A 57,671-nucleotide genomic window follows, 5' to 3' on the forward strand; every position below is an offset into this window, starting at 1 on the left:
CAAAATCTGTGCTGTTTGTTCTTAACAATAAAAAAGCCTCTAAAATCACTTTTAGAGGCTTTTATGAAATATAATTTTATTTATAAACTCGGTAAATCTCCGTTTCCTTTTGTTGGTAAATTGGTAAAGCCCATTAAAAACAAATCGACTTCTCTTGCCGCTTCACGACCTTCAGAAATAGCCCAAACAATTAAGGATTGCCCTCTACGCATATCACCTGCAGTGAAAATATTAGGAACATTTGTTTTATAATTGTTCGCTTTATAGTTGTTGCGCATGTCAATTTCAATACCTAATTGTGAACTTAATGTTTTTTCAGGACCTGTAAACCCTAGTGCTAACAAGGCTAATTCGCAAGGCCATATTTTTTCAGAACCTTCTTTTTCAATTAATTCTGGTCGTTGACCAGGAGTCATTTTCCATTGTACTTCTACGGTTTTCAAACCTGTAAGTTCTCCCTTATCGTTTGCAATAAATTCTTTGGTATTAATTAACCAATTTCTATCACAACCTTCCTCGTGCGAAGAAGACGTCTTTAATTGCAGTGGCCAAAAAGGCCAAGGCGTTGTTTCACTTCTACCAACAGGTGGTTTAGGCATGATTTCAAAGTTGGTCACTGATGCAGCGCCGTGTCTATTAGAAGTACCCACGCAGTCAGAACCAGTATCACCACCACCAATAACGATAACGTTTTTCCCAGTTGCTTTGACTTGGTTTTCTATTTTTTCACCGTATAAAACTTTTGTTTGCTGCGTTAAGAACGTCATTGCTTGAACTACTCCTTTGCTTTCAATTCCTTTGGTAGGCAAACTTCTGCTTTCGGTTGCTCCACCGCACAATACGATAGAGTCAAAAGCTTTTAATTCATCAACACTATAATTTACTCCAACATTTACATTGGTTTTGAATGTAATTCCTTCGGCTTCTAAAATAGCAACACGTCTGTCTATAATTGCTTTTTCTAATTTAAAATTCGGAATTCCGTAACGCAACAATCCACCTATAGCATTGTCTCTTTCAAAAACAGTTACCGTATGACCCGCACGATTCAATTGTTGAGCGGCTGCTAATCCCGCAGGACCAGAACCTACTACAGCAACCGTTTTTCCTGTTCTGGTTTCCGGTGGTTGTGGTTTAATCCAACCTTCAGCAAAACCTCTTTCAATGATGCTTTTTTCGATATTTTCAATAGCTACAGGTTCTGCAATAATACCAAGAACACATGATTTTTCGCATGGAGCTGGACATAAACGACCTGTAAATTCTGGAAAGTTGTTGGTTGACTGCAAAATTTCTAAAGCACCTTGCCATTCTTCTTGATGTACCATGTCGTTAAAATCAGGAATTAAATTTCCCAATGGACAAGAACTATGACAAAAAGGAATGCCACAGTCCATACATCGTGATCCTTGTTCTTTAATTTTATCTTTTGCTAACGGAATCGTAAATTCGTTGTAATTGGATACTCTTTCTTGAACAGCTAAATTACTTTCGTCAGTTCTAATATATTCTTTAAATCCACCTATTTTACCCATGACTATTGTGCTATTAGTTCTTCTATTTGCTTTTCTTCTGCTAATCGTTTCAATGCTTTTTTGTAATCAATCGGCATCACTTTAATAAAATGTTTGCTTTGGTTTTCCCAATCACTCAAAATTCGTTTCGCTAATGGACTATTGGTATACATAGAGTGGTTTCGTATCAAACGTCTTAGTTTTACAAAATCTTCTTCTTCCATAGGGTCAAAAGCAACCATTTCCATGTTACATAAAGTAGCATCAAATTTTTTCTCTGTATCATATACATAAGCAATACCACCACTCATACCAGCTGCAAAGTTTCTACCAGTTTTACCTAGAACCACTACTGTACCACCAGTCATGTATTCGCAACCGTGATCTCCAATTCCCTCTACAACTGCTGTTGCTCCTGAATTTCTTACACAAAAACGTTCCCCAGCCATTCCATTTATATAAGCTTCACCTGTAATGGCTCCGTACAATGCTACGTTGCCAATAATGATGTTTTCCTCTGGTTTAAAAGTTGCAGTAGGAGGAACCTTGATAATTAATTTTCCGCCAGAAAGTCCTTTTCCTAGGTAATCATTACAGTTTCCGTGAATTTTGAAAGACAATCCATTTGTGGCAAATGCTCCGAAACTTTGTCCTGCTGAACCTGTAAAGTCTACTAATATAGTATCTTCAGGCAAACCTTGGGCACCGTATATTTTTGAAATTTCATTACTCAAAATCGCACCTACAGAACGGTCAGTATTTTTTATATTAAAAGTAACTCTGGTTTTTTCTTTTCTATAAATAGAAGGAATAGCCGCTTTTATTATATCAAAATCAAGTACATTCTCTAGCGCGTGGTCTTGAGTTGTAGTGTTGTAATTTGGAACTTCTTTTGCTTTCTCTGGTTTGTATAAAATAGTAGACAAATCCAATCCGCTTGCTTTATAATGTTTGATAGCTTTATTGACGTTTAATTTTTGAGATTGTCCCACCATTTCCTTAAGTGTTCTGAATCCTAATTGCGCCATAATTCCTCTCAATTCTTCAGCAATAAAATACATGAAGTTGATGATATGCTCTGGAGTTCCTTTGAAATTTTTTCTTAATTCAGGATCTTGTGTTGCAATACCTACAGGGCACGTATTTAAGTGACAAGCTCTCATCATTATACAGCCTGATGCTACTAATGGTGCTGTAGCAAAACCAAACTCTTCCGCTCCTAATAATGCTGCTATAGCCACATCACGACCTGTTTTTAATTGACCGTCACATTCTAAAACAATACGGCTTCTTAAATCATTTAAGATTAAGGTTTGTTGTGCTTCGGCTAATCCAAGTTCCCAAGGAATTCCTGTATGTTGTAAGGATGTTAGTGGTGCAGCACCTGTTCCTCCGTCGTAACCAGAAATTAAAATAACATCAGCTTTTGCTTTTGCAACACCGGCAGCAATGGTTCCAACTCCTACTTCTGCAACCAACTTAACATTTATACGTGCTTCACGATTGGCATTTTTTAAATCAAATATCAATTGTGATAAATCTTCAATAGAATAAATATCGTGATGTGGTGGTGGTGAAATCAATCCTACATAAGGGGTCGAATTTCTAGTTTCAGCAATCCAAGGCACTACTTTTTCACCAGGTAATTGCCCACCTTCTCCAGGTTTTGCACCTTGAGCCATTTTAATTTGAATTTCTTTGGCATTGGTCAAGTAATTGATTGACACGCCAAATCGACCAGAAGCTACTTGTTTGATGGCACTATTTCTAGAATCACCATTTAATTCTTTTTGGAAACGTTTTGAATCTTCTCCACCTTCTCCAGAATTACTTTTACCTCCAATTCGGTTCATAGCGATTGCTAAATTCTCATGAGCCTCTTGACTGATAGAACCGTATGACATAGCTCCTGTTTTGAATTTTTTCACAATTTCGGTCCAAGGTTCTACTTCATCAATAGGAATTGGATCTAAATTATTAAATTCAAATAATCCACGAATGGTCATTAAATTTTTACTCTGATTATTCACCATATCCGAGTATTCTTTATAGCTTTCTGGGCTATTCAATCGAACGGCTTGTTGTAATTTAGATATAGTTGTTGGATTGAACATGTGTTTCTCTCCAGTTCTTCTCCATCTATAAATTCCACCAATTTCTAAAGGCAATAAATTTGCAATTTCCGATTTTGGAAAAGCATTTTGATATCTTTTTTTAACTTCGCTTTCAATTTCCTTCAAACCAATTCCTTCAATTCGTGAAGGTGTGTAAGGAAAATATTTAGATGTGAACGTTTTGTTTAATCCTAAAATTTCAAAAATTTGTGCAGCTCTGTAAGAGTGTAATGTAGAGATACCAATTTTATTCATGATTTTCAATATCCCTTTTGCTATAGCTTTATTGAAATTTGCAATCGCATAATCTGCTTTTATTCCAGTGATATGTCCTTGATTAACTTGCTCTTGAATGATTTCATTAACCATGTAAGGATTAATTGCACTTGCTCCATAGCCAAATAACAATGCAAAATGATGCGGTTCACGTGGCTCAGCCGATTCGATGATGATACCGAATTTTGAACGGACTTTGAGAATATTTAAAGAATGATGTATGTAAGAACAAGCTAATAACATAGGAATTGGAGCCATTTTTTCGCTTACACCTCTATCCGAAAGAATCACAATATTGCATCCTTCTGATACGGCTTTGAAGGTGGCTTGAACACATTTTTCTAAAGCACGCTCTAATCCGTTAACACCTCTTTCAATTTTATATAAAGTAGAAATAGTTACCGATTTGAAATCGTCATGTTTAATGTTTCTTATTTTATCTAAATCTTCATTTGATATAACTGGATTTTGGATTTTTATTTTTTTGCAATGTTCAGGAACAATGTCAAATATGTTAAAATCACCACCAATTGCCAAGCTAGTATCAGTAATTATTTCTTCACGAATTCCGTCCAAAGGAGGATTGGTTACTTGAGCAAATAATTGCTTGAAATAGTTGTATAAAAGCTGTGGCTGATCGGATAAAACAGCTAATGGAGTATCATTACCCATAGAACTCAATGCTTCATTCCCTTTAGCTCCCATAGGATTAATGATTGTTTTTAAATCTTCAATCGTATAACCAAAAAGTCTTTGTCTCGTTTCAAAATCGATACTTTCCGTTGGAATTGCATTATCAGTATATGGAATTTTGGCTAATTGTAATAAATTATCATTCAGCCATTTTCTATAGGGTCTTTTGGTAACTACATTATTTTTAACCTCGTCGTCTTCAATAATTCGACCTTCATTCATGTCAACCAAGAACATTTTTCCTGGTTCAAGTCTTCCGTGTTGTACTACATCTTCCGGTTTAATATCTAAAACACCAATTTCTGATGACATGATAACAAAACCACTTTTAGTTAAAGTATAACGAGAAGGACGTAAACCATTTCTATCTAATAAAGCACCAATTACATTACCATCTGTAAACGGAATAGAGGCTGGACCATCCCAAGGCTCCATAATACAAGCATTATATTCATAAAATGCTTTTTTATCGTCTGACATATTTTGGTGTTTTTCCCAGGCTTCTGGAACCACCATCATCATTGCTTCAGGTAATGAACGGCCAGTCATCAATAATAATTCGACAACCATATCCATAGAAGCAGAATCTGATTTTCCTTCTAATATAATTGGAAATAATTTTTTAATGTCTTCGCCAAAAACATCACTTTTCATCAATTCTTCTCGAGCACGCATTCTGCTGATATTACCACGAAGTGTATTGATTTCTCCGTTATGACACATGTATCGGAATGGTTGAGCCAATTCCCAAGCAGGAAAAGTATTCGTAGAAAATCGTTGGTGTACTAATGCCAATCGAGTTACTAAATCAGTGTCTAATAAATCGGTATAATAGCGACTAATATCTTCGGGCATTAACAACCCTTTATAAATTATTGTTGTAGTCGAAAAACTTGAAAAATAGAATCTGTGGCTTTCAGAAATTCTTGAATTTATAACAATATGTTCAGCTATTTTTCGAGCGGCAAACATTTTAGCATTAAATTGCTGTTCTGTTATATCTAGACCATTTTTACCTACAAACACTTGTTTTATTGCTGGTTCTTTCTCAGCTGCGATTTGCCCTAAATTTGAAATGTCAACCGGGACATCTCTCCATCCTAAAATTTCTAAATTTTGGTCTTTGATTGCTGCTTCAAAAGTTTCTTTACAAAAGATAGTTTGATTTTTACTTTTTGGTAAAAATACCATTCCTACTGCATACTCTCTTGGCTCAGGAATTGCAAAATCACATACTTTTTTAAAAAAATCATGTGGAATATCAAATAAAATTCCTGCTCCATCTCCTGTTCTTCCATCCGAACTAACGGCGCCTCTATGTTCAAGCTTTATTAATATGTCAAGTGCTTTGTGAATAATATCATTTGACTTGATTCCATTCAAATTACAAATAAATCCTGCACCGCAATTGTCATGTTCAAATTCAGGTGAATAAAGGCCTTGTTCTTGTATTTTCATGCTAAATAATTTTTTACAAAATTAAAGATTTCATAGCAAATAATGAATTGAAATGCTTCAAAGAGGATATTTTTATAATAATAATAATAAAACGACTTATTAATAGCAATAATGATAAATAAATACCTTTGAAATGCATAATCGACAATAATTAAAGACTAAAAATAAATTGAAATTGATATTTATTGAAGAAATAATTTACTTTAAATTTTTATCGAGATTTATAACAAATTTGATGTTATAATTTATATTTAAATTCATAATGATATGCTATCAAAAATTTTGCAGAATAAATGGAAAAAAAAAATAGTTGAATCTAATTTTTCTTATTTTTGTGGCACTTTAAAAAAAGTTAAAACTTCAATCATGGATATACACGAATATCCAAGGAAAAGAAATATTAGCCAGTTATGGTGTAAAAGTACAGCGAGGTTATATTGCAAATAACCCAATAGAAGCTATTGCTGCAGCTAAACAATTGACTGCTGAAACAGGAACTGGATGGCATGTCATAAAAGCACAAGTTCATGCTGGTGGTCGTGGTAAAGGAGGGGGAGTAAAGCTCGCCAAAAATTTGCAACAAGTTGAAGAAATTGCAGAACAAATCATAGGAATGCAATTGATTACTCCACAAACTTCGGCAGAAGGAAAAAAAGTGCATAAAGTTTTAGTTGCTGAGGATGTATATTACCCAGGTGAAAGTGAAACTTCTGAATTTTATATGTCTGTTGTGTTGAATAGAGGTACTGGTCGTAATATGATTGTTTATTCTACTGAAGGCGGAATGGATATTGAAGAAGTTGCGGAACATACTCCACATTTAATTTTTTCGGAAGAAATAGATCCAACTACAGGCTTGTTAGGTTTTCAAGCACGAAGAATTGCTTTTAATTTGGGACTTTCGGGAAATGCTTTCAAAGAAATGACACAATTTGTAAACTCATTATACAATGCCTATATTGGTTCTGATGCATCGATGTTTGAAATCAATCCAGTATTAAAAACTTCGGATAATAAAATTATTGCTGTAGATGCTAAAGTAAATTTGGATGACAATGCATTGTACAGACATCCTAAATTAGCAGAAATGCGTGATGTTCGCGAGGAAAACGCCATAGAAGTTGAAGCAAAAGAAGCGGGGTTAAATTATGTTGATCTTGATGGAACTGTAGGTTGTATGGTTAATGGTGCTGGACTTGCAATGGCAACAATGGATTTGATAAAATATGCTGGTTTTGAACCTGCAAATTTCTTAGACGTTGGTGGAACCGCAGATGCAAAACGTGTTGAATTAGCATTCCGTATTATTTTGAAAGATCCAAACGTAAAAGCTATTTTGATTAACATTTTTGGAGGAATCGTTCGTTGTGACCGTGTTGCACAAGGTGTTGTAGATGCCTACAAAAACATGGGAGATGCTATTAAAGTGCCAATTATTGTTCGTTTGCAAGGAACAAATGCAGAAATTGCAAAAGAGTTAATAGACAATTCAGGAATGCCAATCTTATCTGCTGTAGAGTTTCAAGAAGCTGCAGACCAAGTAAAAGCAGCATTGAATAAATAATATAGGACTATGTTTGTACTAAAATCCTGAACGAGAGTTCAGGATTTTTTTTAAATTACTACTAAAGTGGTATTTTATTATAAATTGAAATAGTTCAATTTTGATTATAACTTTAAATCAAACAAAATGAAAACTATTTACATTGGAATTTTACTATTCATTGTGGGATTCGCTTCGGCACAAGAAATTAAAGAAAGTGTAGCACCTTTAAGTAAGAAAGCACAAAAAGGGTACCTTGATGACGTTTCTACAGAGGATCATGGTGCTGTTAATGTTATTTTTCAGATGAAAATAGATAAAAAAAGTGATGCTGTTTCATTCGAAAATTACAGTTTTAACAATGATCTAAAATATATTGGCACCTCAGATATACAAAACAAAAAAGCTACGATTGCTGATTATGAAACTACTTCACTTTATGCTTATGTTGGAGGATCAAATTCTTTTGATGTGTTGAGTATGAAATTGAAAATCAATAAAGTAGTCGCAGTTAAAACTTGGAATTATAAAAAGCAGGAATTTAAAACAAAAAAAATAATTTCAGATGAAACGGTAAAATTTAAAAATGATAATGGGAAAACATATAAAGGGTATGCTACTTATGATTCATTTAAAGATAATAAACAAACAGTATTTTGTTTAACAAAAATTGATACAAAAGACAAAAACACTGCAGATCAATTCAAAATTTTATTGATAAATGAGAAGTTAGAATTTCAAGAAAAAACTTTGGGTTTAAATGGTTCGTACTCTCTGGTCTATTGCGAACAATTGAAAAATGAAAACATCGCCATGATTTTCGCACCAAACAAAGGCAACGGCGACATTTCTAAGTATGTTTATTTTCAATTTGATATCAATGGCAATCAAGTTAATAAATGCGAATTTAAAAGTCCTGCTTCAGCAATGGTTATAACAGCCTTTTATGAAAAAGACAATAGTGTTTACTTTTTTGGTTCTTCAACCGATGGAAAAGATGCTTATGATAAAGTATTTAATGATTATGCCCCCATTAATAATCCTGGTGCTCCATCTAGTTATTTAGCCATGAAATGGGAGAAATCTGTTGCCGAAAAAATGGATAACTTTCATATTTTAAGATTTACTGGAAATGAAAACGATTTTGCCACAAACACGCCAGTTTCGGAATTTAAATCTAAATTTAAAACTGCACCAGGCGACAAGGATGCAAGTGTTTATAAAGGTAAAAAGTTTTTAATTGAAAACTTTTTAGTAACTAATTCAAATGAATTTTTAGTAGCAGGGCAAATCTGTTCCACCGTTATGATGGGATTAGAAAATAAAGAGACTTCCTATGAAGACATTGTTTGTTTTCATTTTGATAAAAGTGGTAACCTCAAAGCACAATATGGAATAGGAAAATTAAATGACGATAAAAAAAGTATGATTTTTCAAATGTATCAGAACTTTTATCCTTCTTCTGATGGTAAAAGTATCTATTTAGAACTTATGGAAGTTAAAGGAATGAAAGGATATGCCTCATTTATTGATGCTTATGAGGGAACTGCAACCTATTCAGCTCATTATTTTCCTAGGATTACAAAAATTGATTTAGAAAATACTTCTTTAAGCCCAATCAAGGTTTTAGGAAATGGTAAATATTTTATCAATGATATTTATTCCAGTCAATATGACGGAAAAGAAAATAGTATTTTGTATGTGGGTATGGACAAAGATTATGAAAACTTGTGGTTGGGTAAAGTAGTTTTGAAGTAAAATAATATTTAGAGGAACCAAAAAAACCTTTCATTTCGAGAGGTTTTTTGTATATACTATTTTCACTTTCTTTTTGTAGTAAAACACTGAAAATCATTATTATTTTGTAACTTCCACGTGAATTTTATTATAGTAATATGAAAAAAAACTATATTTTTTTACTCTTAATACTCAACACTTTTTTTGTTTTTTCACAAATTAAAACGGCTGCAGAAAACTTCTTGAATCAAGGTGAAACTCTATATTCAAAGGGCAACTACCAAGAAGCGATTTTAAAATTTAATAAATGTGTACCCATTTTTATAAAATCGGGAAATAATCAATTATTGGGAAAAGCCTACAATAATATTGGGAGAACTTTATCCCAAATGGGTAATTCAGAAGAAGCACTTAAAAACTATTTCTTGTCAATGGCCATTTCAAAGCAAAGAAAAGATACTTTGAGTACGGCTAAAACATATAAAAACATAGGGACTTTATATGAAGAGCAAAATGATTTTTTGAATGCAATGCAGTATTATGACACCTCTTTTGAACTTGCAAAAAAAAGCAAAAATTTTTTGCTTATGGCTGATTGTCAAAATAATATGGGTGTAGTTTATGAGCAAGAAGCAAAATATCAAAAAGCTCTGAAAATGTATTCCAATGCTTTAGAAATTTATAAATCTAAAGGCGATGAACAGAAAATTTCGATGGTGCTGAATAATTTAGCAATCGTTCAAAAATACCTTAAAAATTACCCCGAAGCGATTAAAAATTATGAAGCAGCATTAATTCTATCTGAAAAATTGGGCGATAAATTTATGGTTGCGGCTAATCAAAACAATCTTGGAAATGTGTATGCCTTGACTGGAAATTATACAAAATCATTGGAATTATGCAAGTTGGCAAATGAAAATGCCAAAGCAATTGATGCCAAAGAAGTGATTATAGAATCCTATGATGGTATTTCTACAGCTTTTGAAAAACTAAACCAGTTTAATGATGCTATCAAATATAGAAAGTTATATGAACTTGAAAAAGACAACTTCATAAATATAGAGCGTTCAGGTCAACTTGCCGAAATGCAGGTTAAATATGAAACTCAGAAAAAAGTAGATGAAATAAAATTATTGAGTCAAGAAAGTAAAATCAGATTGCTTAAAATTAGAGATCAAGAGTTTCAAATAGAAAGAAATAATTATCTTATTCTTGCTTTTTTAGTTTTGTTAACCAGTATTTTTATTGTTTGGTATTTTTGGAAAAGCAAACAAAAATTAAGAATAAAATTGATAGAGGAGCGAATAATCCAGAAAACAGAAGAACATGAAAGACTTCGAATTGCTAAAGATATTCACGATGATTTAGGCTCAGGATTAACCAAAATTAATTTTTTGAGTGAAATCATACTTCAAAAGACAGAACATTTACCAGAAATTCGAATTAATAGCGAAGCTGTAAAAGAAACTGCCAAAAAAATGATTGAAAATATGCGTGATTTAATCTGGGCTTTAAATCCCGATAACACTACAATAGCCAATTTATTAGCTCGAATGAGGGAATATTCTACAGATTACCTAGAAGATTATCCTATAGAAATACAAAATTATTTTCAAGAGAGTCTTCCCAAAACAGCTATTACTAAAGAAGCACATCGTGAATTATTTATGGTTGTAAAAGAATCTTTTAACAATGTTGCAAAACACTCCAAAGCCACAAAAGTTTCTTTTTCGGCAAAAATCGAATTAGATTATTTAAAACTCTCGATTAAAGACAACGGTGTAGGTTTTAATGTTGAAACCGATAAAAAAGGTAATGGGCTGAGAAATATGCAAAGCAGATTGGAATCAATTGGCGGGATTTTTACAATTATATCTAACCATGCAAATGGTACAGAAATTAATGTTGCCGTACCGCTTCAAAAAATAATTAAAAAATAAATACCACTTTCGTAGTAGTAATTTTAAGAAATGAAAAGCTAATTTAGCATAGATGATGATAAATGTAGGAATCGTAGAAGACGAAAAACAAATTAGAGAAAGCCTCACTATTCTAATAAATGGTAGTGAAGGATTTGCCTGTGCCAATGCTTTTGAAACTGCAGAAGAGGCAATAATAGCTATTCCAACATTAAATTTAGATGTGGTATTAATGGATATTCACCTTCCCGGAAAAGATGGTATTGAATGCATATTTGAGTTAAAACCAAAATGCCAATCTGTCCAGTTTTTGATGTGTACCTCATTTGAAGATACCGATTCTGTTTTCAAAGCGCTAAAATCTGGAGCATCAGGCTATATTACAAAAACAACGCAACCATCAAAAATTCTTGATGCCATCGTTGAAGTTTATAACGGTGGATCACCAATGAGCAGTAACATTGCCCGAAAAGTGGTAGATTCTTTCCGAAATTCGAATACAGGAAACACAGAAATGTTAAAACTATCCGAACGGGAAAAAGAAATTCTCAACTTACTTTCTCAAGGATTGCGATATAAAGAAATCGCAGATAAATTGTTCTTAAGCACAGAAACTGTAAGGACCCACATCCGAAATATCTACGAAAAATTACAAGTCAATTCTCGCACGGATGCACTAAATAAAGTGTTTCCAAAATAATTTTATATTATTTTAATTCATAAAATTACTACTATTTGGTTATTGTCAGGTCTTGTTTTCCTATCTATATTTGGTAAAATATAAATGCTGTAATAGCGAACACCTTAATAACTAAATAAAAAACCAAAATTATGAAAACTTTAAAAAACCGAATTGCATTACTAATTTTACCTGTTTTTTTTATTGGCATTTTAATTACTTCTTGTTCAAAAGATAATGAAACACCAGTTGCAAGTTATGCTTGTTTAACTTGTAAAACTACACCTGATGCTTTAGCTGCTAATGATGCTAGTATAAAAGGAATTTATAAAGGAATTATTATAGGTTCTACTGGAACAATTTCTATCAATATACAAAATGGCAGTAATACCATTACCGCAACTATGGTTCTAGACGGAGTGAGTGTTGCATTAACTTCAAATGTAAGTTTGGTTGATGGTCAATCCTATGTGGCGCCTTTTACAGGAACATATAATGGAAACCCAATAACAATGACATTTTCCGTAGGGTTAGGAGGAGCTTCGCCTACTATGGTTTCTTCAAGTATTCCTGGTCATCCTAATGCTGTTTTTGAATTATCTAAAGAAACATCAACTTCATTAATTGAGGGTTTTGAGGGAATTTATTCAGTTACAGGTGGTGAAAAAGGTGTATTTAATATAGTACTTTCAAGATCATTGGAAAAATTCGGATATAAAGTTAGGGAGGATGGTCAAGTTGATACCGATTCTGGTTCAGGGACTATTAATTCAAGTAGCCAATTAATCCTTGAAGGTAGAGTGATTGGAACAATTACCGGTGATGCATTGAACGGATCATTTAAGGATGACGAAAATAGAACTATTACTATAACTGGAAAACGAACACTTTAAAAACTAATTTTTTATTTAATGAAAATCCTGAACGAGAGTTCAGGATTTTTTTCTTATGAGTCATTTAGAAACTAGTCTAATGACTTTAATTTTTACTATTTTTAGCCAATATTAAACCACTTATAAATTCTTAATGCATAAAATGGATTTTTCGACTAAAAGAATTACTATAGCAATTGTGCTCATTTCATTTTTAATGATGCTCATTGTTTCGAATCTTCCATTTAAGGCAAAGCCTTTTGGTGACATTACTTTTCATGAAGAGTCAAAAAATATGGCTTTATTTATTAAGGGAGATATTCCTTTTGATAAAGTTGTTATTACTAAAGCTCCGGGTCCTATACTTTTTTATACCCCAGCTTATTTATTAGCGCCTTCTGATGCTAATGATGATGAACTTTGGGTTTACGGAGTAGTATTTACTTCTATTATTATAACGATTAGTTTACTTCTTATTTTTAGGATTGCTACTTCTTTTTTTTCTAAAGAGGTTGGACTTTTAAGTCTTTTGCTTTTTTTTATTTTTCCAATACATTGTTATTATTCTTTAGGGATAATAGGTGAAGCACCTGCCTTTTTTTCTTTGGCGTTAGCCATTTATGGATGGGCTATAGCCTTTCATGAACCAAATAGAAAGTTAGGTTGGATAGTCATGACACTAGGCTTGTGGTTTTTGATTTTAAATAGACCAAATGCAATGTTGATTTTAGGGATAGGCTTTTTGGTTATTTTTTATTCTTTTTTTAAAAACAAAATATTTTTCAATACGTATGGTAAAAAAATAGCAGTTACTTTTTTTAGTATTGGAGTCTTGGGTATCGGAGTTTTACAATTAGCAAAGTATATAACTGGGAACAAATCGGGAATGAATCAAAGTTCTTATTTTTATTATGTAGCTCATCAAGGAAGATTTGAGTTTAGAGAAGAACCAACTGATTTTCGCTTTTGGGACAATGATTTTAGGTCAGATAGTAAAGATTATCAAAATTGGTCTAAAAGTGGTGAGTATTTAACTAAAGTGATGGAGAAAACAAATCGTTCTTATGAAGAGGTTTATAAAGAGTTCTTGATTAATGATGCCATTGAACATCCTTTTTGGTTCACGAGACAGTTTTTTGTAAAATGCATTTATGGGCATCTGTATTTTATAAACAGTATTTCCCCAGAAAAATTTGTAATGGGTCCATTTAAAGGGTCAATGGGATATTGGATTTTTATTTTGATTATTAATTCTATTAATTTACTAATTATTGCAGGGGCATTTCTTTTCTTAATTAAACAAAGAAATTTAATTGATTATTGGATTTTTTGGAGCATCATCATAGCTTTGCTTATTTTTCATGGGTTAATTTATATGGAGCCACGATATTTATTTCCTTCAAGAGTTGCATTGTATATAATGAGTGCCGCTGGATTGTATCGTTTGAGATGGGTTAAAAATATAATAAATAGAATGGCTGTTTATCTATTTCCTATTTCTAAAAATGATAAATTTTAAACTATTGTATTTGTAACAAATATAATTGTAAGTTGTATTAAAATTGTTGATCCAATATAATTATGACTCTTACAAGTTAGAAATGGGAATTAATTAATTTGAGTTATGTTTGTATCTTAAGTTCTCTAATTCCTGAACTATTTAGAAACTTTATTTTCTTAAAAATTTATAAATCACAATTAATGAATATTAATTACGAAAAAAAATACCATCAGGTAGAGACTGAAAATTGGTGGTTCATTTCTCGCCGAAAGTACTTACTCGACTTATTAAAAAATGCACCTAAAGATTCTAAAATTCTAGATATTGGATGTTCCTCTGGAATTTTTTTAAAAGATTTGGAACATTTAGGGTATAAAACCGAGCATCTTTTTGGAGTTGATATTAGTGAAAAAGCAATTGCAAATTGTAAAAAAAACGGTATTCAAAATGCCTATGTTATGGATGGTCAAAATATTACAATACCTGAAAAATTTGATATTATAGTTGCTTCTGATTGTTTGGAACATTTGCAAGATGACCGTAAAGCCATTAAGAATTGGAAAAATTTATTAGAAACAGGGGGGAAGATGTATGTTTTTGTACCTGCTTTTCAATCGCTGTGGAGCTATCACGATGTGGTAAATATGCATTTTAGAAGGTATACCAAACAAGAATTGAAAGACAAGTTAACTACTGAAAAATTGGAGGTGTTGAAATCGAGCTATTGGAATTTCTCTTTATTTCTACCGGTGTATGTTTATAGAAAAGCGACTGTTTTTTTTAGTAAAAACCAACCTCAAGAAGGTCAAATAGTAGAAAATAAAATAGCAAATTTCTTTCTGTTTCGATTAATTTTAATTGAAAATAAATTACTAAAATTCATCAATTTTCCTTTTGGAATAAGTACTTTTTGTATTGTTAAAAAAACAGATTAGATGCTAAAAAGCTCAGGATTTATTATTTGCTATTTCTTGTATGCTGTCCGACTCTATAACATGAAATCCTTTTTTGTTTTGTTGAGCTATTTTAAATAGTGCCTTGGCGACTGTTTTACTTTCTATTGGTTTGTATTTTTCTAAATTGCCAATAAGTAAAAATGAAAAAAGTTTCATAAAAAAGGCGCCTATTTTTTCCCCTAATCTAAATTCTGTTCGATTTCCTAAAAGAAGGGAAGGCTGAAATACAAAAACGCTTTCGAAATTGCAATCTTTTAGGAAATTTTGAATTTCTCCTTTAGTCTTCAAATAAAAATTTGATGAAGTTGCATTGGCACCAAGAGAGGAAACAATCATAAATTGGTTGACTTTATTTTGCGAAGCTATAGTTGCAAACTGTTTTGGGTACTCAAAATCTACTTTTCTAAACGCCTCTTGGCTTCCAGCTTTTTTTATGGTTGTCCCTATGGTACAAAAGAAATCGTTGCCAATGACTAGGTTTTGATAGGTTTCTGGTTTATCAAAATCAATAATGTGTTGCTTTAATTTGCGATTTTGAATGCCAGAATCTCTTTTGACAAAAGTGATTACTTTTTCATATTCCTTACTTTCCAAAAGAAGTTCTAAAAGTTGGGAACCTATTAACCCCGTGCTGCCAATCATCAAAGCGGTTTTCACAATTACGATTTTTTATTCTTTCCGTTATTGAATTTTACTTTCTCTACCACTTGAATTTTTGGAGCCTGCTTTTTTTCCCTTGATTTGGGATTAGTAGAAGGTTTCTTTTTAAAATCGGTTTTTGGTTTAAACTCGCTTTTAGGTTTCTCTGAAGCGGCAGTTTTTTTGAATTCCTTTGGCTGCGCTTCACCCTTATGAATGGAAATCACATCAATTGGATTTTTAGGATTTTCTTTAGTTCCTCTTAAATGTATTACTAAACCGTTCAAAAAATTACGCAAGACTTGGTCTCCGCACTCCATAAAATTGGGGTGATCTTCATTGCGAAAAAAGTTGCCTATTTCCCCTTTTGACATTCTAAAATCAACTAATTCCAGAATTTCTATTATTTGGTCGTCGCGCAACATTAAGGCTACACGTAGTTTTTTGAAAATATCGTTGTTGTTCATTTTTAAAAAGGTTAGAAAGGTTATTTGTATAGAAGGTTTAGTTTCTAAACTGTTTTACAAAAGCCAAAGGTACGCTTTTACAAAACCATCTCGCCATAATTTTTCGTTATGTTGGCCTCCTTTTACCACTCTTTTTTTATTGAGTTGCAGGCAGTCACACCTTTTTGAATTTACCAAATATTCTATTTTGTTGAGGTCGGGAATCATATCAGCATCGCCTTCGTTGTCGCCACATAGAAAATAAATTTTGGTTTTTAGTTTTTTTGTATGCTCCGTTAACTCAAAAATTTCTTTTCTGTTAAACCAAAACGCAGGCGAAAAAACACCAACTTTTCCAAAAACTTCTGGATATTTTAAAATGGCATAAAATGAAGTTAGTCCAGCTAATGAACTTCCCATGATAACTGTGTTTTTAGCATTGGTTTTAGTTCTATAATTTTTATCTATTTCAGGTTTTACTTTTTTAACAATAAAATTGAGATAATTATTGGCTTTACCGCCACCGTATTTATCATTTTTATATGGAGTCAGTTCTTCTAATCGTTTTTCGTTTCCGTTTTCTATTCCCACAACAATTACCTGTGCATTTAAACTGTCTAATTTTTCATCAATATTCCATTCTCCGGCATAAGATGTTTTGGCATCAAATAAATTTTGCGCATCATGCATATATATAACAGGATATTTTTTTGTTGAACCTAAATAATCTTTTGGTAAATACAACCAAATCTTCTTTGTGTTTTGCAATTGAGGTGCTTCAATCGTGAAAGTTGTTACTTGTTTTGAAGCGGTACTTTCTTGAGCAACCAATAGTAAAGTTGAAGAAATAAATAGAAGAATCAGCAAAGTCTTTGCATTCATGATTAGAATTTTGTGTATTAATTATAAATTGATAAATTAGCTAAAAATAACAATTTGATGAACACTCATGTAGAAAAAATAAGTTTATTAACAGAAATGATTTCATTCTCTATTGTTGACGGTCGTTTGCACCAAAGAGAATACGATTTTTTATCAATTGTGGCTTCTGAATTAAAAATTACCAAGTCCGATTTTGATGATTTGTTTCATCAGGAATTGCCAAAAGAAGTTATTAAGTCTGAATTTGAACGCATTCAACAATTTTATCGTTTGGCTTTGCTCATGCATTGTGATGGTGTTTTGCACGAAAAAGAAGAAAACGCCATTAGACAAATTGCCATTATGATGGCTCTAAATCCACATGCGACTAAACGCATTCTTGAAATGATGAAGGCTTCTCCAAATTCCATGATTTCAGCCGAACTATTGTTAGAAGTTTTTCAAGAGCAGTACAATTAAGGTAATTGTCCTTGTAGTGATTTTATTTCATCTCTTAATTTCGCAGCTTGTATAAAATCTAAACCCTTTGCTGCTTTTTCCATGGCTTTTCGTTTTTCACGAATGCGTTTTTCAATTTCAGGTTTGCTTAAATATTCCGTTTCGGGTTCTGCGGCTAAATTTCCAGAAGTGTATCCCAATTCAAAATCAACTAATTTATTTTTAGTAAAAGCACTTTCAATTTTTTTATTCAATGCCATTGGAATGACATTATTTGCAGTATTGAAGTTAATTTGTTTGGTTCTTCTATAATTCGTTTCATCAATCGTTTTTTGCATACTCGCCGTAATTTTGTCGGCATACATAATGGCTTTACCGTTCAGGTTTCTTGCAGCACGACCGATAGTTTGGGTTAGCGAACGATGACTTCGTAAAAAACCTTCCTTATCCGCATCTAAAATAGCAACTAGTGAAACTTCAGGCAAGTCTAATCCTTCACGCAGTAAATTAACACCAATCAAAACATCAAACAATCCTTTTCGTAAATCCTGCATGATTTCAATTCGTTCTAAGGTGTCCACTTCTGAGTGAATGTAGCGACAACGAACACCAACCTTCGCCAAATATTTCGTCAGTTCTTCCGCCATTCTTTTAGTTAATGTGGTCACTAAAACACGTTCATCTATTTCAGCACGAACTTGAATTTCTTCAATCAAATCATCAATTTGATTCAAACTCGGACGAATTTCTATGATAGGATCTAATAATCCTGTTGGTCGAATGACTTGCTCAATTACAACACCATCTGTTTTTTGCAATTCATAATCAGCTGGTGTAGCCGAAACATAAATCACTTGATTTTGCATGGATTCAAATTCTTCAAATTTTAGGGGACGATTGTCCATTGCAGCGGGTAATCGGAAACCGTATTCTACTAAATTCTCTTTTCTGCTTCTATCACCACCATACATAGCATGCACTTGCGAAAGGGTTACGTGACTTTCATCAACAACCATTAAATAATCTTTCGGAAAATAATCAATCAAACAAAAAGGGCGAGTTCCAGCCAATCTACCATCCAAATAACGAGAATAATTTTCTATTCCAGAGCAATAACCCAATTCGCGAATCATTTCTAAATCGAAATTCGTACGTTCTTCTAATCGTTTGGCTTCAAGATGCTTTCCTATTTCTTTAAAATAATCGACTTGTTTTACCAAATCCTGTTGAATTTCCCAAATCGCATTTTGCAACACATCGGGCGAAGTCACAAACATATTGGCGGGATAAATGGTCAGCTTCTCAAAGGTTTCAATAACAGTAGTATTCTTAACATCAAAACGTTCTATTTCCTCAATTTCATCTCCAAAAAAGTGAATGCGATAGGCATCATCGGCATAGCTTGGATACACATCAACAGTATCGCCTTTTATTCTAAAACTTCCTGGAGTAAAGTCGGCTTCAGTTCTAGAATACAAACTTTGCACCAATTGATGCAATAATTTGGTTCGAGAAATGATTTGTCCTTTCTCGATTGGAATTACATTTTTCTGAAATTCAATAGGATTTCCTATTCCGTATAAACAAGAAACAGAAGAGATTACAATAATATCGCGTCGTCCCGAAAGTAAGGAGGATACGGTAGACATTCGCATCTTCTCTAATTCCTCATTAATAGATAAATCCTTTTCGATGAAAACGCCAGTTACGGGCATAAATGCTTCGGGTTGGTAATAATCGTAATAGGAAACGAAATATTCTACGGCATTATTCGGGAAAAACTGTTTGAACTCTGAATACAATTGGGCTGCCAACGTTTTGTTATGCGCTAAAACCAATGTTGGTCGTTGCACTTCCTCAATGACATTGGCAACAGTAAATGTTTTTCCTGAGCCCGTAACGCCCAATAAAGTTTGGAATTTTTCATCGTCAAGAATTCCTTTAGCTAATTTTTCAATAGCCTGAGGTTGATCGCCTTTTGGTTTGTAATCGGATACGACTTGGAAGTTCATTTATTAGGGACAAAGATTCAGAAGTACAAAGGTACAAAGGAATTTAATAAAATGAAGTTGTAGCTTTTTTTATTAAATCGAAATTTTTGGCATAGGCGTTAAGACCTTTTTAGTATTAAAAAGCCCAGATTAAAAAAATATCACTCAAATTTCCACGCTTTCTGTTGGGCCTCGCTTAAAAAAGTCCAAGCCACAATTCGGCTTTTCTTTTGACCTTGAGCCATTTCAAAGGTTTTTATGGCAACTACATCTACTTTATTTAAGGTTTTATAAATGCTTTTTAGGTTGTCTTTTTTAGAAACTAATGTGGTGAACCAGAGCACTTGCAAGGGATATTTGGCACTTTCGTAAATCATTTGGGTAATGAAACCAATTTCACCACCTTCGCACCATAATTCGGCATTTTGACCGCCAAAATTCAAAATAGGTTTATCGATTCTAGTGTTTTGAAGATTACTTATTTTCCTGATGTTGCTTATTGTAGCTTCTTCTTTCGAGGAGTGAAAAGGAGGATTGCACATTGTAAAGGCAAATCTATCTTCTGGTAAAATGATATTTTTAAAAATATGTCGCGAGTTTATTTGCAATTGCAAACTAATTGCATCTATTAATTTTGAATTTCCCTCAATTATTTTTTTGCAGTTTTGAATGGCTTTTTCATCACTATCCGTCCCAACAAATGACCATCCAAATACAGCATTTCCGATTATTGGATAAACGCAATTGGCTCCAATTCCAATATCTAAACCTTGTACATTTTCACCTTCAGGAACAATTCCAGCATTGCTTAAAGCTAATAAATCGCCTATATTATAAATGTAATCAGCTCTTCCCGGAATAGGAGGGCATAAATTATTTTCAGGAATGTCCCAATATTCAATTTCATAATAAGCAATTAACAAAGACTTGTTAAGCAGCTTAATAGCATTTGGATTGCTAAAATCAAAGACTTGAACATTGTACTCATTGAAAGAAAAAAAGTCTTTTAGTTCAGGTGAAATTTTTATTAACTGTTCAAAGTTATATCCAAAACGGTTTGGGTTTTTTGGATGTAATTTGATTTTTTCGACAACAATTTCTGGCTTTTCATTTTCCATAGTGTAACAAAGATAAGAAAACGTTTAGAAAAAAATTACGTTAGCAATGTGTTGATTTTGGCATATTGTAAAAGCATGATGGTTTTTGCATCTTTTATTTCGCCATTTGCTACCATTTGCATTGCTTTTTCGAATGGCATTTCTAAAACTTCTATATTTTCTTGCTCTTCGTCTAGTCCGCCACCTTCATTCACTTTCATTTCTTTTGAATATTCTCCCACAAAAAAATGAATAATTTCGGTTACTGAACCTGGCGACATATAGACTTCAAAAATTTTACAAACTTCGTTTATTTGATAACCCGTTTCTTCTTCGGTCTCCCGTTTGATGCAATCTTCGGCATTATCCGTATCTAGAAGTCCGGCACAAGCTTCAATCATCATTCCCGTTTCATTTCCGTTTAAATAAGTTGGAATTCGCAATTGTCGGGTCAAGATTACTGTTTGATTGGGTTTGTTGTACAGTAAAATAGTAGCGCCGTTGCCTCTATCATAGGCTTCTCGATAGTGTGTTTCCCAATCGCCTTCTTTTTTTTGATACTCGTAGGTAATTTTTCTTAGCGTATACCAATTATCAGAAAGGATTTCGTTTTTTGTAATTTTTATTTTTGGATTTGTCATTAATGAGTAATTAATTTTAGTGCTAATATAACGAATAGTAATTGTGAATAGTACTTCCTTTTATTATCTCATATTATAAAAAAATGATAAAATTGGTTGGTTAATATTTAAAAGCATTAATTTTATAAATTATTATTTTATAAATATTTTCATGAAGCAAATTGCTGTCATTGCATTTATATTTTTATTTTCGTTGCATTGTTTGTCTCAATCTGAGTTTCAAAACAAGTCTAATTCTTTTAAGCCAGTTGGGCCTAATACTGTTAATCCATCTCCAATTCCAGTTGCTCCATCTGTTTTTAAATTACATACTAAGCCAGAACCTTATACTTCTAAATTCATAGAAGAAAAAAATAAAATTCAGTTTACAAATACTAATGATTTTAAAAATCCTGGGGATATTTATAAAGAAAAACTCAATAAAAAAAGTGGAGAAGATGAATCTAAAATGTTTAGAAGCAATCAGTTTTTAGGTGATTTTAAAAGTCAGTCCCAGTTTGTGAATATTAGCTATCGTGATTTTGGAGAAGTAGATGGTGACCTTATTCGAGTTTTAGTAAATGGTAAAGAAATTCAATCTCGGGTCTATCTCGAAGGAAATTTTAAAGGGTTTAAACTGGACCTTCAAAATGGTTTTAATAAAATAGATTTTGAAGCGTTGAATCAAGGATATTCAGGACCAAATACAGCCGAATTGGTTGTATATGATGATAAAGGTGCATTGGTTTCTTCTAATCAATGGAATTTAGCAACAGGTTTTAAAGCTACTATAATCGTAGTGAAGGAATAATTTTTTAAGCTAATCCATACACTCCATTAATAATAAATCGCCCTCTTCATGCAAAATAGTTACTATACCATCTTTAGTGACATGATTGCTACTTCCAGTTTTATAACCAATGGTGAGATTATCGTTTTTTAAGGGATAGAATAAATTTTCAGAATGAATTCCAGAAACTTTCCCCACAGGAATTAAAGAAATTGGAGTATTTGCTGTATACCATTTTTCGAATTTTTTGGGTAATAAAAACACTTTTGAATGGTCATCAAGAATAACTATTTTCAATGAATCTCGGTATTGAATAATGGTTGTTAAATTGGTAATTGTATGGTCAGCCCTTTTTCCGGTTGCCCAAACTACATTTACTGCTGGGATTTTTCTTTCTATCAAATAATCAAAGGCTTTTTCTAAATCGGTTTTGTTTTGATCAGGTGTATGAATAATTTCTATAGGATATTGTGATTGTAACAACTCATGAGGATTAAAACCTCTGTCAAAATCTCCTAATACAACATCTACCTTAATGTTTAAATTAATTACTCTTTCTATGGCTGAATCTAAAACAATAACCAATGGCGACCACTCTAATAATTGTCCTAATAATTCTTCGTTGCAGGATGCTCCGTTAGCAATTATCAGTGCTGGCTCTTGATCGTCACGAACAATATGGTGAGAAGACATAATGAATTTTTGAATTGAGAATTACGGTACAAATATAAGCATTCATATCTTTAACATTAACTAGGAATTACTGAACCGTATACTTTTTAAAATCAGTTTCCGATACATTAAAATAACCATAGGCAAAGTTTTTGGCATCGGTAGTATTTATGATATTGCCACGAACAGAAGCTGGAGCGGTTGCAAATGGACCTCCGCTAGCACTACCTGCAACCGCAGTTAGTTTTCTCATGTATTCAAAATAGCGTTTTGAAATTCCATACAGTGTCATGTCTAAAACATCTCCTTTTTTCAGATCTTCATTGATATACAACCCGAAATTTTCATTTCCTTGTGTAAAGGCATCATCAAAAACATCAAAGGAAGGGATGGCTAAAATACTTGATTTGAATTTAAACATATAATAATTATCTGCATTATCTGGGTCATTAAAAAACGATTTTATTTCAATCTCTTTACCAGTAAAACCACCTTCATTATTTTGTGATATACTGGTAATTGAAGAGACTCCTTTTAGGGTTTCAGTAGCTGTATAGGTTTGACCATTTAAAATTATTGTCAAAACATATGCCTCATCAAGTACTGGAATAAATGTATCGCAGGTATAGTCACCTGTATTGGGTATTTCTATAAAATTAAAAATCACATTATTCGAATTGGTTATAAAAACTGTAGCACCAGAAACCGTTGGAATTGTGGTGTTAAAATAACCAGTTGTTGTAGTTAGTTTTATCATTTGTTCATTCCCTAAAGTTCCTTTTCTCCATTGAATAGAAGCCGTAACCACCAGTTGTGGAGGTGCGGTTTCTAAATCAACATCTACAACATCCTCGCAACTTATAGTAAATAAGCTAATTAATAGAATTATTACAATTTTATATAGTTTCATTGGATTTAAAATTTAAAGTTATATGTAATTCCAGGAACTATTCCAAAAATGGACAAACGAATAGCCTCGTTTAAACCTGAAGTTTCATTTTGTCTAAAAGATAGAGAAGCCGTATTTTTACGTCCGTAAAGATTATAAATACTAAAAACCCATTCGCCTTGCCATTTTTTAAGTTTATTCGATTTCGGAATATAAGTAGCTGAAACATCTAAATGATGATAGGCTGGAAGCGAACTCTCATTTCGCAAACCATAACTAGGTATAGTTATCCCTGGCACTCCTTGCTCAGCTGCATATTCATATTGTCCATTCGGAAGCGTAACAGGTTGTCCAGTTTGATATACAAAATTAGCGCCAAAAATCCATTTTTTGCTGTATTCATAAGTGCTGGTGAGTGAAAAATTATGTAGCTTGTCATAGCCAGAGCGGTACCAATTTCCGTTATTTATTCCTGTTTCTGTGGCGTTTCTCCCCGGAGTTTGTTGTTCGGATCTTGATAATGTATAGGCAATCCAACCATTAAATTTTCCCGTGTTTTTTCGTAATAACACTTCTAATCCATAGGCTCGCATTTGGCCATTTAAAATAATTTGTTCTATCGCTTCGTTTGCAATTAAATCGGCACCATCAATATAATCAATGCGGTTTTTGGTTTTTTTGTAATAGGATTCAACTTCTAAGGAATAATTATCATTATTAAAATTTTTAAAGAAACCTAATGCTACTTGGTCTAAAATTTGTGGCTTGATATATTGATCACTTGGAGTCCAAACGTCTAATGGAGTGGGAGATGCCGTATTAGTAATAAGCTGTAAATATTGAGTCATTCGATTGTAACTCGCTTTGATAGATTGATTTTCGTTCAATTGGTAAGAAGCAGCAAATCTAGGTTCTAAATTATTATAACTTTCAATGACCTTATTGCTTCCGTAATATTTAGTATCTATAGGTTTTCCTTTTTCATAAACTTGGGTGTTAATATCAAAAACAACAGCTTGATTGTTTTCATATAAATTAACAGTGGAGCTTCCTAATCGATAAAACATACTGTAACGCAAACCATAGGTTAGGGATAAATTCTTGGATATTTTTTGCTCAGCATCAATATATATAGAGGGTTCAAAAGCAAATTTTTTATCTAACTCTCTGTAATTTATTCCTGATGTAGTATTTGAGGGTTCAATGATTCCTGGATTAAAATCATAATAAATGCTATTAATTCCATAATTTAATTTCAGTTTATCGTTGACATAATTTTTAAAATCGTATTTTAAATTATAATTTTTAATTCCTGAATTCCATATAAAACCAATTAAATCTAAATCCAAACCATAATAATAATCACTGTAAATTAGGGATAGATTGGAAAATAATTTTTCTGAATAAAGGTGATTCCAACGCAGGTTTAAGGTTGAATTTCCATAAGTATTAACAAAACTATCGTTCAAACTAAATACATCTCGACCAAAATATCCTGAAAGAAATATATTATTATTATCGTTAATTCTGTAATTCATTTTGGTATTCAAATCATAAAAATAGGCCGAATTAGGATTGTCAGCTAATTTTAAAAATAAATGAGCGTAAGAACTGCGACCCGCTAAAACGAAAGAGCTTTTGTCTTTTATGATAGGGCCTTCTACTAATAATCTGCTAGATATTAAACCAATTCCGCCGCTTACACCAAATTTATTACTGTTTCCATCTTTTTGATAAATGTCTAAAACAGATGAAGCTCTTCCTCCAAAACGTGCTGGAATTCCTCCTTTATAAAGCTTTAAATCCTTGACTACATCGGGGTTGAAAACAGAGAAAAAACCAAACACATGAGAGGAATTAAAAATTGTTGCTTCGTCAAGAAGAATTAAATTTTGATCGGCACCTCCACCTCGAACATTAAATCCTGACTGCCCTTCTCCAGCATTGGTAACACCAGGCAAAGTGAGTAGTGCTTTCAAAACATCTACTTCGCCTAAAACAACAGGTATTTTTTTTATTGCATTTCCTGAAAGTTTATTAACGCTCATTTCTGCTTTACGAATATTGGTAGCTTTTCTGCTATCAGTTACTATTACTTCTTGTAGTTGCTCCTCATTAGCGGAAAGTTTAAAATTGAGTTTTGAGTTTTTTTCTAAACTGATTGTTTGTTCAAGCGTTTGAAAACCAATATAACTAATTTGTATTGTATAACTTCCTTTAGGAATTGTTATAGAATAAAATCCATATTCATTAGTAGTTACTCCTGTTTTTAATATGGGAATATAGACATTTACCCCAATTAGGGATTCATTGTTATTTGTATCAGAAATATTTCCAGAAAGGGTAAATTTTTGTTTATTCTGCTCTGTTTCTTTTTTTTCTTGGGAAAGAGAAATATTACAAAGAAATAATAATAGTATCGAAGCAAGAAATTTTAATGTCAAATTCATATCTTTTTTTATGTGGTACTAAGTAGACGAATTTTGAATTGTTTTGTTACAAAACAAATGTTAATTAATCTAAAATTCTTATTTAAATAAAAAAGACAACTGTTTAAAGTTGTCTTTGTATAAATATAAATAAAATTTGATTAAGCAATTTTTGCTAATATGGCATTAAATGTTTCACTAGGACGCATCGCTTTTTCTGTCAATGAAGGATTGGGTTGATAATGACCTCCAATATCTTGAGGTTTTCCTTGAGCTCCTATTAATTCTGAGTTTATTTTAGCGACGTTTTGAGATAATTCTATAGCAATAGGAGTAAAGATTGCTTTCAAATCAGCATCTTTTGTTTGTGCCGCCAGAGCTTCAGCCCAATACATAGCCAAGTAAAAGTGAGAACCTCGATTGTCAATTTCTCCAATTTTACGTGCTGGAGATTTGTCATTTGCCAAGAATTTTTCTGTTGCCACATCAAGTGTCTCAGCTAAAACAAGTGCTTTTGAATTCTTTAATGTTTGTCCTAAATGTTCTAATGAAGCACCCAAAGCTAAAAATTCACCTAAAGAATCCCAACGTAAATATCCTTCTGCCGAAAATTGTTCAACGTGTTTTGGAGCTGACCCCCCAGCACCAGTTTCAAACAATCCTCCTCCATTCATTAATGGAACGATAGACAGCATTTTAGCCGATGTTCCAACTTCTAAAATTGGGAATAAATCAGTTAAATAATCACGTAAAACGTTACCCGTAACCGATATAGTATCTAATCCATTGATAATTCTTTCTAATGTAAAGTTAGTAGCTTCAATCGGTGAAAGAATTCGAATGTCTAAAGCTGATGTATCGTAATCTTTTAAATAAGTAGTTACTTTTTTAATTAATTCTCTATCGTGAGCCCTGTTGTTATCCAACCAAAAAACTGCTGGAGTATTAGACAAACGCGCTCTGTTTACGGCTAATTTTACCCAGTCTTGAATAGGAGCATCTTTAGCCTGACACATTCTAAAAATATCATTTTTTTCAACTACTTGTTCCATTAAAATGGTTCCATTGGTATCAATCACACGAACAGTTCCATTGGCTTTCATTTGGAAAGTCTTATCGTGAGAACCGTATTCTTCTGCTTTTTGAGCCATTAGCCCTACGTTTGGTACGCTTCCCATTGTTTTTGGGTCAAAAGCACCGTGTTTTTTACAGAAATCAATTGTGGCGGTATACACTCCAGCGTAACATCTGTCGGGAATAATTGCAAAAGTATCTTGTAATTTACCTTGTTTATTATACATCTGTCCAGAAGTACGAATCATAGCTGGCATGGATGCATCTACAATCACATCTGATGGAACTTGTAAATTTGTAATTCCTTTTTCGGAATTTACCATAGCTAAAGCCGGTCCGTTTTCTATTGCTTGATCGATTGCCTCAATAACTTCTTTTTCCAAAGGATGACCTGCAATTTTAGCATATACATCGCCTAAACCGTTTCTGGTATCGATGTTTAATTGGTCAAATAGAGTTGCAAATTTTTCAAAAACGGATGCAAAATAAACTTCTACAATGGCTCCAAAAATAATTGGATCAGAAACTTTCATCATTGTAGCTTTCAAATGAACTGATAGCAACACGTTTTTTTCTTTCGCTTCATTGATTGTCTTTGCAACAAAACTTTTCAAAGCAGCAATATTCATTACTGAACTGTCAATGATTTCACCCTCTTTTAAGGGAGTACTTGCTTTTAAAACTGTTGATGTTCCATCTTCACCAACGAATTCAATTTTCACATCAGTAGCATCGGTAATAGTTAATGATTTTTCACTTCCGTAAAAGTCACCACTTTCCATTGAAGCTACTTTTGTTTTTGAATCTGATGACCAAGCCCCCATAGAATGTGGGTTGGCTTTTGCGTAATTTTTTACTGCTTTTGGTGCTCTACGATCAGAGTTTCCTTCACGTAAAACAGGATTCACTGCTGAACCTAATATTTTTGAATATTTTGCTTTTATTGATTTTTCTTCTTCATTTGAAGGCTCTTCAGGAAAATTTGGAACTGCATATCCATGAGATTGTAATTCGGCTGTTGCAGCTTTTAATTGTGGGACTGATGCAGAAACATTAGGTAATTTAATAATATTTGCTTCTGGAGTAGTAGCCAATTTTCCAAGTTCTAATAATGCATCTTCCACTTTTTGTTCTTCTTTTAAATAGGAGGGGAAATTAGCTAGAATTCTTCCTGCAAGGGAAATGTCTCTAGTTTCAATTTCTATATCAGAAGTTGACGTAAAGGCTTTAACAATTGGTAAAAAAGAATAAGTGGCTAATAATGGCGCTTCATCGGTAAGCGTGTAAAAAATTTTTGCTTTTGTTGACATTTTAATAAAAATTGTTTTAATATTTATTTATGGGTCACAAATGTAAGAAAATCGTTTTCGTAAAAGTCAGTATGCCTTAATTAAGTTTGATTTTATGGAAAAAATTACGGAATTATGATTTTTTAATTTATTAAAAACGAAAAGTTAAAAATTGGGTGCTTTTTTTATCGAAATGGAAATACAGGATTTTTCTACCAAAAAGGCTGAAAAAATAATTATTAATAATAAGGATGATTTTTTCAAAAAAAAAACTCCCAAATGAGTTGGGAGTTTTATAATAAAGTGACAGTTGACTATCTTCTTTTATCTCTAATTTTTGCTTTTTTACCAGTAAGTTCTCTAAAGTAGAAAATTCTTGCTCTACGAACGTGACCTTTTTTATTGATTTCAATTTTTTGTAAAGCAGGCAAGTTTACTGGGAAGATACGTTCTACACCAACTGCACCTGACATTTTACGAATAGTAAAAGTTTCTGTATTTCCAGAACCTCTTCTTTGTATAACAACTCCTTTAAAAAACTGAGTTCTTGTTTTTTCACCCTCTTTAATTTCGTAGTACACAGTGATTGTGTCACCAGCACCGAATACAGGGAAATCTTTTCTTGTTACGAATTCGTCTTGAACGAATTTCATTAAATCTGCCATGATATTTTTTTAATTATGGTTTTAAATTAGAGCAACATTCGCGGATTTCGCCAGAGGTTGGTCAAATGTGGGTGCAAATATAAAAATTAATTAATAATTGACAATGTATAATTGATTAATTATTTTTACATGTAATAGGTTCATTATCAATTGTTAATTATTCGTTATTCATTGTTAAGTAAATCTGGCCGTCTATTCTTAGTATGTTCATAAGCCATATCTTCATTCCATTTGTCTATTTTAGCAAAATTTCCACTAGTTAAAACGTCTGGAACTTTCCAACCTTTGTAATCAGCCGGTCTAGTATAAATAGGGCCTGATAATAAATTGTCTTGAAAACTATCTGTTAAAGCCGAAGTTTCGTCGCTTAAAACTCCAGGAATTAATCGGATTATAGCATCAGATAAAACTAAAGCACCTAATTCTCCACCACTCAAAACATAATCACCAATAGAAATTTCTCTAGTTATAAAATGGTCACGAACCCGTTGATCTACTCCCTTATAATGACCACAAAGAATAATGATATTTTCATACATCGATAGGGTATTGGCCATTTTCTGATTTAAAGTTTCTCCGTCTGGAGTCATGTAGATTATTTCGTCGTAGGTTCTTTCGCTTTTTAAATGTGTAATGCATGCATCAATGGGCTGAACGGTCATCACCATTCCAGCGCCACCGCCAAAAGGATAATCGTCAACACTTTTTTGTTTGTTGGTTGTATAATCACGTAAATTATGAAAATAAACTTGAACTAAACCTTTATCTATTGAACGTTTCATTATTGAAGCCTCAAATGGGCTTCGTAATAGGTCAGGTAATATGGTTATGATGTCTATTCGCATGTTTTAGTTTTGAAAGAAGCAAAGGTACAAAGTTTAAAAGTTTTCAAATAATATAATCAGTGTTTAAGCAAATATTCATTTTGAAATTAATTTTGTAAATTTGCACTTCAATAAAAAACAATAAAAATGGAAAACGGAATATATGCTAAATTCAACACCACCAAAGGTTCGATTTTAGTAAAATTAGAACATGATTTAACGCCAGGAACAGTCGGTAACTTTGTAGCATTGGCAGAAGGAAACTTGGAAAATAAAGTAAAACCACAAGGGACGAAATTCTATGATGGATTAAAATTTCATAGAGTAATTCCTGATTTTATGATTCAAGGAGGTTGTCCACAAGGAACAGGAACTGGAGATCCAGGCTATAAATTTGACGATGAGTTTCACCCAAGTCTTAAACACGACAGACCTGGTATTTTGGCTATGGCCAATTCTGGACCTGGAAGCAATGGTTCTCAGTTTTATATTACACATGTCCCAACTTCATGGTTAGATGGTAAGCATACTGTTTTTGGTCATGTAGTTGAAGGTCAAGACGTTGTTGATGCTGTAGCTCAAGGTGATATTTTAGAAACTTTAGAAATTATTAGAGTAGGTGAGGAAGCTCAAAAATGGAATGCAGTTGAAGCCTTCAGGACTTTTGAAGGTTCTCGAGCCAAACGTGAAGCTGCTGAAAGAGAAGCAGCTGATGCAAAAATGGAAAAATTAGCAGCTGGTTTCGAAAAAACAGAAAGTGGTTTGCGTTACCAGTTCATTCAAAGAGGAAACGGTAAAAAAGCAGAAAACGGAAAAACGGTTTCAGTACATTATACAGGACAACTTGAAGACGGAAAAGTATTTGACAGTTCCTATCCAAGAAAAAAACCAATCGAATTTCCATTAGGTAGAGGAAACGTAATAGAAGGTTGGGATGAAGGAATTGCCTTATTACAAGTTGGTGATAAAGCTCGCTTTGTTATTCCTTCTCATTTAGGTTATGGCTCTCGTGGTGCAGGAGGAGCAATTCCGCCAAACGCAACTCTGATTTTTGATGTTGAATTAATGGATGTTAAATAGGTTATAATAAAAACCTTAAGAATTTAATCAATAAGTTAAATCTTTAAAACAGTAAAAATATAAATCCAATTTTATGAAATTTAAAAATATAGTTGCCCCAATTTTACTGTTTATGATTTATTCTTGTGCGTCAAAATCAACTTTCCCAGTGCCAGTAGTCGCTGGAGTCAAAAAAGAAGTAGTAATAAGTAGTATTGCGGAAGGCAAAAATTTGTATGAAAATAATTGTGCTAATTGTCACAAACTTTATGTTGCAAAAGAATTTTCTGCTGAAGAGTGGAAGCCAATTTTGCATAGTATGCAAAAAAAAGCACATTTAAATGATGCAGAAATAAGTAGTATTTCTAGTTATATCAATTCCCAGTTGTAATTATAAATATTGGTAATATATAAAACACATCTCTTAAAAAGGAGATGTGTTTTTTTATATGTTTACGAATTCGTATTAAATGGTGAATCCATCAGGAATAGTAACTCCTTTTTTAACAACAATAATTCCATCTTTAATAGTGTAAAGATTAGTGTTTGTGTTTTCTAAATGTTTTCCTCCATTTAATGTTACATCATTTCCTATTCTACAGTTTTTATCGACAATAGTATTGTTTATCACACAACGATCACCAATTCCGATATTTATGATTCCTTTCTCAATATTTGTTCTAATTTCATCAATATTTTGGTAGAAATCATTTCCCATTAAATAAGAATTTGATATTGAAGAACCAAAACCAATTCTACTTCTAATTCCAATTACAGAATGCTTAATAGTGGTACCATTAATGATACAACCTTCTGTAACAATAGATTTATCAAAGGTAGAAGCTCCAGTTATTTTTGATGGGGGTAAAACCCTTGCTCGAGTATAAATTTTACTTGAATTATCAAATAAGTTAAATTTAGGGATGTCATCGGTTAAACCCAAATTAGCCTCAAAGAAAGAGTCAATATTTCCGATATCTGTCCAATAGCCTTCATATTGATAGCTTAATATTTTATGTTTTCCAATAGCTTGAGGAATTATTTCTTTTCCAAAATCTTTCGTATCTGGATTAGACATCAACTCTACTAATAATTCGCGGTTAAAAATATAAATACCCATAGAAGCCAAATAAATTTTTCCTTCTTGCTTCATTTCGTCACTTACTTCAGATGTCCAATCAGGTAATAGTTCCGCAGCTGGTTTTTCTATAAATGACGATATAAAACTATCGGAATCAGTTTTCAGAATACCAAACTCTGAGGCTTCTTTTGCATTTACTGGCAATGTTGCAATAGAAATGGCTGCACCACTTTTTTCGTGAGCGTTTATCATTTCATTAAAGTTCATCTGATACAGTTGATCTCCTGATAAAATAAGAGCATAGTCGAATTCATGATTCATAAAATGTTGCATACACTGTCTAACGGCATCTGCTGTTCCTTGAAACCAAGTAGGGTTATCTGGAGTTTGTTCAGCTGCTAAAATATCAACAAAAGCAGTACTAAAGTGACTAAAATGATAAGTGTTTTTGATATGCTGATTTAAAGAAGCGGAGTTAAATTGTGTTAAAACAAACATTCGTTTGATATCAGAATTGATACAATTTGAAATAGGAATATCTACTAGTCTGTATTTCCCTGCAATTGGAACTGCTGGTTTGGAGCGACTTTCAGTTAGCGGCGCTAATCTGGATCCTTGTCCGCCTCCTAAAATAATGGCGAGGGTGCTTTTTTTCATAATTATGTGGTTAAAGATTCGTAAATTTTTATATATTTTTTAGTTACATTTTCCCAAGAATGATCTTTTTTCATTCCAATTTTTCTAATGGTATCCAATTCTGGAGCGTCATGATATAGTTTAATGGCCCTTTTTATCGAATGATTTACATCAAAGATACTCGTTTGGTCATGACATATTCCAAAACCACCATCCCCCACGTCTAAAACGGAGTCTTTTAATCCTCCAGTTCTCCTCACTATAGGAATTGTTCCATAAAGCAAAGCTATCATTTGGTTTGTTCCACAAGGTTCAATTCTTGATGGCATCAACAAAAAATCGGCTGCAGCAAATACTAGATGCTCTAATTCTTCATTATAGCCCATAGTTGAATTATAGTATCCCGTATAGAAATTTTTTAAACTTTGCAAACTTTTTTCAAGAACCGCATTTCCTTTTCCTAGAATTAAAATGTTTATTTCTTTGGAATGTTCATTTAATAAAACACTGCAAATTTCGGGTAATATGTCGGCACCTTTTTCAGGAGTTAAGTCTCCAATAAATACAAATAAAGGTTTAGAAACGTCTAAATTAAACTGCTCACAAATGTATTCTTTATTAATTTGTTTGCCTTCTTTAAAATTCTCTGATGAATAATTCTCAACAAGTAATGAATCAATTTTTGGATTCCAAATATTAGTATCTATTCCGTTTAGAATTCCTGTAGCTTTTTGCTTTTCATAATGCAATAAATTTTCTAAACCGCTTATATTACTACAAATATCATCCAAATAACTCGGTGAGATTGTGGTAATTTTCCATACACATCGTATGGCTGAAGCTAATGGATTTATCATTCCATTCCATTCTAAAAGACCAATTTTAGATTGGTCGAAAGTAGGTAGATAATTCAGTTTATCAGAACTAAAAGCTCCTTGATGTTTTGTATTATAAATGCTTAATACTGTGGGAGTATCTTTTAAATCAAAAAAGCTAAAACAATGTTTTACCATAAAAGGGATTAAACCTGTATGGTGTTCGTGGCAATGAATAATATCAGGCTTTTGATAGGTTTTTGAAATCCAATCCAGAAAAGCAATCTGAAAAGACACAAAACGTTCGGTGTCATCTTCGTAGGAATAAATATTTGGTCGATCAAACAATTCAGGAATGGCAATTTGAAACAACTCGAATCCCAGTGTGTTTGTTTTTGCTTTTAGGATAGTGTATGTAAAGTGGAACCAACCGAGATGAAGCTCACCTGAATAAATTTCTTCATAAATATTTTCTTTTGCAAATTCATTGTCATAAAAAGGAATGATGACTTTTATTTGATGTCCTAAAAGTCTTTGATTTTTACAAAGTGAACCAATACCATCCGCTAAATCTCCTAGTTTAGCAACGGGATAACATTCGGCACTTATGTGAAAAATTTCCATAAAAAACAATTTCGAAACTTAGATAATTTAATTTACATTTTTAGAATGGTAAGATACTCATTTTGTATTAATTTTTCATTTAAAAAGCATAAATAAATCAATAAAGTAATTTAATGCATAAATAATTTGAAAGGAAGTATTTTTATTAGCATTTGTTTTAAAAACAACCTTAAAAATATTTTTTTATTGCCATATTCGTTCATGTCAAAGTTTTATTATATAATGTTTTTTTAAAGAAAATTAAGATAATTTTTTCTTGTATGATTTTAGTTTTACTTACGATCAATAATTTTATTTTATACGTGTAATACTAGAATTGGAATCTCACTTTTATAAGACATTTTTTTCGTTAAACTTGAGTTGAATAACGATTCAAAGAAATTTCGTTTGTATGTAATCATCGTTAAAACATCTATTTCTTGGCTCGTAATAAAATCAATAATTGTTTCTTTTACATTGTCACCTGGAATGATGTAAAAGCGAACAGGGTCGTTTTTGAATTGATTTTTCCAATCTTTAATTGTGACATTGATATTGTCATTTTCTTGCGTTTTTACATACAGGCATTTTATTTTGGCATTGGTTTTTTTGGCTATATCAATTGCTTGTTCTAAAGCGACTTTATCTTTTTCTCTAAATCTAGTAGTAAAACCAATTGTTTCAATTTTTTCAAATTTAGCTTTAACAGGAACACTTAAAACAGGAATAGGTACTGCTGAAATTACGTCACCAGTGTTTGTGCTGATAAACAGTTCTTTGCACCCTTTAGTTCCTGCAGTACCCATTACTACAAAATTTATTTTTTCGTTTTCAATACATTCCTTTATGTTAGGAATTAATAAACCTTCCATTAATCGATGCGACATGCTGATATGTCCTAAATTTCGTTCTTCTGCTATAGCTCTTAGTTTTGGCAGTTCTTCTCTAAATTGTTCAAATTTTGATAATTCTACAGTATCAAAAGTTTCTTTATAATTTATAGGATAAAAGACATTGTCTGCTAGAGGTAATTCGAAAGTATGCAATAAAATAAGCTCGCCCTTAACAATTTTTGCAAGTTCTAAAGCATATATAAAAGCATTTGTTGCTGCTTCAGAAAAGTCTGTTGGAAAAAGAATTTTTTTCATGCTATTAAAGTTTTATGATTAGTACTGTAAAGTTACTTTTCAATACACTTCAGAGCTATGATAATTATCACATTATTAACAATATAATGCCAAATAAACTTTTATAAGTGTTTAAATTAAGAAAAGAAATAAGCTACAGTTACCTAATAAAATTCGAGTCTGGCTATTGAGGGAAAACTATATTAGTGGTAGTTTTTTTTCAATTTTTTCGTTACTTGTCCAGCAAAAATTACAATTATAAAAACGGCAACTAAAACTAAACTTGCTTTTATGTTTCCTAAATTAAATCCTTCTGGTTTTGTTAAATAGTCGCCCATTGTCGCCCCAATTGGGTGTGTTAAAATTATAGCACACCAATATAAAAATTCTCTTGATATTTTTGTCCAAAAGTAAAATGCAACTACAACTACAAGAAGACCTAATAAAAGTAACGTTCCTCCATCAAAGCCTAAAGGTGTATTATGAGCAAGTAAATCTCCAAAAGCAGTTCCTAATGTACTTGAAGTTAATATGGCTATCCAATATAAAAATTCTGTTTGCTTGTTCAGTCCGTTTTCTATTGTGTCTGTGTTTGAATGATATTTCCAAATACTAAATGTCAAAGTCAAAGCAACGATTAATATAATAGTTCCGAATGTATAGCCTTGATTTTCTGTAAAACCTAATTGCAAATGAAAAAACGACCTGCTTATGAAATCTGATATTGTTGTTCCTAATATACTCGCCAAAGTAATTACTGTCCAATACAAAAGTGGTTTCTGACTTTTTGAGTAAACAGAAATTGTCAAAGCAATTAGGAAAAGGCCAAGTAAAGCAATTGATCCAACACCATAACCTAAATTAAAAGTTTGAGAAATTAAATCTCCTCCAGTTTCTCCCATTGTGTTTGCACTAATTATTAATGCCCAATAAAAGTGATTTATTCTGGGTAAGTGTTTCATTTCTGCCAATAGTTAATGATTACAAAAGCGATTATTCCAAAAATTCCAATAAGCGAAACAAAAAATAAGTAGTCTGCAATTTGTTCAAGTTTATATTTTCGATTTTCATTCTCTGTTCTAATGGATACAAAAGAGAACACGCAAGAAATTGTTAATAGCAAAGCGACAACTGAAGTAAATTCATCTATTAAAGTATTTTCTGTTTTGTTTGTCAAATGAAGTGAAGTAATTATGAAGAGGCAAAACCCCAATAAATTTGCAGAAGTTCCTAAAATGTGTTGAGAAGTTTTATTTGCCATTTTTTGTTTTCAAAGGTATCTAATTTCTGTCTGTTGATACAATCATGTCATATCCTAAAATATGTTGACCTTTTTTAGAGTTAATAATTGCATCCCACATACAAACCAACTTTCAAATAAGCCAATTGCCCAAATTCGTTTAGTAGCTGTTGGCCTTTCTTATTATATTTTTCATCATATTCGTATCTTCTCCTTTATGGGTGTAGTGAAAATTATTGTGTATCCTAATATTATTTTGTTTAATTTTACGTAAGTTAGTATGAATCTTTATTATAAATATTTGTAACGATATTGGCAGTTTCATCTATCCAATGAATTTCGTCCAATGATATTTCCTTAAATTTTTTTTTCTGAGCAGTTAAAAGTTTTATTGAGTCTTTTTTTTCTTTAAAATTGATATTTTTGGTTGCTCACAATTTCGTTCGGCTAAACTGCTACTAACTTGTATTATGCTATACAAAGCATCGCTTATCTCGCCAATTACAGCTAGACAGAGGCTACTCGCTGCGTATTATTTTCAAATATACTGTTTTTTTAGGATATGTGTTTGTGATAATTTTTAGTAAAATGGTTTTTTATCACAAAAATTATGACACTTTTTTTAAATGAAAATTTTATCACAAGTTTAAAATAATTAGAAGCTATTCCATAAAAAAAGGTCTGAAAATCATTTGATTTTCAGACCTTAGTGGTCTTAATTTTTTTGATGATTAAATGTCATCAAACTCTATGTCAGTAAAGCTTTTATCTAATTTTGGGTTTTCTTCTTCCGCCAAGTCATTGGTATATTCTTTCTTGAAATCTTTTTGGTGTCTTTCAGAAATTACTTCCTCACCTTTATGGTTTAATACATAAGCCGTCATGTCTTCCAGAATTTCAGAGAAAGCCGTGAAATCCTCTTTATACAAGTAAATTTTGTGTTTTTTGAAATGAAAGGAACCGTCTTCCTCAGTAAATTTTTTACTTTCAGTAATAGTTATGTAATAATCATCTGCTTTAGTGGCTCTAACATCAAAAAAATAGGTTCGTCTACCGGCTCTTAAAACTTTAGAAAAAATCTCTTCTTTTTCTAACATATCATTTTCTCTCATAATCCTTCTATCAATTTATTTACGTTTTGTTTACATTTAATTCCTTTTCAAAAATGATAAAAAAACATTTACAAAACAACATTTAGGTCAATTCTTTTTCTGAAAGTTGTTTTAAATACAAAGCGGCGTAGTACCCTTCTTGGTTTATTAATTGATTATGAGTACCTTGTTCGATGATTGTTCCTTCATCAAGAATAATAATTTTATCAGCATTTTTTGCTGATGATACTCGATGACTGACAATAATTGTGGTTTTGTTTTTGCAAAATTCCAGTAAATTATTTAGAATGATTTCTTCGGTTTCGGTATCTACTGCTGAAAGACAATCGTCTAACAATAAAATAGGCGCGTCCTTAATAATGGCTCTTGCAATAGAAACGCGTTGCTTTTGTCCGCCAGAAAGGGTTATGCCACGTTCGCCTAAAATGGTTTCGTATTGCAAATTAAAATTGATAATATTGTCATGAACTGCCGCTTTCTTGGCGGCATCTATAACTTCACTATCTAGAGCACTTTCTTTACCAAACTTGATGTTGTTTTTTATAGTATCCGAAAACAAAAAGGCATCCTGCGGAACTATCCCTATACTGTTTCTTAAATCGAATAAATTTACTTGATGAATTGGAATTCCATCTATTAAAATCTCCCCTTTGGTAGTATCATACAATCGACTTATTAGTGAAATAATACTCGATTTTCCGGAACCTGTTTTGCCTAAAATGGCTAAAGTATCGCCTTTATTTACAGTAAAAGTAATGTTTTTAAGTGCCTGTATTTGGGTGTCATCATACGTAAAAGATACGTTTTTAAACTCGATTGTCCCTTTAATAATCGACTTTTCAGGATGATTGTTTTGAATATCAGGTTGTATTTTTAAAAATTCATTAATACGTTTTTGGGAAGCTTCGGCCTCTTGAACTAATGACGAAACCCAACCTAATGAGGCTACTGGCCATGTAAGCATGTTTACATACAAAATAAATTCGGCAATGGTACCAATGCTTTTTATACTTCCGTTAATGTACATCATACCGCCAAAATAAATCACCACTAAGTTGCTTACGCCAATTAAAGCGAGCATTAAAGGACCAAACAATGATTGCACTTTTGCCAAATTCATACTCTTTGCTTTGCTCTCTTTTGATAATTCCTCTAAATTCTTTTGATGCTGATTTTCTAACGAATAGGCTTTTATCACACGAATTCCAGAAAAAATCTCTTGAGTAAAACTTGAAATTTTAGAAAGGTATTGCTGAAAAATAGTACTTCGAATATTTATTTCGGAGCTTAATTTAAAAATAGCATATGATAAAATGGGCAATGGCAACAACGTATATAAAGTTAATCTTGGCGAGACGTTATACATATATACAATAACAATGGCAAATCGAATAAAGGTATTTATGGTATACATAACCGCTGGACCAACATACATACGCACTTTTCCGACATCTTCACTAATGCGATTCATCAAATCGCCTGTTCGGTTTTGCTTATAGAAATTTTGGGAGAGATTTTCATACTGACGAAAAACTTCATTTTTTAAATCGAATTCAATATGACGTGACATCACAATTAAGGTTTGTCGCATCAAAAAAGTGAGAAAACCTGCAATTATTGTCGTAGCAATTATTAGAAGAATGTTATGGATCAGTTCTTTTTGAATAAGAGCCGAATCGACAACCGATTGTTTTACATGACTTTCAATGGCTTGAAACGATTTACTGATTAATTTGGGAGTAAATAGTGAAAAAATTTGAGCTGCAATTGTGGTTACAATGCCAATTAAAAAGCTGTATTTGTATTTGACAAAGTATTTATTTAAATAGTTTAATTCTTTCATGCTACGATTCCTGCCAATTTTCAATAGCAAATATAGGAGTTTAAAAGCAATAATGAGAAGGACCATATTAACTTTGGCGCATTTTTAAGACGATATTAACGCTAAAAAGAAAGGGCTAAATAATTTCGGGTTTCAATATTATTGTTATTTTTGCACTGCGAAAGTTTTTATTTCGATTTCTAATTTTTATAAAAGTTCTTACCTAGTGTTAAATAGAAGACATATCCGAGTTAAAGTGATGCAAACCATATATGCGATGCATCAAAATGGTTCTGACAGTTTAGAAAAAGAAGAAAAATTCTTGCTGTTCAGTATCGAAAATATTCAAGATTTATATTTGGTTATGCTTTCTTCTTTGATTGAAATTGCTAAAAAAGAACTTGTTTTTTTAGAAAAATCATCAGAAAAGCATCTTGCCACTGCAGAAGAACGAAATCCCAATAAAAAATTTGTAAATAACGCTATTTTCAAGATTCTTGCTGAAAATAATTCATTAAGCATTGCTTTAGAAGACCGAAAAATTAACAATTGGTCGTTGAATGACGATTATATTTTGTTGCTTTTGGCGGCTATTAAAGAAAGTGATTTGTACAAAAAATACATGTCTTCCAAAACTACATCGTTCTTAGAAGACAAGGAATTTGTTCTAGCCGTTTTTACCGATGTTATTGCCACTAACGATAAATTATATGATTATTTAGAGGACAATAAGCTAACATGGGTTGATGACATTCCGTTAGTAAATACTCAAATAATAAAACAATTGGGTGCTCTAAAATCGCCTAATGACAGTTTTAAAGTGCCTAAATTATATAAAGACACAGAAGATAAGGAGTTTGTGACTAATTTGTTTAGAAAAACCGTTTTAAACGAAGTAGCTTTAGCCAATGAATATATTGACAAAACCCCTAATTGGGATATCGAGCGTATTGCCGAAATAGATACTATTATTTTGAAAATGGCAATATGCGAGTTGTTAAAATTTCCTTCAATTCCTATTAAAGTAACCATTAACGAATATTTAGAAGTGGCTAAAGAATATTCTACTCCTAAAAGTAGTATTTTTATCAACGGAATTCTAGACAATTTAGTTAAGGAATTTCAAGCCAGTAATAAAATTCAAAAAACTGGAAGAGGTTTAATGTAGTGTAAACAAATTGCCCGATGATGAAAAAAATTGTATTTTCCTTTTTTCTATTCTTTATCCTCATAATTTTTTCTTGTAAAAAAGAAGAAGCTACACCCACTCATTTTGGAACGGCAATAGCACTTAAAGCGAAAGAAAAAGAAGCTCAGAAAGCCAAAGAAAATCAAACAGTAGAAGCAATAACTTCTAAAATTGTTCCATTAGACGGGAAATATCCAGTAATGACTTTTAAAACAAAAGAACATGATTTTGGAAATGTTGTACAAGGAGAAAAAGTAGAAACTGTTTTCGATTTTAAAAATACTGGCGAATCAAATTTGATTATTTCTAAGGCTGTTGGGTCATGTGGCTGTACGGTTCCTGAATATCCTAAGGAGGCGATACCTCCAGGAAAATCGGCTAAAATTGTAGTTTCATTTAATTCGGCTGGGAAAAACGGAAAACAAATGAAAACGGTATCGCTTACTACCAACACTTTAGAAGGAAATGAAATTTTAACAATTAAATCTTTAATTCAATCAAAACCCAGAAAATAATCTGGATTAACTTCACATTAAAAACGTATGGAACAAATTCAACAATTCGCACCCTTTATCCTGATGTTCGTAGTCATTTATTTTTTTATGATTAGACCGCAACAAAAAAAGGCAAAACAAGAAAAACAATTCGAAGCTGATTTAAAAGTAGGCGATAGAATCATTACAAAAAGTGGTTTTCATGGTAAAATTTCAGAACTAGCTGCTACAAGCGTAGTCATAGAAACGATGTCGGGAAAATTAAAAATAGAGCGTTCAGCAATTTCAATGGAAATGAGCGCAGAACTAAACAAAAAATAGTCTCTATTTTCATTTCATAAAAGATGCCTCTAAATTTAGAGGCATTTTTTATTTAGGAAATCATTATTTCTTCTTTTTTGATTTTTTATCCTTTGTATTTTCATTAGCAGAGAAATCAGTAGTTGCCGTTAACTCCGCTATTTTTATGATCACATCAATGGCTTTTTGCATGCTTTCAACAGGTACATATTCGTATTTACCATGAAAATTATGTCCGCCAGCAAAAATGTTTGGGCAAGGCAATCCCATATACGATAATCTACTACCATCAGTTCCTCCTCGAATGGGTTTTATGATAGGTTTGATGCCTAAATCTATCATTGCTTTTTCGGCTAAATCTACAATAAATAGTACTGGTTCAACTTTTTCTTTCATGTTGTAATACTGGTCTTTTATTTCAGTAATAACAATATCTTCTCCAAATTGTTTAGCAAATTTTTTGTTTATTTTTTTGGTAATATCATGAATTAAATCTTTCCTTTTTTTGAACTTTTTTGCATTATGATCTCTTATAATCAATTCTAAAATGGTTTCTTCAATGCTTCCACTCAGATGATTCACATGAAAAAAGCCTTCATAATTTTTGGTTTCTTGCGGAATTTCTTTTTTAGGAAGTTTATTAATGAAATCATTGGCAATCAGCATCGAATTAATCATTTTGCCTTTAGCATAACCAGGATGCACACTTTTTCCTTTGAACGTTATTTTGGCTCCAGCTGCATTAAAATTTTCATATTCTAATTCACCTATTTGGCTTCCATCCATAGTATACCCCCAGTCTGCTCCAAACTTTTCTACATCAAACAAATCGGCTCCTCGACCAATTTCTTCATCGGGGGTAAAACCAACTCTTATTTTGCCGTGTTTGATATCTGGATTTTTAATCAAGTATTCCATAGCAGAAACTATCTCGGTCAATCCTGCTTTATCATCGGCACCAAGAAGTGTGGTTCCATCAGTAGTGATTAAAGTTTGCCCTTTGTATTGCAATAAATCCTTGAAATAGTTAGGGGATAAAATAATGTTGTGTTCAGCATTCAAAAGGATATCGCCACCATCATAATTTGCTATGACTTGTGGTTTTACGTTCGCACCTGTAAAATCAGGTGAAGTATCATAATGCGAAACAAAGCCAATGGTAGGTACTACATGCTCAATGTTACTAGGTAAAGTCGCCATGATGTAACCATTTTTATCTTTGGTTACTTCCGCCATTCCAATTGCTTTGAGCTCTTTTACTAATAAATTGGCTAAGACTAATTGTTTTTTTGTGCTAGGTGTAGTATTAGAATTGGAATCAGATTCGGTGTCAATTATAACGTAGCTTATAAATCGGTCTATTAGGTGTTGCATCTAATTTGATATAGTTTATTTCAAGCACAAATATATAATTTGTTATTGCTATAAACAATATGTATAAAACCTGAAGAACTACAAAAAGCATATTTAAATTAGATTTCTATACTTTTTCAGAAAGCTATTTTCCATTTTTGTTAAATTAGCAATAAGCATATTAGTTTTTATAAAATTCTTTTACGTTGGCTAGAATCTCAGAAGGAGTCATTTTATTCGTAGCCTGAACTGATTTGAGTTTTCTATAATCAATAAGATGCTCATCGTATATTTTTTGGTGCAATTTTGTTTTAGTTTCAGCGGGACCAAAAATAAAAAGTTCGTCTGATTCTTTAACTTGAGATATTACATTATCTAGAAAATGGTCTAGTTGATTATTATTCTGTTTTCCATATTTATAGTGATGAGCTTCTTGACCGTACCTAGAAGAGGCTCCTTTATCAATTTCATCGTCATAGTAAATCCCAGATTTAATTTCGGTAACATTTTCGCCTCCATCAAAAAGAGTGATGATGACCGCTTCAGAGGAGTCAATCCAAACCCCTGTTTGTTTTTTCCAGTTTTTCATGTTTTCTAAAATTTAATTAAGATGCCATTTACTACTATAAATTTACATATAAATAGTGAATTGTAGAATCGAAATTCATTTTACTTATTAACTAATTGTTAAATTTATAATTCTGATAATCAGTTGTATAAAGTTGTTTTAAATTTAAGAAAATAAATGATTGCTTTAGATTTTTTTAATCACAATTGGTTGTGATTAAAACTGAAAGTAAATAAATGAACTGCCACTTTCCTGTGCCCATATTATCATCAAAACAAGTGTTGACCATACTAAACTTATCCAAAACCAAGATAGTTTATAAGCCACATTTAAAACCTTGGTATTTCGCATGAACCAATGAAATAAAACAATCAGAGGAACAATTATTGACACTTTGAGGATAGCCAAAGTAGTTAACAAAGCTTTTCCTTCTCCAACTAAACCAAACATAGATTGCAACAATTGCCATGATTTTCCAAAAGTATCTGCTCGGAAAAATACCCAAGTAATGTTAATTAGCATGAAAGTGAGTAAGGCATAGAAAAAGCTTATCCAAGGATGACGTCGAACTTCAATAGTATCTGAAGGTTCTTTGTGACTATGAGCAGCGTGACGTCTGTCTTTTAAATACCGTTCTATCCATAAATAAATTCCATGTAAACCTCCCCAAGCTACAAAGGTCCAATTGGCTCCATGCCAGAGCCCTCCCAGAAGCATGGTTGCCATTAAGGCAAAATAGGTTCTAATTTTTCCGTGACGATTCCCACCTAAAGGAATATATAGATAATCTCTTAACCATGTTGATAAGGTAATGTGCCATCTTTTCCAGAAATCAGAAAAACCTATTGCTGCATATGGATAATTGAAATTCTGTGGTAAAACGAATCCCAAACATAGTGCAACTCCAATGGCACAAGTAGAATACCCTGCAAAATCTAAGAATATTTGTCCAGAGAAAGCGAATACTCCAATCCAAGCATCTAGAGTTGGTAATAGGTCTTTTGATTCAAAAACGCTGTTTGCAGTAGCCGACAACATACTATCGGCGAGTACGACTTTCATAAACAATCCCAACGTTAATAATAGTAATCCATCGGTCATTTGTTTCAAAGAAGCTTTGCGCGGCCATTCAAACTGAGGAACTAATTGAGGTGGACGCACAATTGGACCGGCAACCAAATGGGGGAAAAAGGTAACAAAGAGAGAAAAGTCCAATAATGATTTTACAGGCTCACTTCTTTTTTGATACATATCAATAGTATAACATAAGGTTGTAAACGTGTAAAATGAAATTCCGGCGGGAAGTATGATGTTGGGTTCGGCTGGATGATAATCAAAACCAATAGCATTGCATAGTGCAACAAAATTTTCCAGTAAAAAGGTCCCATATTTAAAGAAAACTAGCATTCCAAGATTACCAATTAAGCTTACTATTAAGAGCATTTTCTTCTTATAATGATTTTCTTGTGTATAGAGTGCTCTACCTACAAAAAAATCAATTACTGTCGACAACCATAACAATAAAATAAAAGGAGGATTCCATGCAGCGTAAAATATATAACTAGCCAGTAATAAGTTGATTTTTTTTGTTTTCCATGACAACGGAAGATTATGTAAAAAAAGAATGATAAGAAAAAAGGCTATAAAGGTGTAAGAGTTGAATACCATAATTAGACTATTTTGGTGATTAATTTAATTTATTTGAGTTTGTCAATTTCCAATTTTTGTCTTTCTCCAATATATCAATAAAATGTTTTGTAAATTCTATAGCGTCGGGTCGGCTTAAATGTGAGAGTTCAGGACAAACAAAATGATCTATAGCTGGATAATCAAGAAAATGTATTCCAGGACAATTCGTATAAGTCAATAATTTATCCCAGTATTTTTCTCTAGGGAAACCTATTTTTTCACCTTGTAAATAAACACCACTTGATGGTGTTCGTACAAAAAGCACTTCTCCGCCACGCGCTTTTATTTTGTCAGTTGCTACTTTTACAGATTTAAATATGGCATCTAATTCTGCTGTTGGCATTGGTGGCGCACCTTTTCCTAAGCTTGCAAAAAAAGCCCAATTGGCTTTGACTTTGTTTTGTAAAACAGTATCAACTACAAATTCTGGAGTCATAAACATTTGTCTTTCAAAGGTGTTATGACTAAACTCAATGGGAAATAATGGCATCATAAAAACACCAGCACGTCTCGGAATTTCGAGTTCATCTAATTTTGCGTTAAGCGAAAAGTAATCTTTGTTTAGAAAAACAAATTGTGATTCTAATGGTTTATTTAAGAAGAAACTGATTTTTTGTGCTGGAGTTCTATCATGAAAGTATTTGATATTTTCGTTAAGGGTTTTATCAAGTGGTCCAGATTTCGAGAAAAATAGTCCTTCCGTGACGTCTACAATGAGTCGCCCTTTAAAATTAGGGTCATTGGCTAAATCTTCTAATGCAGGTCTTGGATTACTTCCTTCTACTGCTAATTGTACAGCATGAATATTAGTTTTGTTTTGCCAAGTTGGAATGTCTAAATCGTATTTTATTCTTGATGAACCAATAAAGACTACTGCATCGTCAAGAGGCTCATAAACCATTGCTCTATTATTTGCCCACAAAGGCGGGCCATCATCATAACTAATAGGTATTCCTTTATTTCTAAGGTATATTTCCCAGCTACCAATTACAAAAATTACAATAACCAACGTTAATAGGGCTGATTTCAAAAGCGATTTTTTTTCCATAGTATGAAATTAATAGTTTGTTCGATGGTACTATTTGAATAACTCAATTAAAAACTAGAATCAATCAATTTTGATGCGATAGCCTATCGAAAATCCTATGGGCAATAACTCGTTTTCAAATTCAATTCCTTCTTTGTTTTTTAAATCATCGATGTATTGGTTTACATCAGAACTTCTTATAGGTACCAATAAGGCTAATGACCAATACCCATTTCTATCTTTATTTTTTGGTTTGAAATCGACTCCAAATCCAAAAGTTGGGCCGTAAAATAGTTTGTTAAACTTTGAGGCATTTTTTACAGCTATTGCTGCATTATAGCCATACATTCCTATAAGGTAAGGACCTATTTTTGGAGACTCTTTTTTTGCATTTAATCTAAATTTTGCACCTACATTGAATCCAGCACCTGCAAAAGCATATCCTACACCTCCAAAAAGTCCAATTTGATCTACAGGGTAATACAAAATATTGGCTCCAATTCCACCATAATCAAGTCCCAAGCCCAGTCCTATTGTAGTGTTTAATTTGTTTTGTTTGATAGTCGTCGGTGTATCTTGAGAATAGGTATTAAATGTGAAAAAGAGACAAACTACACTTAGAGATAATTTAATTGTTTTCATGTTTTGAGCGTTTTAGGTGAATTATATTAGTAAAAATCTATTATTTGTTTCTAAGCAATAAGCTATTAATAGTAGCATTGATTTATGATAAAGTGTTTCAAAGATATTAAAAATTAACAAAAAATCAGAGATATTAATTTATTGAATTAAGCAAAAGTATTTCCTGTGTATAAAAGCATCTTAAAATTTAAATCTACTTTAAATTAGTTAGAATCATAATAAAATTAAAAGGATAATTCTATTTTTGCATTATACAACACAACTGCTATGTACAAATTATTCATTCGTCCAATTCTTTTCAAGTTTGACCCTGAAAAAGTCCACTATTTTACTTTTTCATTAATACGTTTTTTATCAAGTATTCCTGGTTTTTCTTCATTATTCAAGGCAATGTATCTTGTCAACGACAAACGATTAGAAACAGAAGTTTTCGGTTTAAAATTTAAAAACCCTGTAGGGCTTGCTGCCGGTTTTGATAAAGATGCAACCTTATACAAAGAATTATCAAATTTTGGTTTCGGATTTATAGAAATTGGAACTCTAACCCCAAAAGGGCAAGAGGGAAATCCTAAAAAAAGATTATTTCGTCTTAAAGAAGATTCCGCTATCATCAATAGAATGGGGTTTAACAACGGCGGGGTGCAAAAGGCAGTCGAACGTTTAAAACAAAATAACGGTATTTTGATAGGAGGTAATATCGGAAAAAATAAACTCACTCCAAACGAAGAAGCTACCTCCGATTATGAAATTTGTTTTGATGCCTTATACGACTATGTCGATTATTTTGTAGTGAATGTGAGTTCACCCAACACTCCCAATCTGCGTGCCTTACAGGACAAAGAACCGTTGACACAATTGCTGCAAACATTGCAAAATAAGAATGTAAAAAAACTAAAGCAAAAACCCATCCTATTAAAAATTGCTCCCGATTTGACAGACGATCAGTTGTTGGACATCATTGATATTGTAAAGCAAACCAAAATTGCAGGAGTAATTGCTACAAATACTACGATTTCTCGTGAAGGGTTGCAATCTGAAAATAGAACTGAAACAGGTGGTTTGTCAGGAAAGCCATTAGCCAAACGGTCTACTGAAGTCATCCGATTTTTATCCGAAAAAAGCAATAAAGCCTTCCCTATTATTGGAGTAGGAGGCATTCATTCTCCAGAAGATGCCATTGAAAAATTAGATGCTGGAGCGAGCCTAATTCAATTGTATACCGGTTTTATTTATGAAGGGCCTGCTTTAGTAAAAGCCATAAACAAAAAAATAGTAGAAAGAGTATAAAAACTAATTCTTTGCTATCTTTGACTTGTTATGAAACCAATAAAAATCATTGAATGTCCACGTGATGCCATGCAAGGTATAAAAGCCTTTATTCCTACTCAAAGGAAAGTAGCCTACATTCAATCATTACTAGACGTTGGTTTCGATACAATAGATTTCGGAAGCTTTGTGTCTCCTAAAGCCATTCCTCAAATGCAAGATACTAGAGAGGTTTTATCTCAATTAGATGTATCACAAACCACTAGTAAATTATTGGCAATTATAGCCAATACTCAAGGGGCAAAATTAGCTTCAGAGCATGCAGCAATTCAATATTTAGGATTTCCTTTTTCTATTTCTGAGAATTTTCAAATGCGAAATACCCATAAAACCATTGCTCAATCTACAATTGCTTTAATGGAGATTCTTGAAATTGCCTATAAAAACAATAAAGAGGTTGTAGCATATTTGTCCATGGGTTTTGGAAATCCGTATGGTGATCCTTGGAATGTTGATATAGTAGGGGAGTGGACAGAAAATTTAGCAAATATGGGCGTAAAAATACTCTCCCTTTCGGATACAGTTGGAAGTTCGACACCAGAAGTGATTACCTATTTATTTTCACATTTAATTACGAAATATCCAACTGTAGAATTTGGAGCACATTTACACACGACTCCTGATAAATGGCTCGAAAAAGTAGAAGCCGCTTATACATCGGGTTGCCGTCGATTTGATGGAGCCATACAAGGTTTTGGTGGCTGTCCTATGGCTACCAATAAATTGACAGGAAACATGCCTACCGAGAAGTTATTATCCTATTTTACTACTATTAATGAGCAAACCAATACAAGTCCAACGCATTTCGAAAAGGCATATATACAGGCAACAAAATTATTTAGTGAGTTTCATTAGGAGCAATCTCCAGCTGTCCATTCCAAATATTTTATCAAAAACTCTTTTTTTGTAAGTACTAAAAAGAGCTTCCCTTGGTCGCTTTTTTAGCCCAACAAAAAATAGGGTTTTTCAATAAAATGATTTTCATTTCCATCTGGGCTAATTAAAATAGCATCTAGTATTAAATTTTCAAAATCGAACGCCAATTACTATTTAATAACTACATTTTCACTATATTTGCACGCAATTTAACTACAACTACAAATTGCAATGATCGCACACAATACTAAAATAGTCGGAGAAGGTTTAACCTATGACGATGTACTATTAGTTCCTAATTACTCGAATGTACTTCCACGAGAAGTGAGTATCCAATCTAAATTCTCCAGAAACATCACCCTTAACGTTCCCATCGTATCCGCCGCTATGGATACCGTAACCGAAAGCTCGATGGCAATTGCTATGGCGCAAGAAGGAGGTATTGGTGTTTTGCATAAAAATATGACTATCGAGCAACAAGCTGCTAAAGTACGTAAAGTAAAACGGGCCGAATCGGGAATGATTATCGATCCTGTTACTTTACCGCTAACATCAACAGTAGCCGATGCTAAAAATGCCATGAAAGAATATGGTATTGGCGGTATTCCAATTGTCGATGAAAATCAAATATTAAAAGGAATTGTGACCAATAGAGATTTGCGTTTCGAAAAAAACAATGCTAGACCTATTGTTGAGGTAATGACCAGCGAAAACTTGGTTACCGTTGCCGAAGGTACTTCCTTAGAGCAAGCTGAAGTGGTTCTGCAAGGCAACAAAATAGAAAAACTTCCTGTCGTGAATGCCGATTATAAATTAGTAGGTCTAATTACCTTTAGAGACATTACGAAGCTTACTCAAAAACCCATTGCTAACAAAGATGTTTACGGACGTTTGAGAGTTGCTGCTGCAATTGGTGTCACTGCTGATGCGGTTGATAGAGCTGCAGCATTAGTAAAATCGGGAGTCGATGCTATTATTATTGATACAGCACATGGACATACACAAGGCGTTGTCAATGTTTTGAAAGAAGTGAAAGCAAAATTTCCTCAAATAGACGTAATAGTAGGAAATATAGCTACTCCAGAAGCAGCTAAATTCCTAGTAGAAAATGGTGCCGATGGGGTAAAGGTAGGAATCGGACCTGGTTCTATTTGTACCACTCGTATTGTTGCGGGAGTTGGTTTTCCACAATTTTCTGCGGTATTAGAAGTGGCTGCTGCCATCAAAGGCACAGGGGTTCCCGTTATTGCAGATGGTGGAATTCGTTATACTGGTGATATTCCTAAAGCTATCGCTGCCGGAGCAGATTGTGTGATGCTCGGTTCTCTTTTAGCCGGAACTATGGAATCACCTGGAGAAACTATCATTTTTGAAGGAAGAAAATTCAAATCTTATCGCGGAATGGGTTCAATTGAGGCGATGGAAGACGGATCTAAAGACCGCTATTTTCAAGATGTAGAAGACGATGTCAAGAAACTGGTTCCTGAGGGCATTGTAGGTCGTGTGCCTTATAAAGGAGAACTAAACGAAAGCATGCAGCAATTCATCGGTGGTCTTCGTGCAGGAATGGGTTATTGCGGCTCTAAAGACATTCCTACTTTACAAGAAACAGGTCGTTTTGTGCGTATTACTGCTAGTGGTATCAACGAGAGCCATCCGCATAATGTGACCATTACTAAAGAAGCGCCAAATTATTCAAGATAACTTGTTAAAACCATTCTGGTCCTAAAAAAACCTCTAAAAAAATAATACCAATAACATTTGTAAAATAATCTAAAAGTTTATGGTGTAATGCCGATATAGTATGAATATAGTCCATCTATTATTGACTATATTGACCCGATCGCTAGTGAACAGCCGAAGCAATACATAATCGGTATAAAAAATACCATAGCCAATCTGTAAACAGCCCTAAACTTCAGTTTAGGGCTGATTTTTGTATAGAAAAGGCATCCAATTGTTTTAGCGACAGAGTTCTAGAAGCAAAAATCCAAACGCTGTTACTTACAATGCGCAACCGCAATTTGAGCCGCTAACCTCGCATTGTTTTTAATTAAGGCAATATTGGTCTCTAAGCTTTCGCCTTTGGTATGATCAGCAATATATTTCAGTATAAATGGTGTTACTTCTTTGCCTTTTACCTTTTGTTGATTGGCGGCTTCCAATGCGTTTAGGATGTACTGTTCTATGGCATCTTGACCCATCTCAAACTCAGTTGGTACAGGATTCGCAATCAACACGGCGCCATCCAATTGCATCCCCCATTTGGCTTTCAATAAATCGGAAATCGCAGTTGCAGAATCCAATCTCAAAGGGGAATCAAACCCACTTTTAGACGAATAAAAACTAGGAAACTCGTCCTGACCATAGGTAACCACAGGAATACCAAGCGTTTCCATATATTCTAAGGTCAAGCCAATATCCAAAATAGATTTGACACCTGCAGCTACAATCGCTACATTGGTTTGCCCCATTTCAGTTAAATCAGCTGAGATGTCCATCGTTGCTGTAGCACCACGATGTACCCCTCCAATACCTCCGGTTGCAAATATTTTGACACCTGCGATGGCAGCAATTCGCATAGTGGCCGCAACGGTTGTTGCACCAGGGAGTTTTTGAGCAATAACATAAGGCATGTCTCTCAAACTCACTTTCCAAACGTTTTGTGCCTGAGCAAAATAATCAATAGCTTCTGACGATAATCCCACCAAGCATTTTCCCTCTTTAATGGCAATGGTAGCCGGTACAGCACCTTGTTTACGCACTTCATCCTCTACTGACTTTGCTGTGATGGCATTTTGTGGCCAAGGCATTCCGTGGGAGATAATAGTAGATTCAAGGGCCACAACGGGTAAATTGTTGTCTAAAGCATGTTGCACTTCTGGACTTAGGACTATAAAATTAGAGGTGTTCATTATAATAGGTGTTTTTAATTTGGTATAAATATTCACTGTTTAGGTGCTGCAGTACTGCTCCTTTAATTTGTAATACTTCTATCGCTAAGGCATGTGCCAATTGCAGGCAAGTTTCTTCGTTTTCGTGATTAAGAAAGCCAAAAACCCATCCCGCTAAGGCTGCATCACCAGCACCGGTGCTGTCGCTAATGCTAATTTCAGGAACTTGCAATGCCAACGATTGAGTGGCGGTGTAAATAATCGATCCTTGTTTTCCTTTTCTAATCCAGACCTGTTGCACGCCTCTAAGGAATAAGCTTTGCACAAGAGCCAACTCATCGGTCGTGTCTCCAGTAGCCATGGCTCTAAGCTCGTCTTCATTAGGTGTAATCATAAAAACGCCTTCTAAATCCAATGCCGCCAGCTTGGAGGCTTTAGCCACCGAAACAGGTTCAATAATTAGTTTTTGTCGGTGCGTTTTAGCAAAATCAATCAACCACTGTATGCTTGCTATAGGGATATTGGTGTCGAGGATCACCAAGTCAAAGGCTTTAATAAAGTGCGATTTAGACTCCAAGAAATCGGGGGTGAGGTATGTGCTACTAATGTCTTGACAAACCGCTACCACCAGATTTCCGTCAGGATTCATAATGGAAATGTATTTTCCAGTACAGTCATTAGCATAAACAGAATGGGCTAGCACAATGCCTTTTTGGTTTAAACTTTTGGTAATATACGCCGCATCAGCATCTGCCCCTAGTGCGGTTATTAGTGAAGGATGAAGTTGTAACAATCCTAAATGCTGTGCAATATTGCTAATAACACCACCTATACTCGAGGTTTTAGTCGCAGGATTAGAGGTGCTGGGAATGCAATGCTGTTCACAAAAATACAACTCATCCACTAGCGTTGCTCCAATACACAAAACCGATTTCTTCATAAAACAAATATAGAAAATTTATTCGAAATGGTTTTATTCCTGTAAACACAAAAGGCGCAAGATTCAATTCTTGCGCCTTTTTTATTGATAAAGAAAAGAGTCTAGTTTTTTTAATTTTTTGGTTGAAATCTATTGTTTACGTTATATAAAGGTTATTTATCAGAATAATGACCCATTGCCGAAACAACTTCTACTAATACTAAAGTATCACTTACCGAATAAATCATTCGGTCTTTAAGATTTATTGGTCCCAAAAATAGTTAAAACTATGCACTTTAGTGCATTTCCCTTTCAGGTTCTGAAAATGTTTTTTCACCGCAGATTCACAGATTTTTAAATCATTTTTAAAATCTGTGAATCTGCGGTGAAATTTTACGAATTTAATTATAAAGTTCAGCCTGGCAGCCTGTCAGTCTGCAAAACCAAATCTATGGAATTTTACTCCATAGAGGTTTAATTATATATTATGGATTATTAAAATACAGTGGTATTAAAACTTGGTATTTTAGCGCATCAACCTTTCAAATTTTAAAAGATGTTTATGCAGCGCAAGAAAGCATTTTATCTTTACCTCAAATACTATTTTCCTTTTCTAATAAAACGCAAATCTTTAAGCATGGCCTTAAACTTCTTGCCCGGTCTAAAAATAACCGAAGCACTACGTACATTTTTTGGAGACACGGCTTCGGGAGTTTCACTAGCGGTTCCTTTGACACTAATTTGAAAAGCACCTAATTGCCCAAGTCGTACAATTTTCCCCGCCTCTAATTCTTTAGAAACCATTGCAACCAAGCTAATAACAACCGCATAACAATCGGCTTGAGTTAAGGAAGAGCCATAGGCAATTTGTTCCGAAAGTTCTTCTAAATCTACTTCTCCCGTTTTGGTAACTTTGGGATAATACAGCATAGAAGCACTAGGATTTACGGGATTGGTTTTCCCAATAGGGGTAATAGTAATAGCCATAATTCTAGGAGGTGAAGAAGTTATTTTTTGCTCGTTCCGACAAAGATACGCATTCATACGGACCAAGCAAAAAAATTACCGCGGTAAATTGCATAAGTTACCGTGGTAAATCATTTAATTTAACGCGGTAAGTTACTTGATTAACCGTGGTAAAATAATAGTCGCGTCTTGATGAAGTGATGAACTGCTCTTGTCAAGTAAAAATAGTATTACGTATAACACAATTAAAACCGCTTCACGTACTCCTGAGTCGTTACTCCCGTAATGTTTTTAAAAGCAATACTAAAGGTATTGTAGGACGTAAACCCCACTGTGGTAGCAAGCGATTCTATTTTATGGTCGTTGAGGTAGCCGTGTTCGAGTAATTTGGTAGCATCGTGAATGCGTACAATCTTTTTATAATCGGTGAAACTCTCGTTGCAATGAAATTTTAAAATAAAGTAGATATGGCTGATAGGAATTTTTAACGCAACAGCAATGTCCTCTGGACTCAAATCGGGATTTCGAAAAGCATTTGTATGAAAAGAAAACTCTTCCATTTGATGCAAATATTCTAGGAGCAAGGGTTTTATTTTTTCATCTAGTTTTCTATCCTTCTCACTAGTAATAGGCAGCACCCTACTTTCCAAATTCCATACACTGCTGAGAGCTAACCTTTCAGTGGCTGCATCAATGGTTTTATTTAATACGTTATATCCGTAAAGGATTTCAGGGCTAAGGATGATTTTTACAAAAATAACCATCCAAACCAATGCCGTTATCCAAAGGTAATTGTCTCTGGATGTACCTTGATTATAGTTTATAATGATGATAGTCAAGCGAATTAAAAAAATTAATACAAAAGAAACATACAGAAAGATGCTCCATTTTTTTATCAACTTATTTTGTTTTTGAATAGCGTTGATATAGGTTTTTCGTCGCCATACGTGTTTATAGAGTATCATAAATCCGAAAATAGTATAGAGGCTGTAGAATAAAATGATTACAAAGAAAAACAGTTTTTTAACCCCATCGGCTTTGTTAGGATTTATATAAAGAAACGTGAGAAATAAGCTGACCAACAAAAAAGGCACTATAAAATGCAACAAATTACCAAGCTCGAACTTGCTTTCGTATATAATATTCGTAAAATAGAGATAAAAGGAGGGCATCAGCATGATAACGCCTACATCGAGCACGGTTACAAATTTACTTATATCCAGTTCTGGGTAGGCTTGTGCAATACCATGAAACAAGAATCGTATTGCATTGCTTGTGGTAATTGCAATCAGGTATTTATTGATGAGCGAATGTTCCTGATATTTATTTTTACCAAAGATTAAGGCAGTGGACAAAAATCCTAGTACGGCGGTAACAAATAATATTATGTTGCTGAGCATAAGCCGAAATATTTTAAAAAGGAAGACCTACAATTACTTCTCTTACTTAAATTAAAAAACCGACTGCAAAGTACCACAATAATTGCAACCGTTTCAGAAAAAATACATCTCAAAAGCTGGAAATCACCTCTCAAAAGCTGGAAATCCTCTATTAAACTCCAAAAAATCCGAATATAAGACTGCAATCAAAGCTTATTTTTGATGAATATGCCCTGCTAGGCATTATCTGTAAAGAGTTTCATACCTACGCTCTCCTTTTTGAGGAACTGTTTGTTTGTTTGTTTGTTTCTTTGTTTGTTTTCTATTTTTACGAGCCCATTCATTAGGAAATTTAAGAAATCATATCTCAAAAACAGGGAATCGTATCTCGAAACATGGGAAATAAAAAGACGCTATTTCAGGAGTAATTTTAAAAGTAGTATTTCGCAGAATGAATCTATTCGATATAAAAACACGCCTAGTTTTACAATGAGAGAGTGCAGCATAATAATTTACGGCATTGCTTTCTGGCGGGACTTTTGAAAACGAATTTGTCAAGTTGATATCAATTGTATATGGAAACAAAAACCACAATAAAACAAGAAAAACCGACTTTGGTAAAGTCATTAGTAGGCGATGTGCCTTTCATGGATGCTGACGGTAAATCTATTTTTTTAGGGAACATCATTGAACAAACCAACTACAACGGTGAGCAATATTTAGCACGATATAAAGTTGTACGTGACCCCGCAGATAATGAAATTTGTCTTTGTATGATTTCAGGAAACGAAAAAGCAATGAGTTATCAAGGGTATTCTTCTTTCGGAAAAATATTCAATGGCAAATTACTTAAAGGTCGGGTTGTAGGGCATAACGACTAACGATAATACTAAGAAAAGTACTGGATTTTAAGGCTATAACTTATCAAACGAGATGAATTAATTATAGTAAACCACAGCTAACGTACATTACCACTTTTTTTATAGCATAAGCTATACGTTTACAGGTTATTAAAAACTAAAATGATGATGATGTTTAATTCAAGTTCTGAAAACAAAGCAGATACTATTGAATACGTCTTAACAAATGCTTAAGAATGGTTAGAAAGTTTAATAAAAGAATACCCATAATTAAGAATGAATCTCCATGAGAATAGATTAGGCGATGGTGATTGGAATTTTAGGTTTTACGCTGGGAATTACGGGTAAACAAATTGATTTACAAATTCACGGTTTTACTAAAGAACAATCTCAAATTTTTACAAAAGGTTAAACGAAAGTATAACCTAGTCGTCCATAGATATAAAGCACTACCCAAAAGGAGCGGTTTTTTGGCAAAAACCAAATAGGACAAGACTTTTCGTTTAAGAATCGATTTTAGAATTGTTTTTAGTCCTTAACAATTTTAATCCCTTTTTAGATAACGTCTTAAATTTTGACAATTACTACCCACAGTTTATTTCATTGGTCTCAAAAATAGTTGAAACGATACACTTTTAGTGTATTTTCCTTTCAGATTCTAAAAACATGTACACTAATTCGCAAATTAGTTCTTCTGCTTTTAAGTCTTTAAATTTGCGAATTAGCGATTTGATTTTTTGTTTTCAACCTTGGTAGACTTTCAGTCTGCAAAACCAAATCTATTGACTTCGGGTAGATAGTGGTTTAGTTTAAATTTTTGTAATACTCTTGTGGAGTTGTTCCAGTGATGGATTTAAAACTGTTAAAAAAAGGCTTATAAGATGAAAAGCCTACTTCCATGGCAAGCGATTCCATGGTGCTGGATTTCAAAAAACCAGTTTCCAGCAGTTTGGTTGCATCATGGATACGAACCATTTTTTTATAGTCGACAAAGGTAATGGCGCAGTGGTATTTAAAAACATACAGCAAATGTACTTTAGGAAGGTTTAGTTTTTGGGCAAAATCTTCTACCGTTATCTCAGGATTTCTAAAAGTATTGGTATGAAAAGACAGGCTTTCTATTTGGTGGATATAGTTGTTTAGATTGGTTGTCACGCTTCTAGTAATCTTGAGGTCTTTTTGGTTGGTTATCTCTGGTTTTGTGTCTAAAATCCAGATAGCATTTAAAACGACATCCGCTTTTTTGTAGGCCTCTATTTTTATTTTCATGAAATCATATCCATACAAAAGTTCAGGTGTTGCCAGCAGTTTAATGAAAAAAGCCAACCAAAAAAGGGCTGCAATGCTTATTTGATAACTATTTCCATTGCTGTTGTAATTAAAACCATTGGTTATGAAGACTAGGATAATCATCCATCCAAGCATTACTATGGCAGCATAAAGGTATAAAGTCCAGTTCTTGATTGCTTTGGTTTGCTTGGCAAGCAAAGGAGCCTCACTTTTTTTTGACCAAATGGTATTGCGCAACAATCGGTAGCTAAGAAAATTATAAGTTGCGACACACACTATCAATAAGGCCACATAGACCATTCGGATGGTGGAAGCGTTCTCATACTGTTGTTGGACATTCAATACATGGAGCAGTACTACTACGAAAGGCACTATGAGGTAGATGGCATCTTTACTA

Annotated in this window: 48 protein-coding genes and 1 pseudogene (1 of these 49 cut by a window edge); 18 read left to right on the forward strand and 31 right to left on the reverse strand. The window is 33.0% G+C overall.

The window, feature by feature from the left end; all coding sequences use genetic code 11:
- Positions 1-80: 80 nt before the first annotated feature.
- Positions 81-1,535 carry a glutamate synthase subunit beta gene (locus F6464_RS10555; protein ID WP_151107774.1) on the reverse strand — a complete coding sequence of 485 codons (1,455 nt, stop codon included), beginning with the start codon at positions 1,533-1,535 and terminating at the stop codon, positions 81-83.
- Positions 1,536-1,537: 2 nt separating this feature from the next.
- Positions 1,538-6,055, reverse strand: coding sequence for a glutamate synthase large subunit (gltB, locus tag F6464_RS10560; RefSeq protein WP_151107775.1), 4,518 nt, complete (start codon positions 6,053-6,055; stop codon positions 1,538-1,540).
- A gap of 366 nt (positions 6,056-6,421) precedes the next feature.
- Between gltB and sucC the strand changes: the two are divergent.
- The 7 genes and pseudogenes from sucC to F6464_RS10595 all read left to right on the forward strand — a co-directional run bounded on the left by sucC (position 6,422) and on the right by F6464_RS10595 (position 15,241).
- A pseudogene (gene sucC / locus F6464_RS10565) lies at positions 6,422-7,619 on the forward strand (ADP-forming succinate--CoA ligase subunit beta).
- 126 nt (positions 7,620-7,745) lie between these two features.
- Positions 7,746-9,356 carry a hypothetical protein gene (locus tag F6464_RS10570; RefSeq protein WP_151107777.1) on the forward strand — a complete coding sequence of 537 codons (1,611 nt, stop codon included), beginning with the start codon at positions 7,746-7,748 and terminating at the stop codon, positions 9,354-9,356.
- A gap of 137 nt (positions 9,357-9,493) precedes the next feature.
- The gene (locus F6464_RS10575; protein WP_151107778.1) at positions 9,494-11,275 is read left to right on the forward strand and encodes a tetratricopeptide repeat-containing sensor histidine kinase; all 1,782 of its coding nucleotides are present in this window, start codon (positions 9,494-9,496) and stop codon (positions 11,273-11,275) included.
- A gap of 52 nt (positions 11,276-11,327) precedes the next feature.
- Entirely contained in the window at positions 11,328-11,954 is a 627-nt protein-coding gene (locus tag F6464_RS10580) for a response regulator transcription factor (protein ID WP_151107779.1), read from the forward strand.
- A gap of 131 nt (positions 11,955-12,085) precedes the next feature.
- Positions 12,086-12,826, forward strand: a complete 741-nt coding sequence (locus F6464_RS10585; RefSeq protein WP_151107780.1) for a hypothetical protein — start codon at positions 12,086-12,088, stop codon at positions 12,824-12,826.
- 142 nt (positions 12,827-12,968) lie between these two features.
- A complete protein-coding gene (locus tag F6464_RS10590; protein WP_191963366.1) occupies positions 12,969-14,324 on the forward strand; it encodes a glycosyltransferase family 39 protein in 1,356 nt (451 codons plus the stop codon).
- Positions 14,325-14,506: 182 nt separating this feature from the next.
- Complete coding sequence (locus F6464_RS10595) at positions 14,507-15,241, forward strand: class I SAM-dependent methyltransferase (protein WP_151107782.1); 735 nt, start codon at positions 14,507-14,509, stop codon at positions 15,239-15,241.
- 12 nt (positions 15,242-15,253) lie between these two features.
- Here F6464_RS10595 and F6464_RS10600 read toward each other — a convergent pair whose 3' ends face one another.
- Genes F6464_RS10600 through F6464_RS10610 form a run of 3 tightly spaced genes read right to left on the reverse strand, consistent with a single transcriptional unit; the run spans position 15,254 to position 17,229 of the window.
- Entirely contained in the window at positions 15,254-15,919 is a 666-nt protein-coding gene (locus F6464_RS10600; protein ID WP_191963367.1) for an NAD(P)H-binding protein, read from the reverse strand.
- Positions 15,920-15,921: 2 nt separating this feature from the next.
- Positions 15,922-16,368: a DUF1456 family protein gene (locus tag F6464_RS10605; RefSeq protein ID WP_151107784.1), complete on the reverse strand. Its 447-nt coding sequence runs from the start codon at positions 16,366-16,368 to the stop codon at positions 15,922-15,924.
- Between the two features lie 54 nt (positions 16,369-16,422).
- Positions 16,423-17,229, reverse strand: coding sequence for an alpha/beta hydrolase (locus F6464_RS10610; RefSeq protein WP_151107785.1), 807 nt, complete (start codon positions 17,227-17,229; stop codon positions 16,423-16,425).
- Positions 17,230-17,286: 57 nt separating this feature from the next.
- On the opposite strand from F6464_RS10610, the gene F6464_RS10615 reads away from it, so the two are divergent.
- A complete protein-coding gene (locus F6464_RS10615; protein ID WP_151107786.1) occupies positions 17,287-17,688 on the forward strand; it encodes a tellurite resistance TerB family protein in 402 nt (133 codons plus the stop codon).
- Here the strand turns inward: F6464_RS10615 and uvrB are convergent.
- The 3 genes from uvrB to nudK form a co-directional block, all read right to left on the reverse strand.
- Positions 17,685-19,679, reverse strand: coding sequence for an excinuclease ABC subunit UvrB (uvrB, locus tag F6464_RS10620; RefSeq protein WP_151107787.1), 1,995 nt, complete (start codon positions 19,677-19,679; stop codon positions 17,685-17,687). The genes F6464_RS10615 and uvrB overlap by 4 nt on opposite strands.
- Before the next feature lie 140 nt (positions 19,680-19,819).
- On the reverse strand, positions 19,820-20,776 hold the full coding sequence (rlmF, locus tag F6464_RS10625; RefSeq protein WP_151107788.1) for a 23S rRNA (adenine(1618)-N(6))-methyltransferase RlmF: 957 nt from the start codon (positions 20,774-20,776) through the stop codon (positions 19,820-19,822).
- A 35-nt stretch (positions 20,777-20,811) separates the two neighbouring features.
- Positions 20,812-21,396, reverse strand: a complete 585-nt coding sequence (gene nudK, locus F6464_RS10630; RefSeq protein ID WP_151107789.1) for a GDP-mannose pyrophosphatase NudK — start codon at positions 21,394-21,396, stop codon at positions 20,812-20,814.
- A gap of 151 nt (positions 21,397-21,547) precedes the next feature.
- On the opposite strand from nudK, the gene F6464_RS10635 reads away from it, so the two are divergent.
- Complete coding sequence (locus tag F6464_RS10635; RefSeq protein WP_151107790.1) at positions 21,548-22,186, forward strand: hypothetical protein; 639 nt, start codon at positions 21,548-21,550, stop codon at positions 22,184-22,186.
- Between the two features lie 9 nt (positions 22,187-22,195).
- On the opposite strand, the gene F6464_RS10640 is transcribed toward F6464_RS10635, so the two are convergent.
- The 6 genes from F6464_RS10640 to trmD all read right to left on the reverse strand — a co-directional run bounded on the left by F6464_RS10640 (position 22,196) and on the right by trmD (position 30,028).
- Entirely contained in the window at positions 22,196-22,858 is a 663-nt protein-coding gene (locus F6464_RS10640; protein WP_151107791.1) for a thiamine diphosphokinase, read from the reverse strand.
- A 67-nt stretch (positions 22,859-22,925) separates the two neighbouring features.
- Complete coding sequence (locus F6464_RS10645) at positions 22,926-23,747, reverse strand: DUF4249 family protein (protein ID WP_151107792.1); 822 nt, start codon at positions 23,745-23,747, stop codon at positions 22,926-22,928.
- Positions 23,748-23,752: 5 nt separating this feature from the next.
- Positions 23,753-26,176 carry a TonB-dependent receptor gene (locus F6464_RS10650; RefSeq protein ID WP_151107793.1) on the reverse strand — a complete coding sequence of 808 codons (2,424 nt, stop codon included), beginning with the start codon at positions 26,174-26,176 and terminating at the stop codon, positions 23,753-23,755.
- Positions 26,177-26,316: 140 nt separating this feature from the next.
- On the reverse strand, positions 26,317-28,539 hold the full coding sequence (locus F6464_RS10655; RefSeq protein WP_151107794.1) for an NADP-dependent isocitrate dehydrogenase: 2,223 nt from the start codon (positions 28,537-28,539) through the stop codon (positions 26,317-26,319).
- Between the two features lie 293 nt (positions 28,540-28,832).
- Positions 28,833-29,183: a 50S ribosomal protein L19 gene (rplS, locus tag F6464_RS10660; protein ID WP_151107795.1), complete on the reverse strand. Its 351-nt coding sequence runs from the start codon at positions 29,181-29,183 to the stop codon at positions 28,833-28,835.
- Between the two features lie 164 nt (positions 29,184-29,347).
- Entirely contained in the window at positions 29,348-30,028 is a 681-nt protein-coding gene (gene trmD / locus F6464_RS10665) for a tRNA (guanosine(37)-N1)-methyltransferase TrmD (RefSeq protein WP_151107796.1), read from the reverse strand.
- Between the two features lie 126 nt (positions 30,029-30,154).
- On the opposite strand from trmD, the gene F6464_RS10670 reads away from it, so the two are divergent.
- Positions 30,155-31,087 (forward strand): peptidylprolyl isomerase, encoded by a 933-nt coding sequence (locus F6464_RS10670; protein ID WP_151107797.1) that lies wholly within the window; start codon positions 30,155-30,157, stop codon positions 31,085-31,087.
- 73 nt (positions 31,088-31,160) lie between these two features.
- A complete protein-coding gene (locus F6464_RS10675; RefSeq protein WP_151107798.1) occupies positions 31,161-31,457 on the forward strand; it encodes a cytochrome c family protein in 297 nt (98 codons plus the stop codon).
- 75 nt (positions 31,458-31,532) lie between these two features.
- Here F6464_RS10675 and F6464_RS10680 read toward each other — a convergent pair whose 3' ends face one another.
- The 7 genes from F6464_RS10680 to F6464_RS10710 all read right to left on the reverse strand — a co-directional run bounded on the left by F6464_RS10680 (position 31,533) and on the right by F6464_RS10710 (position 39,523).
- Entirely contained in the window at positions 31,533-32,804 is a 1,272-nt protein-coding gene (locus F6464_RS10680; RefSeq protein ID WP_151107799.1) for a glucose-1-phosphate adenylyltransferase, read from the reverse strand.
- Positions 32,805-32,806: 2 nt separating this feature from the next.
- Positions 32,807-34,222, reverse strand: coding sequence for a glycogen synthase (locus F6464_RS10685; RefSeq protein ID WP_151107800.1), 1,416 nt, complete (start codon positions 34,220-34,222; stop codon positions 32,807-32,809).
- Between the two features lie 296 nt (positions 34,223-34,518).
- Positions 34,519-35,349 (reverse strand): universal stress protein, encoded by an 831-nt coding sequence (locus tag F6464_RS10690; protein WP_151107801.1) that lies wholly within the window; start codon positions 35,347-35,349, stop codon positions 34,519-34,521.
- Positions 35,350-35,531: 182 nt separating this feature from the next.
- Entirely contained in the window at positions 35,532-36,290 is a 759-nt protein-coding gene (locus tag F6464_RS10695; RefSeq protein ID WP_151107802.1) for a COG4705 family protein, read from the reverse strand.
- Positions 36,287-36,589: a DUF2254 domain-containing protein gene (locus F6464_RS10700; protein WP_151107803.1), complete on the reverse strand. Its 303-nt coding sequence runs from the start codon at positions 36,587-36,589 to the stop codon at positions 36,287-36,289. Before F6464_RS10700 ends, F6464_RS10695 begins: the two co-directional genes overlap by 4 nt.
- A 710-nt stretch (positions 36,590-37,299) precedes the next feature.
- Complete coding sequence (locus F6464_RS10705) at positions 37,300-37,680, reverse strand: PUR family DNA/RNA-binding protein (protein ID WP_151107804.1); 381 nt, start codon at positions 37,678-37,680, stop codon at positions 37,300-37,302.
- Between the two features lie 82 nt (positions 37,681-37,762).
- Entirely contained in the window at positions 37,763-39,523 is a 1,761-nt protein-coding gene (locus tag F6464_RS10710) for an ABC transporter ATP-binding protein (RefSeq protein ID WP_151107805.1), read from the reverse strand.
- A 238-nt stretch (positions 39,524-39,761) separates the two neighbouring features.
- On the opposite strand from F6464_RS10710, the gene nusB reads away from it, so the two are divergent.
- From nusB to yajC, 3 genes are read left to right on the forward strand one after another with little or no spacing between them, the layout of a single operon-like run.
- The gene (gene nusB / locus F6464_RS10715) at positions 39,762-40,670 is read left to right on the forward strand and encodes a transcription antitermination factor NusB (protein WP_151107846.1); all 909 of its coding nucleotides are present in this window, start codon (positions 39,762-39,764) and stop codon (positions 40,668-40,670) included.
- A gap of 17 nt (positions 40,671-40,687) precedes the next feature.
- The gene (locus tag F6464_RS10720; RefSeq protein ID WP_151107806.1) at positions 40,688-41,206 is read left to right on the forward strand and encodes a DUF1573 domain-containing protein; all 519 of its coding nucleotides are present in this window, start codon (positions 40,688-40,690) and stop codon (positions 41,204-41,206) included.
- A 27-nt stretch (positions 41,207-41,233) separates the two neighbouring features.
- Positions 41,234-41,506, forward strand: a complete 273-nt coding sequence (gene yajC / locus F6464_RS10725) for a preprotein translocase subunit YajC (protein ID WP_151107807.1) — start codon at positions 41,234-41,236, stop codon at positions 41,504-41,506.
- A 63-nt stretch (positions 41,507-41,569) separates the two neighbouring features.
- Here yajC and pepT read toward each other — a convergent pair whose 3' ends face one another.
- The 5 genes from pepT to F6464_RS10750 form a co-directional block, all read right to left on the reverse strand.
- Positions 41,570-42,859: a peptidase T gene (gene pepT / locus F6464_RS10730; RefSeq protein WP_151107808.1), complete on the reverse strand. Its 1,290-nt coding sequence runs from the start codon at positions 42,857-42,859 to the stop codon at positions 41,570-41,572.
- 160 nt (positions 42,860-43,019) lie between these two features.
- Positions 43,020-43,427, reverse strand: a complete 408-nt coding sequence (locus F6464_RS10735; RefSeq protein ID WP_151107809.1) for a hypothetical protein — start codon at positions 43,425-43,427, stop codon at positions 43,020-43,022.
- A 195-nt stretch (positions 43,428-43,622) separates the two neighbouring features.
- Positions 43,623-45,074: an MBOAT family O-acyltransferase gene (locus tag F6464_RS10740; protein ID WP_151107810.1), complete on the reverse strand. Its 1,452-nt coding sequence runs from the start codon at positions 45,072-45,074 to the stop codon at positions 43,623-43,625.
- A 19-nt stretch (positions 45,075-45,093) separates the two neighbouring features.
- Entirely contained in the window at positions 45,094-46,143 is a 1,050-nt protein-coding gene (locus F6464_RS10745; RefSeq protein WP_151107811.1) for a hypothetical protein, read from the reverse strand.
- 60 nt (positions 46,144-46,203) lie between these two features.
- Positions 46,204-46,764 carry a hypothetical protein gene (locus tag F6464_RS10750; RefSeq protein WP_151107812.1) on the reverse strand — a complete coding sequence of 187 codons (561 nt, stop codon included), beginning with the start codon at positions 46,762-46,764 and terminating at the stop codon, positions 46,204-46,206.
- Between the two features lie 267 nt (positions 46,765-47,031).
- Between F6464_RS10750 and F6464_RS10755 the strand changes: the two genes are divergently transcribed.
- The 3 genes from F6464_RS10755 to guaB all read left to right on the forward strand — a co-directional run bounded on the left by F6464_RS10755 (position 47,032) and on the right by guaB (position 50,670).
- Positions 47,032-48,051 carry a quinone-dependent dihydroorotate dehydrogenase gene (locus tag F6464_RS10755; RefSeq protein WP_151107813.1) on the forward strand — a complete coding sequence of 340 codons (1,020 nt, stop codon included), beginning with the start codon at positions 47,032-47,034 and terminating at the stop codon, positions 48,049-48,051.
- A 30-nt stretch (positions 48,052-48,081) separates the two neighbouring features.
- On the forward strand, positions 48,082-48,945 hold the full coding sequence (locus tag F6464_RS10760) for a hydroxymethylglutaryl-CoA lyase (RefSeq protein ID WP_151107814.1): 864 nt from the start codon (positions 48,082-48,084) through the stop codon (positions 48,943-48,945).
- A 252-nt stretch (positions 48,946-49,197) separates the two neighbouring features.
- Complete coding sequence (guaB, locus tag F6464_RS10765) at positions 49,198-50,670, forward strand: IMP dehydrogenase (protein ID WP_151107815.1); 1,473 nt, start codon at positions 49,198-49,200, stop codon at positions 50,668-50,670.
- Positions 50,671-50,966: 296 nt separating this feature from the next.
- On the opposite strand, the gene F6464_RS10770 is transcribed toward guaB, so the two are convergent.
- From F6464_RS10770 to F6464_RS10790, 4 genes are all read right to left on the reverse strand, one after another.
- Positions 50,967-51,881 carry a pseudouridine-5'-phosphate glycosidase gene (locus tag F6464_RS10770; protein WP_151107816.1) on the reverse strand — a complete coding sequence of 305 codons (915 nt, stop codon included), beginning with the start codon at positions 51,879-51,881 and terminating at the stop codon, positions 50,967-50,969.
- Positions 51,868-52,800, reverse strand: a complete 933-nt coding sequence (locus F6464_RS10775) for a PfkB family carbohydrate kinase (RefSeq protein WP_151107817.1) — start codon at positions 52,798-52,800, stop codon at positions 51,868-51,870. The genes F6464_RS10770 and F6464_RS10775 overlap by 14 nt, the downstream gene beginning before the upstream one ends.
- 579 nt (positions 52,801-53,379) lie before the next feature.
- Positions 53,380-53,823, reverse strand: coding sequence for an HU family DNA-binding protein (locus tag F6464_RS10785; RefSeq protein ID WP_151107818.1), 444 nt, complete (start codon positions 53,821-53,823; stop codon positions 53,380-53,382).
- Positions 53,824-53,990: 167 nt separating this feature from the next.
- Positions 53,991-55,145 carry a helix-turn-helix domain-containing protein gene (locus tag F6464_RS10790; RefSeq protein ID WP_151107819.1) on the reverse strand — a complete coding sequence of 385 codons (1,155 nt, stop codon included), beginning with the start codon at positions 55,143-55,145 and terminating at the stop codon, positions 53,991-53,993.
- A gap of 554 nt (positions 55,146-55,699) precedes the next feature.
- Here F6464_RS10790 and F6464_RS10795 point away from each other — a divergent pair.
- A complete protein-coding gene (locus tag F6464_RS10795) occupies positions 55,700-56,005 on the forward strand; it encodes a hypothetical protein (RefSeq protein WP_151107820.1) in 306 nt (101 codons plus the stop codon).
- A gap of 783 nt (positions 56,006-56,788) precedes the next feature.
- Here the strand turns inward: F6464_RS10795 and F6464_RS10800 are convergent.
- Positions 56,789-57,671: the 3' portion of a helix-turn-helix domain-containing protein gene (locus F6464_RS10800; RefSeq protein WP_151107821.1), read on the reverse strand. Its footprint extends 275 nt past the window's final position; 883 of the gene's 1,158 nt are visible here — the last part of the coding sequence; the start codon falls outside the window, past its right edge — the gene reads right to left on this strand; its stop codon occupies positions 56,789-56,791.

This window comes from Flavobacterium luteum (genome assembly GCF_008806775.1).
In the GTDB taxonomy this organism is placed as follows: Bacteria; Bacteroidota; Bacteroidia; order Flavobacteriales; family Flavobacteriaceae; genus Flavobacterium; species Flavobacterium luteum.

Bases quoted from the DNA above. Each gene is read 5' to 3' on its own strand.
- rlmF (WP_151107788.1), bottom strand. From the start codon at position 20,776: ATGGAAAATGAAAAGCCAGAAATTGTTGTCGAAAAAATCAAATTACAT.
- F6464_RS10735 (WP_151107809.1), bottom strand. From the start codon at position 43,427: ATGAAAAACTGGAAAAAACAAACAGGGGTTTGGATTGACTCCTCTGAA.
- trmD (WP_151107796.1), bottom strand. From the start codon at position 30,028: ATGCGAATAGACATCATAACCATATTACCTGACCTATTACGAAGCCCA.
- F6464_RS10680 (WP_151107799.1), bottom strand. From the start codon at position 32,804: ATGAAAAAAAGCACCCTCGCCATTATTTTAGGAGGCGGACAAGGATCC.
- F6464_RS10795 (WP_151107820.1), top strand. From the start codon at position 55,700: ATGGAAACAAAAACCACAATAAAACAAGAAAAACCGACTTTGGTAAAG.
- pepT (WP_151107808.1), bottom strand. From the start codon at position 42,859: ATGCAACACCTAATAGACCGATTTATAAGCTACGTTATAATTGACACC.
- F6464_RS10650 (WP_151107793.1), bottom strand. From the start codon at position 26,176: ATGAATTTGACATTAAAATTTCTTGCTTCGATACTATTATTATTTCTT.
- F6464_RS10775 (WP_151107817.1), bottom strand. From the start codon at position 52,800: ATGAAGAAATCGGTTTTGTGTATTGGAGCAACGCTAGTGGATGAGTTG.
- F6464_RS10555 (WP_151107774.1), bottom strand. From the start codon at position 1,535: ATGGGTAAAATAGGTGGATTTAAAGAATATATTAGAACTGACGAAAGT.
- guaB (WP_151107815.1), top strand. From the start codon at position 49,198: ATGATCGCACACAATACTAAAATAGTCGGAGAAGGTTTAACCTATGAC.
- F6464_RS10700 (WP_151107803.1), bottom strand. From the start codon at position 36,589: ATGGCAAATAAAACTTCTCAACACATTTTAGGAACTTCTGCAAATTTA.
- F6464_RS10585 (WP_151107780.1), top strand. From the start codon at position 12,086: ATGAAAACTTTAAAAAACCGAATTGCATTACTAATTTTACCTGTTTTT.
- F6464_RS10645 (WP_151107792.1), bottom strand. From the start codon at position 23,747: ATGAAACTATATAAAATTGTAATAATTCTATTAATTAGCTTATTTACT.
- nusB (WP_151107846.1), top strand. From the start codon at position 39,762: ATGCAAACCATATATGCGATGCATCAAAATGGTTCTGACAGTTTAGAA.
- F6464_RS10605 (WP_151107784.1), bottom strand. From the start codon at position 16,368: ATGAACAACAACGATATTTTCAAAAAACTACGTGTAGCCTTAATGTTG.
- F6464_RS10580 (WP_151107779.1), top strand. From the start codon at position 11,328: ATGATGATAAATGTAGGAATCGTAGAAGACGAAAAACAAATTAGAGAA.
- F6464_RS10760 (WP_151107814.1), top strand. From the start codon at position 48,082: ATGAAACCAATAAAAATCATTGAATGTCCACGTGATGCCATGCAAGGT.
- F6464_RS10785 (WP_151107818.1), bottom strand. From the start codon at position 53,823: ATGAATGCGTATCTTTGTCGGAACGAGCAAAAAATAACTTCTTCACCT.
- rplS (WP_151107795.1), bottom strand. From the start codon at position 29,183: ATGGCAGATTTAATGAAATTCGTTCAAGACGAATTCGTAACAAGAAAA.
- yajC (WP_151107807.1), top strand. From the start codon at position 41,234: ATGGAACAAATTCAACAATTCGCACCCTTTATCCTGATGTTCGTAGTC.
- nudK (WP_151107789.1), bottom strand. From the start codon at position 21,396: ATGACAAATCCAAAAATAAAAATTACAAAAAACGAAATCCTTTCTGAT.
- F6464_RS10640 (WP_151107791.1), bottom strand. From the start codon at position 22,858: ATGTCTTCTCACCATATTGTTCGTGACGATCAAGAGCCAGCACTGATA.
- uvrB (WP_151107787.1), bottom strand. From the start codon at position 19,679: ATGAACTTCCAAGTCGTATCCGATTACAAACCAAAAGGCGATCAACCT.
- F6464_RS10685 (WP_151107800.1), bottom strand. From the start codon at position 34,222: ATGGAAATTTTTCACATAAGTGCCGAATGTTATCCCGTTGCTAAACTA.
- F6464_RS10670 (WP_151107797.1), top strand. From the start codon at position 30,155: ATGGAAAACGGAATATATGCTAAATTCAACACCACCAAAGGTTCGATT.
- F6464_RS10755 (WP_151107813.1), top strand. From the start codon at position 47,032: ATGTACAAATTATTCATTCGTCCAATTCTTTTCAAGTTTGACCCTGAA.
- F6464_RS10595 (WP_151107782.1), top strand. From the start codon at position 14,507: ATGAATATTAATTACGAAAAAAAATACCATCAGGTAGAGACTGAAAAT.
- F6464_RS10615 (WP_151107786.1), top strand. From the start codon at position 17,287: ATGAACACTCATGTAGAAAAAATAAGTTTATTAACAGAAATGATTTCA.
- F6464_RS10770 (WP_151107816.1), bottom strand. From the start codon at position 51,881: ATGAACACCTCTAATTTTATAGTCCTAAGTCCAGAAGTGCAACATGCT.
- F6464_RS10745 (WP_151107811.1), bottom strand. From the start codon at position 46,143: ATGGAAAAAAAATCGCTTTTGAAATCAGCCCTATTAACGTTGGTTATT.
- F6464_RS10675 (WP_151107798.1), top strand. From the start codon at position 31,161: ATGAAATTTAAAAATATAGTTGCCCCAATTTTACTGTTTATGATTTAT.
- F6464_RS10575 (WP_151107778.1), top strand. From the start codon at position 9,494: ATGAAAAAAAACTATATTTTTTTACTCTTAATACTCAACACTTTTTTT.
- F6464_RS10635 (WP_151107790.1), top strand. From the start codon at position 21,548: ATGAAGCAAATTGCTGTCATTGCATTTATATTTTTATTTTCGTTGCAT.
- F6464_RS10570 (WP_151107777.1), top strand. From the start codon at position 7,746: ATGAAAACTATTTACATTGGAATTTTACTATTCATTGTGGGATTCGCT.
- F6464_RS10610 (WP_151107785.1), bottom strand. From the start codon at position 17,229: ATGAATGCAAAGACTTTGCTGATTCTTCTATTTATTTCTTCAACTTTA.
- F6464_RS10705 (WP_151107804.1), bottom strand. From the start codon at position 37,680: ATGAGAGAAAATGATATGTTAGAAAAAGAAGAGATTTTTTCTAAAGTT.
- F6464_RS10790 (WP_151107819.1), bottom strand. From the start codon at position 55,145: ATGCTCAGCAACATAATATTATTTGTTACCGCCGTACTAGGATTTTTG.
- F6464_RS10710 (WP_151107805.1), bottom strand. From the start codon at position 39,523: ATGAAAGAATTAAACTATTTAAATAAATACTTTGTCAAATACAAATAC.
- gltB (WP_151107775.1), bottom strand. From the start codon at position 6,055: ATGAAAATACAAGAACAAGGCCTTTATTCACCTGAATTTGAACATGAC.
- F6464_RS10655 (WP_151107794.1), bottom strand. From the start codon at position 28,539: ATGTCAACAAAAGCAAAAATTTTTTACACGCTTACCGATGAAGCGCCA.
- F6464_RS10590 (WP_191963366.1), top strand. From the start codon at position 12,969: ATGGATTTTTCGACTAAAAGAATTACTATAGCAATTGTGCTCATTTCA.
- F6464_RS10740 (WP_151107810.1), bottom strand. From the start codon at position 45,074: ATGGTATTCAACTCTTACACCTTTATAGCCTTTTTTCTTATCATTCTT.
- F6464_RS10720 (WP_151107806.1), top strand. From the start codon at position 40,688: ATGATGAAAAAAATTGTATTTTCCTTTTTTCTATTCTTTATCCTCATA.
- F6464_RS10695 (WP_151107802.1), bottom strand. From the start codon at position 36,290: ATGAAACACTTACCCAGAATAAATCACTTTTATTGGGCATTAATAATT.
- F6464_RS10750 (WP_151107812.1), bottom strand. From the start codon at position 46,764: ATGAAAACAATTAAATTATCTCTAAGTGTAGTTTGTCTCTTTTTCACA.
- F6464_RS10690 (WP_151107801.1), bottom strand. From the start codon at position 35,349: ATGAAAAAAATTCTTTTTCCAACAGACTTTTCTGAAGCAGCAACAAAT.